This is a genomic window from Ochrobactrum sp. P6BSIII, from assembly GCF_014138065.1.
In the GTDB taxonomy this organism is placed as follows: Bacteria; Pseudomonadota; Alphaproteobacteria; order Rhizobiales; family Rhizobiaceae; genus Brucella.
This window is the reverse complement of sequence record NZ_JACGXB010000005.1, coordinates 57,672-115,342: the sequence shown is the minus strand read 5'-3', so window position 1 is coordinate 115,342 and position 57,671 is coordinate 57,672. Positions and strand designations below refer to the sequence as shown.

Genomic DNA, 57,671 nt, shown 5'->3' with positions numbered 1-57,671 from the left:
CGACGCTCCGCGAAACGCTGAATGACGAGTTCTTGGCGAAAGTGAAGGCCGAAGTCGCCGACTACGAGATCTTCATGGCCGTCGCCGAAGACATCGGCTACGACGCCACAGGGCGACCGACCAGTACGAATGAACTGGAAACTGTGGCTGTCGAATTAAGCCGGTTCATCCAACATATCGAGGGGGGAGTTCCGCGCCCTTTTGCCTGAGCCCCGGCTTGAATGAAGAGCATTTCTTCATGGTCAGCTGGGGCATGCTGCAAGATCGATTCGATCCGCTACCCTTCCAACCGTCTTTTTTCCTAAGGCGACTGTTGGATCATGGACGTCATGAATACGTTCGTTTTTCGTCTATCGCGGGCGGCTTCGGGAATGGTTTCCCCCTTGGCCGTGAACAGCAGGCAGAGGAGATGACCGGTGTCGTGCAACTCCGTCCCACCAACATGGATGCCGAAGGACGCTGGCAATTCGATAAAGTGACATTTGTTGAGGACAGCGCTGTTCCACCGTCGGCAAAGGAAATCTCGGCCGGCGAGATCGTTTTCAACAACACGAACTCGCAGCAGCTTGTCGGCAAGTCTTCGGTTTGGGATGCTTCGTTTGGCGGAAGGGTCGTGCTTTCAAATCATATGACCCAGATCGAGATGAACGACGGGTTCGACCCAAAAGTTTATGGCTACATTCTCAACATCTATCGACGCAATCGGGTCTTCTACAACCTCGCCACAAATTGGAACAACCAGTCGGGTTTTGCCGGAGATCGCTTGAGAGCTCTGCCCCTGCCGAAGCTCTCGCTGAGCGACCAGATTCAATTGGCCGCGAAGATTGCTGACAGCAACGGGCAATCAAATAAGAGACTGGCCAAAGCCGACGCGCTGTTGGCGTCGATCGACGATTACCTACTTGCAGAGCTTGGTATCACCCTGCCGCTGGAACCAGAAAACACGATCGACAAGCGCCTGTTTCGCACTAAGGCCAGTGACCTCGGCGGCTGGCGGTTTGACGCCCGAGTGCATCAGTACGATTTCAACTTGCACTCGGCGACTTACCCAAACGTCAAACTCGGCACGATTTGCGCGATCAACCCGAAGACAGTCTTTCGCGGTCTCACAGACACGGACGACGTCAGTTTTGTTCCGATGGACGCGATATCCGACCGGCGCGGTATCATTGAAAAGCGCGAAAGGCGGTTGCTTTCCGAGAATGTCGGATACACATCCTTCCGCGAGGGGGACTTGCTTTGGGCAAAGATTACCCCATGCATGGAAAATGGGAAGTCTGCTGTAGCTGAAGGGTTGCATAGAGGTTTCGGCTACGGATCGACAGAGTATCACGTCCTCCGATCGCCAGACGGCTCGCTCGATATGGGCTACTTGCACTCGCTCTTGCGTATGAAGTGCGTCCGCAAGGCTGCTGTTCGATTTTTCACTGGCGCATCAGGCCATCAGCGCGTTGATGCGGACTTCCTGCGGACCTTGGAACTCCCGGTTCCTCCCCTTGATGTTCAGAAGACACTTGCCGCTGAAGCGCGTTCAAGGATCGCCAGAGCAGTTCAGCTTGAGGAGGAAGCCAACGCCGAGCTCGATCGGGCCAAGGCAGACATAGAAGCGATCTTATTGGGAGATGCGGCATGAACACCGTGTTCAATGGCGCTTTCGCCTCCTCAATCGGCGGCTTCCTGACCGTCCGCGGCTATGCGCCGCTTAGTGACATTGCACGGTGCTCCTATGCCGATGAAGCTTATCAGCGCGACTTGAAGCCGGGACATGTGGAAGAGATAAAGAAGTTCTTCAATGATGGCGAGTACCTGTTTTTCCCGGAGATCATTTTGTCGGTGCAGCTAGACGTTGACTACGACAGTGATGGAGCTCCCACAATTGACCCGTTCCAGATGATGCGAGAAGGCATTCCTTTCAAATCCAACATCTCGGGACTGAGCATTAAACCACGAAAAGCCAGTTCAACCCGTAATCTCACGCGATACGAAATCGCCGTACCTGATGGCCAGAAGCTTTTAAAACGCATTGACGGCAATCACCGTCTGAGCGCCTTCGAGGAGTTAAAGGATGTCGAGTTCAATCGGTACGTGGCACCCTTTTGTCTGGTGTTCTTCAGCTCCGCAAAGGACGCCCGCCGCAACGAAAAGGCGCTCTTTCACAATATCAACTCCAAAGCCATGCCCCTCACTTCGGAGGAGGTCTACAAAGGAATAGTCGATGTTCCGGAGGACTTCTCCGACAACGACCTGAATGACCGTTTCGGGCCGGAATATTTGCAATGCCGCCAGCTCAAGAGTTTGCTCGATTTTTCCTACCTTACCAACCTGAAGAACGTATTCGGCAAAAACAAGGGTCAGGATGAATGCTCGCGTTCCGTATTGATACAATCTTTGCAGGATGTACGCGGGCTGATTGACCCAAAAACAACGCTCGATGTGGACGCCGTTTTCGGGGCTATCAAGCGCATCAACGACACCTACGGCGATAAGCGGCTGCAAGCCTCGACCGCCCGGGGATTATTCGCCGCCTTCCTCTATTACCAGCTATCCTCGGATCAAAGCAGGGGGACCTACGAACAGTTCGCCAATTGGGTGCTACGAACGCATCAGTATGAATTGCGTTCAATTAACGCGGCTGATCTTATTAAAATTTTTGGCAAGATAGCACAGTCTCGCAAACGCCAAGTCTTCGTATCTATGCAGTTCAGTGAAGATACCAAACCTAACTTTGAGGCGATCAAAAGTGCAATTGATGATTTAAACGTAAAACACAATCTGGATATTGCCATCCGGCCGCTCAGAATAGATCAATTCGATACTGGCTTTTCCTACGTTATCAATGATGAGATTCTACGGTTGATCGAGGATTCTGGTTATCTCATCGCCGACTTAACTCGGGGCAACCCGAACGTCTATCATGAAATCGGCTACCTCATGGGATTGAACCAAGGCCACGGTTTACCTCACCAAAACTTTTTGTTGGTGCACAACAGCTCAATTGGTGATGCAGGAAAGGATATCCGGTTCAACTTAGCAGGGATTAAGCAGCTTCGCTCAAGCGATACCAACGGTTTGCGGGAAGCCGTCAAGCGTCAGATATCGATCTACTTCGGACTAGATGAAAAGGCAGTCGAACCATGAGCGATGTGAGAAAGAGAAGTTTTTCGCTGTGGGGTGTTCACATGGACATCAGCGTGGGCTCCAAGCCGACCGATGAGTGCTTCGTCGGGATCGGCTGGCCGCAGCTCGGGGACCTTTCTAAGCTGTCAGCCAATCGAGAAGCTTTCAAAGCCGCGATTAAGTTTGCCTATCCTGACGCCAAGCCAGGCTCCATCCCGGTACAAGCCGGTGTGCTGTTCCGCTTCCTTCATGAAGTGAAGCCGGGCGATCTCATTGTGTATCCGTCGAAAGTTGATCGGATGGTCAATTTGGGCGAGGTCGCAGGGCCTTATCAATACCAGCCCATCAAGAACCCGACCTACCCGAATATGTTACCGGTGAAATGGCTTAAGCATCTTCCACGTGAAGACTTCTCGCAGGACGCGCTCTACGAAATCGGCTCGTTTATCACGCTCTTTGCCGTGAAGAACTATCGGTACGAGTTCTTGGCCGCTCTCGACGGCTCTCCGTTACCAAATCCCACCGACAACGCCACGGAAGAGCGACGCGACGATGTAACGGTATCAAAAGCTGTAGCATCGCAGGCTGAAGAAACGACACAGGACTTCGTGATCCGGCAGCTGAAAACAGCTATCGACGCCTATCAGTTTGAACAGTTCGTGGCCCATCTGTTGGAATGCATGGGTTATCACGCCCGCGTTACACCTAAATCTGGTGATGGTGGCGTTGACGTGATTGCGCACAAGGATGAACTTGGTTTCGAGCCTCCAGTGATAAAGGTTCAATGCAAGCAGATCACCAATCCGGTTGGTCGCCCAGAAGTGACGCAACTCCTAGGCAATGTCGAGAGAGGTGAGCATGGCTTATTTGTAACTTTGGGCAGCTTCACGAAAGATGCGCGAGAGTATGATCGTTCAAAGCCCAACCTGCGTTTGATAGATGGGGAACAGCTTGTAGGATTGATTTTCGAACACTACCAGAGTTTTGACCCTCGTTATCAGGCTTTGCTGCCGTTGAAGAGGATCTACGTGCCTTCGCTATCCGAGAGCCTTCTCACTTGATGCACATTAAACTCGGACCGCACATCTCACCATTGTCACCGGCAGAAGAGATTTGTTTTTCTAGCCGCAAACATGGCAGCGTAAGACGAACGGCTACATAAAAGAAAGCCTCGCCGAAGCGGGGTTTAGTGGTAGTGGAAACTCTACCAGAGAAACTTTGTATCTTCTTTTATTACCGCATTAGATAGCATTTGCCGCGCAAAATAATAATCACTGGCAGCTTCGACCAACTTTTTTGCATCTTTTGGTCCGGTAAAATCTTCGGCCGCATTTGCTAGGTTTACTGAAGCAACTTCGAAATAATCTAGGGTCGTGCCATTTGCTCCGACTCTTCTGGAGAGATCAGTGGCGGATTTAACCCCCTCCAATAATTGCACACGAAATTGGCTCAAGGATACTGGCTTATCTTGTGACTTTCCCGCTGCAACATCTGCTAAGCTTTTCAGGGTTTGGTCTATTTCTTTTTGGGAGCTCTGGAATATCGCGTAATTTTGACGCAATCCGTCAATCAAATTGCTTCGATATTGAAGATAATAGTTCGTTAAAAAGCCTCCGGCGAACCCTATAAGGGTCGTCGCAATCCAAAAATGGCGTTTCAAGGACTCAAAAACGTTCTTCATTTTTCGGTTTGCACTAGGGTGTTTGTCTTTATACCAGTGTTCTCAGCCGCTTCTCTAATTTTGTTACAGGCTTCTGACCATCTGTCAAAGCCCAAGAGGCGCAGTTGGTTTACCACTTGTTTCTTCACCTTAGCTGTGCAGGCATCGTCTGCCGAAAGCGAATTGCCAAATGTAATAGTGTCACTTTCTGCAGCATTGACAGCTTCTGCGCCAACCGTCACAGCCAAGGTCAACATGACCGCTATAACTATAGGAGTTATATAACCGGATTTCAATGCAATAGAACCCGGCGAGTTCACGTTCGTATACAAGCTGGGAGAGAAATCGCGCACGTTTTGAAAAGCTGCGTCCCTCAAACCTGAAAGATTTTCATCGTTTCTTCTGAGCTTTTCGGTATTCGCGGTAACGAAGTTGAAAAAGGCTTGAATGAGGAAATCGTCGGAAGCTTGAAATTGTTCCTCAGTTATTCGGAACTCCGCACTGTATTCGCTGTCAGTGGAATAAGCCCCGTAACAAGTCCGGAAAATTTTCGGCCAAGCACTTCGCTCCAATAAGAAGACCACTGATGGCTTTTGGAGGCGATCCAATGTTTGCGCTGGAAGCTCACTTTTGGGGAGCCGAGCAAGCCACTTTACGTTGCGCCCGTTCAACGGATGATTAGGGTAAACCGGACTTGCGAAAGATACCACTTCATTCGGCTCATCCGTGAACTCACCGATTATTGCATCTTTTTTAAAGGAACGTGGCGGCATTACCACCACATCTCCTTTGCGGATCTCTTGAAAAAAGGCTTTTACAAAACGCAAAAACTGCCCACCGGCATGGTCCAATTCTAGAGCCGAGTAAAACTCAAGCTCTTGAGGAGGATACTCACCGAGTGGTTGCCCCGCAGCGAACCATTTACGCAACGCGATTGAGCGCAAAATGCGCTCACCGACGTCGTTCAGTTCGCTAAACTCCGAAAACGAAGGTAGAGCGAGTTTCGGTAATTCTACACCGACAAAACTTTTATCAATGAATTGATCGAAAAGACGGTAATAGGCACCCGGCCTAATGACGTACACACGTGCGTCATTGGGAATTATTTTCGTTCGAATATCAACCGTAATCAAGAAACGCCCCCCTCGTACTTTTGATATTCGTATTCAAAGGATCGTTGAGTCGTCAACCTATCTTCACGTCTACGAACTTATAATCTTCATTTAAAATGTAGAGTGCGGTGGATCGTTGAACAAAATATAACTTCATTTGTTCTTTTATCGGTACGCTTCCCTCGTATTTTGTGCCGGGCGCATTTCAGAGGAGAAACTGAAATGCGCATTTACCAAAATACAAGACTAAAGAATTTCGCCAGATGGAACCAGCAGAGGCTATGGCAGTAGAAGAAGCCTACATCGTCCAAAGAAAGAAGATTACCGATTGTATCGGATCGCATGGAGAAGGCCACGCTGAAGAGCGTCAGAAATACATGGTTGAGTACCGTCGCGAGAGGCGACGGCTCTACCCGGATAAGGTTAAAGATCATGCAGAGAAAATTCGCACTCAAAATCCTCGACTGTACAAGTTAGCGGCAGATAGCAGTTATTTGCCTCGCGGTCTGGTCTAGCGTCAACGTACCAAATCTAGGTCCTCATTTTGATGCGGGAGATGCGGAAGATGAAGAAGGTAGCGGGTTGGAACAGAGGAAGAACGTGCTGCTACCATTTTGCTACCCAACTCGGTAGCACGATCCAATATTGATGCATACAGATAAGGAAAGCGCCTGCCGCTATAGCCGACAATTCGGGATTTTCGAGGATCAATGAATACAGCGGCAGACGTGAGCGTTAGAATTTGAAGTCCGGACGCCCCACCAGGGACGCGTCTCTTCCACTATTTAGCGCGTACTTGCAGCTGGTTCACTCTGCGTGAAATCGCCGAACAAGTCCAGCTTGCGCCGGTTTAGCCGACGCAAATCTCCGCGTCGGATCGTGACGCTGTTTCGATCAAAGAATTCAAGAATTTGGATGGCCACCTTGCGGCCACTGTCCACACGGTCACGAAAGCGCGCCGCGATAAACCAGCCGCTGTCGAACTCCGCATCCATTACCGAAAGTATCGCGATCATCTCGGCAATCGTGCTTCGCTGAAAAAAGTGATCATGCGCAACTTCATGCACACGTCCCATCCGTCCGCCGAGTTTGAGAATGCGACGGATTTCTTCCTCTTTCTCATCAAGCAAACCGGCAATATCGCGCACGCGCGGCGGGCGAAAGCGCGCTTCGCCGCCAAGCATCGGCGCGATCCGCTCCCACAGTGCCGTGTCGGCGTCGCTCATGGTCACTTCATGATCGGTAAGACGAAGCCATGCGCCATCGAGCGTCACCCGTTGCGCGTCTGTTAGCGCGGCTATTGCCGCTCGGAAGGCGCTCGCAGGCAGACGTGGCTTCAAAAGCAGGCGCAGCCTTTCCACCCCCATACCAATCAGGTTGGGGTTCTCATCATGGAAATTGCCAAGCCGCTCCAGAATGTCGCTGCGCAACGCATTCCAGCGCTCTGGCAGCAGCAGCAATTGCGACTGGCCCTGCGGCAGAACCGTCGCATTGAGTGCCAGTGCCAGTGCGTGCGGCTCATCGGCCAAAGCGCGGTCACGCAGGAAAGCGGTTGCATCCAGATAAAACGGGTCGACGGACAACAGTGCCCGTGCCGCTTCTACCGGATCATCAATGGCATAAGCGTCAAGTTGCGCCACCCGCTCGGGGCTGCGGCGCTTGCGCTGCGGCGGGCGCAGGTCGAGAAAGCGACCGCCGCCGATTGTTCGCTGCGCGGAAACATCGCGAATGACAAAACGCTCACCTGACGCGGCTGCAATCGGGCGATCCAGCACCAGTTGCACGCGCGCTTGAGTGCCCGGCGCGAGGTCATTGTCCTGCAACAGCACGATGCGCGCACCCACTTCCGCCGATGCATGGTGCAGCCGCACCGGAAACCACTGGTCTATCGGCTTGCGTTCCGATGGCAGGATTGAAAGAGAGGTGTCGATGCGGTCTGTCGGCATGTGCAGTTCGGGCGACAACACCATGTCACCGCGGCTGACAGCCTCCTTGGAAATACCATCGCCTGCCAGATTGAGCGCGCAACGGTCGCCTGCCTGTGCAGTTTCGCTTGGCCGGTTCTGCGCATGGATTGTGCGCACGCGCACCTGCTTGCCCGAAGGGCTGATGGTCAGCTGATCGCCAATTCTGACAGTGCCGGAAAGGACCGTGCCAGTCACCACGGTCCCCGCGCCCTGAATGGTGAAGGAGCGGTCCACGGCGAGCCGAAAGCGTCCATCGGTGCGGCGGTGCGGGAAGTTGTAAGTCTCGCTTTCGAGGGCCGCTTTAAGCCGGTCCAGCCCTACGCCAGTGATGGTAGACACCTGCAATATGGCCGCATCGGCAAGCACGGTTGAGGCCAGCGCATTGCGGATATCCGTCTCCACCTCGACCAGACGAGCAGCGTCAACGAGATCGCTTTTCGTGATCACAACGATGCCGCGATTGATCCCGAGCAGACTGACGATAGCCAGATGCTCGCGTGTTTGCGGCATGATGCCATCGTCTGCCGCGACAACCAGCAGAACGAAGTCGATGCTGGCCGCACCTGCCAGCATGGTATGCACGAATTTTTCGTGCCCCGGCACATCGACGAAGCCGAGAATTTCCTGTTCGTTGCCTGTCAGGGGGAGATAGGCAAAGCCAAGATCGATGGAAATTCCGCGTGCTTTTTCTTCCTTGAGCCGGTCGGTGTCGACTTTCGTCAGCGCACGCACGAGGGACGTCTTACCGTGATCGATATGTCCCGCCGTGCCGATAATCATGGGCGGTGTTTCCCGCCAGCTCTTGCCTCGGCTGTCCGGCGTTCGTCATCATCCAGCTGATCGCGAGCTGCTTGCAGGAAGGAATCGGCAAGGGCGCTGCCTTCGGATCGGGCGCGCAACAAATGTTCGTAAGCCGCCAAAGCATCGCGCTCCACACCCATACCGAGATGCAATGCTGCGCCGAGCATTGCCTCGCCATCGGCATCACCAGCGCCTGCCGCCTTTCGCCACCAGAACACGGCCTGTGCTGGATCGCGCGGCACACCGACCGCGTTATGATAGATCATACCTAGCCGCGTCATGGCGGCGGCAACGCCGCCCTCGGCTGCCTTCTGAGCCCATTCGCGTGCTTCCACCGGGTTGGCAGCAACGGTGTCGCCTTCCAGCAGCATCCAGCTCAACATGTCCTGTGCTTGCGGGTCGCCCTGTTCGGCAGCCAGACGATAAAGCCTTGCCGCTTCCGAATAATCTGGGTCAATGTCCTCGCCCTTGAAGAGAAGTGAGGCGAGATTGCGCTGGCCGGAGGCGTCGCCAGCCTTAGCCGATAAGGCCAGCCATTGCTGTGCGAGATCGATGTTTCTTTCGACGCCCATGCCGCCTGCAAAACAGGCGCCGATATTGTTCTGGGCGCGCGCATTGCCCTTGCGCGCCAGCGGTTCCCATAGTGACAGAGCGGTGGCGTAGTCCCCCGATTTTGCGGCGACAAGCGCCTGTTCCAGTGACTGCGCGTCGCTGTCCTGTTTCGGCTTGCGGGAGAAAAGATCAGTGAGCCGCATAGGAAGCCAGATTCCTGACGAAGCGGCCTTCATCATCGAGGCAGCGCAGATCGAGAATGAAAGCACCTTTTTCAATGCGACCGATCACCGGCAGCGGCAATTGCCGTAGCGCGGTGGCCAAAGCGGTGAGCGCGGAGCCACTGCCGTCTTTCGGGACGATGGACAATCCGGCACTTGGAACGGTCGATAATGGCAAAGCACCGGAGCCAATCTGGCTGGCACAATCGGTTACGGTCACATCAAAGGCAGCGCCGAGCACTGTTTGCAGCTCAGGCTGCAATCGGATGGCTTGATTGGCGATGTCGCTTTTCGATCGCGCCAGATAGCGGAGTGTTGGCAGCTTTTCGGCCAGTCTTTCGGGGTTGCGATAGAGCTTCAGCGTTGCCTCCAGCGCGGCTAACCGGATTTTGTCGACGCGAAGAGCGCGTTTCATCGGATTTTTGTTGATGCGGGCGATCAGATCGCGCCGCCCGACGATGAACCCGGCTTGCGGTCCGCCCAGTAGCTTGTCGCCGGAGAAGGTGATGACATCGGCCCCTTCGGCAACGGCTTCGCGCACGGTCGGTTCATGCGCCAGACCGAAAGCCGTCAGATCGGCGAGTGTGCCGGACCCTAGGTCGTTGACCAGCGGTACGCCGCGAGACTTGGCGATTGCGGCAAGCTCTGTAGCCGATACCTCGCACGTAAACCCTTCAATGCGATAATTGGAAGTATGGACCTTCAATATCAGCCCGGTATCCGGCCCGATAGCACCTTCATAGTCACGTGGATGAGTGCGGTTTGTGGTGCCAATCTCCACCAGTCTGGTGCCTGCGCGGGTCATGATATCGGGCATGCGGAATGCACCGCCGATCTCGATCAGCTCGCCGCGTGAAACGACCGACTCCTTGCCTGCGGCAAGGCTATTCAGCACCAGCAGCACGGCAGCGGCATTGTTGTTGACGATGGTTGCGTCTTCCGCGCCAGTCAGTTCGCAGACGAGTGCGCGCAGATGATCATCGCGTTCACCGCGCGCGCCGGTTGAAAGATCGAACTCCAGCGAAACGGCTTCGCGCATGGCTGCCGTCGCAGCCTCGATTGCCGCTTCGGCCAGAATGGCGCGACCGAGATTGGTGTGCAGAACCGTTCCCGTCAGATTGAACAACGGGCGCAGGCTCGATTGCCCTGAGGCTTCAAGCAGATCAATGGCTCGTGTGGCAATCACTGCGCTGCTGGACGGCGCAGCGCCGGATTTCACGGCTTCGCGAACGTCGGTCAGGACCGTGCGGATGGCTTCGGTCAATGCCGGACGACCGAACCGTTCGAGCGTGGAGCCAAGTTCCCGCATTTGCAGAAGAGCATCGACGGAAGGCAATTGTCGCAGGTGAGACCGGGTCTGATCCATGGCCCCTCACAATCCTGCAAGCAGGGCGGCAAAGCCGCCGCGCCGATAGGGCGTTTCGCGCATCAACATATCGAGGCCGAGGCTTGCCACATCGTCGGTCATCGGGTCTGCATCAGAGGATTGCTGCTGGTAGATGATCTTGGTCCAGCTTCCGCATTCGTCACAGGTTTCCGCCTTGATGACACCGCCGCCGTCTTCGACCTCTTTATAGCCGACCCCTTTGGTAGAGCCGCAGCAGGTGCATTTGATGCGGACATAGTGCCAGAGCGTGTTGCAGACCGAGCAGGAACAAAAGCGTGCGCCATGCGCACCTTTCCAGCCAACGACGATTGAACTCGACGGCATGCTGCCGCAAGCGGGGCAGACCCCGTCTGCAACAGGCTTCACGGCTTTTGGATTGAGTGCGGATGCCAGCCGTGTGAAATGCAACTGGAGACCGGCCCAGATATAGATATGTTCGGCAATTGCATCCGGCGGCAGCATGCCGGTGAAGACCGCATCGATCATGCGGCGGCGCTCCGCAGCGCTGGCGGCAATCACCCGCTCCAAAGCATCGGCGGCATCCTGCGGTTTGGCGATATTGCGGGCGTGATCAAACAGCTTGTCGAAGATTGAATTCAGGGTGCCGTCCGATGCCGCCGCATCGCGGTCAATGCAGGGCATTTCCGGCAGTTGAGTGGTGTCTGATTGTGTCGCTGGACCTAGCTCGTTCTGAACGGCTGATTGAGCGTCGCTCAGATCGGCGACAAATTCGAGATAGGGTCTGAGCGGACTCACAGACCCCAACAGCCGCAGGCGCGTGGCTCTTCGGGAAAACAGGTCGTCAGGATCGGGCAATCGCACAAAGGGTGGAGACGATACCTCGCCAATCGCCGTTGGGTCCGGCGCCAGATCTGTCTTGCCTGCCATTCTACTCCCTCACGAACCCGCCGGGCCACGTGGACCACTGCAATCATATTTATTCTTGGTCGCTCGCCAGATTTTTCAACCCGGCGAGCGCAAAATTATGCAGCCGGTTTGCCGCTTGTTGGTTTGACCTTTCGCTTGGCGTTCAGCTCGCGCAGCCATTTGCGATGGTGGCGCCATGCCCAGCCGCCGGTCACCGTGCCGCGTGTCATGGCGCTGAATGTGCCTCTGATCCATATTGCGGCGTAGACATGCACGATCCAGACGCAGATGGCGACGACAGCGGCCATCGAGTGGACAAGTAGCGCCCAGCGCTGCTGGTTGATGCTGACGATGGAGCCGAAATATTCGTTCCAGATGGCGAGACCCGAAACGATCAGGATGATGATCAGCAGTGACATCGACCAGAAAACCAGCTTCTGCCCGGCATTATATTTGCCGACTTCGGGCAGTTTTTCCTCATCGCCCGCGATCACGTCATTAACCTGGCCGAGCCAGCGTGTGTCTTCGCGCTTCCAAAGATTGGCGCTCCAGAAACGCACGAATAGACCAAAGAAGCTGAAGAACAGCACCACGCCGATCCATGGATGGAGGGTGCGTGTCCATTGCCCGCCGCCAAAAAGACCGGACAGGAAAAACAGCCAGGGGTGGAACATGGCAAGTCCAGACAGCGCCAGCAGCACAAGGCTGATGGCGGTAATCCAGTGATTGATGCGCGCGCTGCCGGAATAGCGGTGTACCCGCACCGGCTTGCCCGGTTCTATGTCGTCGCTGGCGGAAACATCGTCAAAGTCGGTCTTGCTCATGAGCTTTTTTCTCCCGTGAGCTTTTCGGCCTCTTCCTCGTCATGTTCGGTCACGACGTTCGGACCTTTGATAATATAGTGCAGGAAGCCAGCGGTTGCGGCCAGTCCCATGACCGCCATGCCCGCATATTTGGATACGCCTTTCCAGACTTCGACAACCGGGCTGATGCGCGGGTTGTTCGGCAAGTTGGCGTAAATTTCCGGTTTGTCGGCGTGGTGCAGCACATACATGACGTGTGTGCCGCCGACTCCCGGCGGATCATAGAGCCCGGCGTTTTCAAAGCCGCGGGATTTCAGATCCTTAATGCGCCCATCGGCCCATTCCTTCATCTCGTCCTTGGTTCCATAGACGATGGCCTGGGTCGGGCATGCTTTTGCGCAGGCAGGGCCTTGTCCAACCGCAATGCGGTCGGAGCACAGCGTGCATTTATAGGCCTTGTGGGTCACTTCCGAGACACGGGGGATGTTGAACGGACAGCCCTTGATGCAATAGCCGCAGCCAATGCAGTTATCGTGGATGAAATCGACGATGCCGTTGGAATACTGCACGATGGCGCCCGGCGCCGGGCAGGCCTTGAGGCAGCCGGGGTCTTCACAATGCATGCAGCCATCCTTGCGGATCAGCCATTCCAGATTACCGGTATCGGGATTATCCCACTCGGTATAACGCATCAGCGTGAAGGTGTTCGGCGTCAGATCATGCGGGTTGTCATAGACCCCCACATTGATGCCGACCTCCTCATGCGTATCGTTCCATTCGGCACAGGCCGACTGGCACGCCTTGCAGCCAATGCATTTCGACACGTCGATCAGCTTGGCCACTTCGGTCTGGCGTTCGGCTGGCGGCGTCACGGATGACGCCGACCGTCGCATCAGATCATTGTCACCAAAGCGCGGGGCCTGTGGCTGGACGTTAGGATTGGGAACGGGTGGAAACATTCTTCAATCCCTTCTAAGCAACAGGCGCGCTGCTGCGCTCGATATTGACCAGAAACGCCTTGAATTCCGGCGTCTCGATGTTTGCGTCGCCGACAAACGGGGTCAGCGAATTCGGACCGAAGCCCTTGCGGGCAGCTCCCATGAAGCCCCAATGCAGTGGAATGCCCACCACATGCACCGTCTTGCCGTCGCAGATGAGCGGCTTGATGCGTTTGGTCACCACTGCCTTGGCCTTGACCGAGCCGCGCTTCGACCAGACGCGCACCCAGTCACCCTTGGCGATGCCCTTTTCCTTCGCCAGTTCTTCCGAAATTTCCACGAAGAATTCCGGCTGAAGCACGGCATTCACATGCACATGCTTGGTCCAGTAGTGGAAGTGTTCGGTCAGGCGATAGGAGGTTGCCGCATAAGGGAACTCCTCGGATGCCGTATCGGCGAACTGCTTGAAGTCGTTGTTGAAGACGCGGGCCACCGGATTGCCCCGAATATTCGGCGCAATCACATTGGCCAGCGGTGACTCAAACGGCTCGTAATGGGCCGGGAACGGACCGTCGCGCATCATGCCGCGGCAGAACAGGCGCGATGTGCCTTCTGCATTCATGATGAACGGCCCGACTTCATGCGGCTTGGCGGTCGGCGCAATGTCCGGCACGTCATAGCCTGTCCACTTCGTCCCATCCCATTCAATGAGCTTGCGGCTCGGATCCCACGCCTTGCCGTCAAGATCGGCGGAAGCACGGTTATAGAGGATGCGACGGTTGGCGGGCCATGCCCAGGACCAGTTCAGATAGGCGCCGGTCTCGTCGGGATCGTGATTGTCGCGACGGGCCATGTTGTTGCCCGCCTCGGTGAAGCAGCCGGAATAAACCCAGCAACCCGACGTTGTGGAGCCGTCATCGCGCAGCGCGGCAAAACCGGGCAGCAGTTTCCCTGCCTCCAGAACCACCTTGCTCGGGTCTGTCGGGTCCATCAGCGTGGTCAGCGCACGACCGTTCAGCTCCTGCGCCAGTTCTTCGGCGGTCGGTTCTTCCGGGTCCTTGTAATCCCAGACCAGATTGAGAATTGGATCAGGGAAGGGGCCGCCTTCCTTACTGTAAAGCGCCTTCAGCCGCATATAAATCTGCGCCATGATCCAGTTATCGGTCTTCGCCTCGCCGGGCGGTGTTGCTCCCGGCCAGTGCCATTGCAGCCAGCGGCCGGAATTGGTCAGCGAGCCTTCATCCTCTGCAAAGCAGGTGGATGGCAGCTGGAAGACCTCCGTTTGGATCGACGCCGTATCAACATCGTTATATTCGCCGTGATTTTCCCAGAAGCGCGATGTTTCCGTTTCGAGCGGGTCCATCGTGACGAGGAACTTCAGCTTCGACAGGGCCGCGGTCAGTTTGTTGCGGTTCGGTACCGCCATCAGCGGATTGAAGCCCTGACAGACATAGCCGTTGACCTTGCCATTGTTCATCATGTCGAAAATGCGCAACACGTCATAATTCGGCACGTCGAGCTTCGGCAGCCAGTCATAGGCGAAGTCGTTTTCCACGGTGGCTGCATTGCCCCACATGGATTTCTGGAAGCTTACGAAGAATTTCTTGTAGTTCTGCCAGTAACTCGTCTGGTTCGGACGCAGAGGCTTGAAGCTGCGCGTCGACATATAGGTGTCGAGGTCGATCTCTTTCTCCACCGGGATATTCATATAGCCCGGCAAAAGGTTGGACATCAGGCCGATATCGGTCAGCCCCTGAATATTGGAGTGGCCGCGCAGCGCATTCATGCCGCCGCCCCGCACCCCGATATTACCGAGGATCAGCTGAAGCATCGCCATGCCGCGAATGTTCTGCGCACCCTTGGAATGTTGCGTCCAGCCAAGCGCATACATGGATGTCATAGTCTTGGTGGGCGACGAGCATTCCCCGATCATCTCGGCCACTTTCAGGAATTTCTCCTTCGGTGTGCCACAGATGCGCTCGACCATTTCGGGCGTGTAGATGGAGGCATGCTGTTTCAGCAGGTTCCACACGCAACGCGGATGCTGCAACGTATCGTCCACGACGGCATAGCCATCGTCGCCGATCACATATTCCCAGCTCGAGCGATCATAATCGCGCTTCTCCTCGTCATAGCCGGTAAACAGCCCGTCCTTATATTCAAAGCCATCCTTGACGATGTAGCTGGCATTGGTGAAGTGCTTCACATATTCCCACTGCACGTGATCGTTCTGGATGCAATAGTTGATGACGCCGAGCAGGAAAGCGATATCCGACCCTTGACGGATTGGAGAGTAATAATCCGCCACCGATGCCGTGCGCGTGAAACGCGGATCGACGACGATCAGCCGGGCGCCGCGGTTGGCCTTGGCCTCCGTCACCCATTTGAAGCCGCACGGGTGCGCTTCCGCCGCATTGCCGCCCATGACGACGATGAGGTCAGTGTTCTTGATGTCTGTCCAGGCGTTGGTCATTGCGCCACGGCCAAATGATGGGGCGAGACTCGCCACCGTCGGGCCGTGTCAGACGCGAGCCTGATTATCGAATGCGACTATGCCTGCACTGCGCACCACCTTGTAGGTGAGAAACGCTGTTTCGTTGGTTGTTGCGGAAGCGGCGAGGAACCCCGTCGAGGTCCAGCGGTTGACGGTGACGCCCGCCTCATTCTTCGCGATGAAGTTTGCGTCGCGGTCATCCTTGAGGTGGCGCGCAATCCGATCCAGCGCATCGTCCCAGGATATGCGCTTGAACGCACCAGAACCGGGTTCACGCACCATCGGATATTGCAGGCGGGTATTCGCCTTGACGAAATCCTTGAGCGCCGCACCCTTCGGGCACAGCGTGCCGCGATTGGTCGGGTGATCCGTATCGCCTTCGACATGGATCAGGTCAGCCTTCTCGCCCTTGCGCACATCGCCCTTGGAATAAAGGATGATGCCACAGGCTACCGAGCAATAGGGGCAGGTATTCCGGGTTTCGGTCGTATTGGCCAGCTTGAAGGGGCGAATGGACTCGGCATAGGCGGTTTCCACCGCACCAAAGCCGAAAGAACCGAGCGCCGAAGCCGCTACCACCGCTCCCGTTCCGCCCAGAAACTGGCGGCGTGAGAGCTCCACATTCATAGCGCGATACCTCCCTGATGATCAGAACCGACGTGCCGGGATATAGTCGCAGGCACGTTGCCGGGCAGGCTTGACTTTCAAGTCGTTAGTTCAACGCAATAAATTGCAGTTGTCAACCGAAGCGAAGGTCGAAAAGTGTAACAACAAAGTGCATTTATAAATAACATGACTATCACAGTCAGGTATTAATACATGAATGTAATCTTTACGAACACTTTGTCTTGTTTGTTCGTTGATTGACGGACTTCTACAAACACGGCAGACTGCCCGTGTGACTTCTTCCGCTGCTCCCGAGTTTCGGGGCCTTGATCATGGATCATTCCTGGCCTGCGCTGACCGTTCCGGTCAGGCGCAACAGCAGCGCTTTCTCCGCAAAATCGCAAGAAACAAAGCTCATGGCTCCAAAAGGGGCTATTTAAGGGGATCGTCATGAATCGTCGGGAACTCCTGAAATCCGGTGCGGCCTGCGCCGCCCTTAGCGCCATGCCGGGCTTAACCTTGACGCCTGCCTTCGCTGCTGACGGCACCTTTGCGCCGCAGCCGTCGAACTGGCGCAGCTTCGAAATCAAGACCGTCGTCAATCCTACCGCGTCCAAGGATGTCATCCGGGCATGGGTGCCGTTGGCAGGGTTTCAGGCGGATGACTGGAACCGCCCGGAAGGCAATCGCTGGACGACCAACGCCAAGGTCGCCCAACTCGATCGCGATCCGCATAGCGGGGTAGGGCTTCTCTATCTCGAATGGGCGCCGGGCGAGGAAACGCCGTCAGCGGAAATCATCAGCCTCATCTCGACCCGGGACCGCGCGAGCAACCTTGAAGCACCGACAGCTGCAGCACCGCTGACGCAGATAGAACGCGCCAAGTATCTGGCCGGAACACGGCTGGCACCGGTGGATGGCATCGTTCGGGAAACCGCCGACAAGATCGTCGGCGATGCCACACGCGATCAGGACAAAGCGCGCCGCATCTATGATTGGGTTGTCGCTAACACCTATCGGCGTGCCTCCACACGCGGCTGCGGTGATGGCGATATCGTGGCCATGCTGAAAAGCGGTGATCTTGGCGGCAAATGCGCCGATCTCAACCCGCTTTTCGTGGCGCTGGTACGCTCAGCCGGCATACCCGCCCGCGATCTTTACGGGGTGCGGGTGGCACCGTCCGCCTTTGGTTACAAGAGCCTTGGCGCGAAGAACGAGGTCATCACCAAGTCGCAGCATTGCCGTGCTGAAATCTATCTCGACGGCGTTGGCTGGGTGGCGACCGATCCTGCCGATGTTCGAAAGGTCATGCTTGAAGAGGAGAAGGACGGGCTGACAACAGATGATCCGCGTGTCGTTGCTGTTCGTCAGAAGCTCTTCGGCGCGTGGGAAGGCAACTGGATCGCCTTCAATGACGGCAGTGACGTTGATCTGCCATCCGCGAAGGGTGGGGAGCTTGGCTTCCTGATGTACCCGCAAGCCGAAGTGGCCAGCACGCGTCTCGATTGCCTCGACGCGGATGCTTTCCGTTATAGCATGACGGCACGCGAAATCTCGATCTGATACGAAATAACATGCCGGGGCGGTTCCTGTTTGCACTCGCGAACGAACCGCTTTCGGCTCAGGAGGAATTATGGATATCGCATCGCCCATCCGTCTCAGCACGCTGGCGCATGGCGGCGGCTGCGGCTGCAAGCTGGCGCCTGCCGTGTTGCAAAATCTGCTCGCGGACCAGCCCGCTATTCAGCCTTTCAAGCAACTGCTTGTCGGCACTGAGACCGGCGACGATGCAGCGGTCTGGCAGCTGGATGACGAAAATTGCGTGATCGCTACGACGGATTTCTTCATGCCGATGGTGGACGATCCTGTCGATTTCGGGCGCATTGCTGCAACCAACGCCATATCCGATGTTTACGCTATGGGTGGAACGCCGATCATGGCGCTGGCGATCCTCGGCATGCCGGTGAACCAGATGCCTGCCGAAATGATCCGTGATATTCTGAAAGGCGGTTCCAGCATTTGCGCCGAAGCCGGTATTCCGGTGGCAGGTGGCCATTCCATCGATACGCCGGAGCCGATTTACGGGCTGGCGGTGATCGGCACATGCAAGCTCTCCAATCTGCGCAAGAACAGTGGAGCCAAGCCGGGCGACGTGCTCATTTTGACCAAGGGGCTTGGCGTCGGCATTTATTCCGCCGCTTTCAAGAAGCAGGTGCTCGACAGCGCCGGTTACGATGAGATGATGGCCTCCGTCACTCTGCTGAACCGTGTTGGCGCTGAACTAGGCAAGGATGAGGCCGTTCATGCCGTCACCGATGTGACAGGCTTCGGCATCCTCGGTCATGCGCTTGAAATGGCGCGAGGATCGAAGGTCGGCATCACACTTCGATACAGTGAACTTCCGCTTTTGGGTCAGGCTGCACGCCTTGCAGAGGAGGGCTTTATCACTGGCGCATCGACCCGCAACTGGGCGAGCTATGACGACGAAGTGCACCTTGCCGACGACACGCCGCTCTGGAAGCAGCAATTGCTGACTGACCCGCAAACCTCCGGTGGTCTGCTTGTTTCCTGTGCGCCAGATGCGGCAGAGCGTATTCTCGCAACAATCCACTCCGCGGGTTATCCGGCGGCGCGTGTCATCGGAGCGGTTGGTGAAGCACCGTCAGTGGTAACGGTGGTCGACTAAAGCCCTGATTGATTTGCCAGCAAAACTCGAGCATTTCTTGAGCGTCGCCCAAGCCTAAGGCATAGTGTTTTCAATTAAGACAGAGTCGCAACCCGCGATAGGGCGCCGCGATAAGGATTGAGCATGTATTGGGCGGATATTATTGGCATTCTGGCGGTCCTTCTTCTGGTGGCCGCCAACGGCTTCTTCGTTGCCGCTGAATTCTCACTGGTGGCTGTCCGCAAAAGTCGGGTGGCGGAACTCGTCGCCGCCAAGCGGACCAATGCTACGGCTCTTCAGCGCGCAGTGGATCATCTCGATGCCAATCTTGCGGCCACGCAGCTCGGTATCACCATTTCCTCGCTCGCGCTCGGCTGGATCGGTGAACCCGCCCTTGCGCATCTCATCGAACCGGCTTTGAGCGCGCTGCCGACGGAATGGGTGAGCTTCGGTTCGCATGCCATCGCAGTTGCGATTGCATTTATCATCATCACGGCACTGCATATTGTGCTGGGCGAACTTGCGCCCAAAAGCCTCGCCTTGCAGCGTAGCGAAGGCACGGCCCTGTTTGTGGTCCGTGCGCTCGGTGCTTTCACCTTTATATTCTGGCCCGCCATTTCCACACTCAACGCACTGGGAAATCTGGTGCTGCGGGTGTGCGGTTTGCAGCCGGGCAACGGGGAGGGATCGACGCATTCTCCGGAAGAGATCAAGCTGCTCGTCGCGGCCAGCCAGCAGGCTGGCCTGATCGAAATGACGCAGCGCGAGGTGGTGGCGCGTGCGCTGACCATCGGCGACCGTCGCGTGGGCGACATCATGACGCCACGGCGTGAGATCGACTGGGTCGATGCCGACGACACGCAGGAACAGATGCTCAAGACGGTCCGCGAATGTCGCCATGAACAATTGCTGGTCGCGCATCAAAGCATCGACGAACCCATCGGCATGGTTCTCAAGAAAGATCTGCTTGATCAGGTGCTCGATGGTCATGCGGTCAATCCGCTGAAGGCGATCCGGGAGCTTGTCGTGGTTCATGAGGCGACGCCGATTTTCCGCGTGCTTGAAATCTTCAAGAAAAGCCCGGTGCGGCTGGTCGTCGTCGTGGATGAATATGGCATCCTCGAAGGTATCGTCACCCAGTCGGACCTGCTTGAAGCCATTGCGGGCGATATACCGGATATTGACGACGAAGAGCCGGATATCGTGACACGCACGGACGGGTCGCTTCTGATCGACGGCTTGATGTCGGCCCATGAGGCCTTCCATCGTCTCGGTTTCACAGAAGTCCCGGAAGATCGCGGCTATCATACGATTGCCGGTTTTGCGCTACTGCAACTGGGCGACCTGCCTTCCGTTGGCGACAGTTTCGAATATGACAATTGGCGGTTTGAAATCGTCGATATGGACGGTCGGCGTATCGACAAGATTCTCGCGCAGAAATTATAGTTATGTTGGGGATGCCGCTCCGTCGAAAGGCGTAGCGGCTCCGCCTTATACGGTGATATGCCTCGCAGCTCTGTTTGTGCATTCTGCATGCATGAAGATAGAAGCTGAACAGCAACGTCAATTCTGGAACGACTGGAACGCGCAGACCCGCGAAAAGGAGCTGCACGAAATCTCGCGTCGGCAGGCGGAGATGGTCCTCGACAGTCTGGCGCGCACGGGCAGAACCGGGTTGAAAATCCTCGAAGTCGGCTGTGGTGCGGGGTGGCTCTGCCCAGAGCTGGCCCGGTTTGGCGACGTGGTGGGAACCGACCTTTCCGATGAGGTTTTGCAACGGGCGCAGGCGCGCTGGCCGGAAATCAAATTCGTGTCGGGCGATTTCTTCTCGCTGTCCTTCGAGCCGCAATCCTTCGACGTGATTGTTAGTCTGGAAGTGCTGTCGCATGTCGAGAACCAGCCCCATTTCATGGAGCGGCTGGCCGATCTGCTGGTTCCGGGCGGCATGTTGCTGCTCGCGACGCAAAACCGTCCCGTGCTGCAAAAACATTGCAGCGTTGCGCCGCCTGGTCCGGGACAGGTTCGCCGTTGGGTCGACCGGACAGAACTGGCCGGGCTGGCGTCGCCTTTTTTCAAGATAGAACAGTTGCGTTCCATCACGCCCATGGCGCAACGCGGCTACCGGCGTTTCCTGACATCGCAAAAACTCAACAATGCACTTGTGCCGGTGATGGGGCATCGCCTTCGCGATCTGCTGGAAGCCAATGACTGGGGCTGGACGCTGATGCTGAGAGCCACCAGACATCTGGCGGTATAAGAAGCGGCATCTTTTCGATTCAGTTTGAAAGATCCAGCCGACGGCTGAGGTGTAGGCTGACCTGCAGACGGGGGCAAACGCTTTGCTTGCGGCGGCGTAAGCAGACCCGCAGCAAAGGGATATCTAAGCGGGATATTCCCCGGTCGCTATTTTAAGGCCACACCGCGCATTCGACTTTTGCAGTGTGCCGCGAATACTTTATTGCCCGCAACAAATGATCGGGCTAGCATGGTCCCCATTACAACAACGGCAGGACAAACCTGTCGAAACAAATGGGGAAATAAGATTATGAAAATGGCACGCCTTGCCTTCGCCGGTGCACTTCTCGCAACTGTCACCGGTTTTCATGTTGCGCCTGCTGCGGCGCGCGATCTGACAGTTGTCTCCTGGGGCGGCAACTATCAGGATGCGCAACGAGAAATCTATTTCAAGCCGTTTTCGGAAAAAACCGGAAAGCCGCTGCTCGATGAATCCTGGGACGGCGGCTATGGCGTCATTCAGGCCAAGGTGAAGGCTGGCAAACCCAATTGGGACGTGGTGCAGGTGGAAGCCGAAGAACTAGCGCTTGGCTGTGCCGACGGTCTCTATGAAAAGATCGACTGGGCCAAGCTTGGCGGCAAGGACAAGTTTCTCGACAGCGCGGTCAATGATTGCGGCGTCGGCGCCATCGTCTGGTCAACGGCCATCGCCTATAATGGCGACAAGCTGAAGGATGGCCCCAAGTCCTGGGCGGATTTCTGGGATGTGAAGAAGTTTCCTGGCAAGCGCTCGTTGCGCAAGGGCGCAAAATACACGCTTGAATTCGCGCTGCTTGCAGACGGCGTCAAGAAGGACGAAGTCTATGACGTGCTGGGCACGCCGGGAGGCGTCGACCGTGCATTCAAGAAGCTCGATGAGCTGAAGCCGAATATCGTTTGGTGGGAAGCTGGCGCACAGCCGCTTCAACTGCTGGCATCCGACGAAGTCGTGATGGCTTCGGCCTATAATGGCCGTATCACGGGCATCAACCGCGCTGAAGGCAAGAATTTCAAGGTGGTATGGCCGGGCAGCATCTATGCCGTCGATAGCTGGGTTGTCCTCAAGGACGCCGAGAACAAGGACGCAGGCATGGATTTCATCGCTTTCACAAGCGAGCCTGAAAACCAGGTCAAGCTGCCGAAATTTGTCGCCTATGGTCTTCCGAACAAGGAAGCCGCCAGCAAAGTTCCGGCGGAATTCGCAGGCGATCTGCCAACCGCGGAAGCCAACATGACCGATGCCATTCCGCTCAATGTCGATTTCTGGATCGACAATTCGGAAGAGCTGACGAAGCGCTTCAACGCCTGGCTGGCGCAGTAAAAGGGTAGCCTGAAAAACGCCTATCGCCGTCCCGTCTGCCGTTAAAACAAATAGCTGGAGCGTTTCGTTAAAACCGGAACCGCTCTGGCGGGTGGACGGGATATTCCGATTGCCGGCAAATGGAGTGATTCATTGACGGACTATCGAATTCGATTTGAGAATATCAGTAAATCCTACGCCGATTTCAAAGTCATAGACGGGCTCAACCTCGATATCGCACGCGGGGAGTTTGTCAGTCTTCTGGGGCCGTCGGGCTCCGGTAAAACCACGCTTCTAATGATGCTCGCAGGCTTTGAAAGTCCGAGTAGCGGTAAGCTCATCGTCGATGGAAAGTCCATCAATGATGTGCCGTCCTATAAGCGCAATATGGGTGTCGTCTTCCAGAACTATGCGCTGTTTCCGCATATGAGTGTTGGCGAGAATGTCGCGTTTCCGCTACAGATGCGCGGGCTTGGCAAGGCGGAAATTTCCGACAAGGTCGGAAAAGTGCTGGATATGGTGCAGCTTTCCACCATGCGCGAGCGCAAGCCATCGCAGCTCTCCGGCGGGCAGCAGCAGCGTGTGGCTCTGGCCCGTGCACTGGTTTTCGAACCGGGCGTGGTGCTGATGGACGAACCGCTCGGCGCGCTCGACAAGCAATTGCGCGAACAGATGCAGCTCGACATCCGCGCCCTGCATAGCCGTCTCGGTTTGACGATTGTTTTCGTGACGCATGACCAGAGCGAGGCTCTGACCATGTCGGACCGCATTGCTGTGTTCAACAAAGGTCAGATTGAACAGATCGGCTCACCGCGCGAAATCTATGACGAACCCAAGACCCGTTTCGTGGCGGAGTTTATCGGCGAAACCAATCTTGCCGAAGGCAAGGTGGAGCGTATCGACGGAACCAATACGTTGATCCGCCTCAACAATGGCGCCGAGCTGAATGCCTCTTCATCGGGGGCGCTGACGCCAGGGCAGAACGTGTTGCTTTCAATCCGCCCGGAGCGGATAGAACTGGGCGGCGAGGGCAAAGCGGACAACAGTCTCAGCACGCGCGTTACCGATAGTGTCTATCAGGGCGACCATCTGCGCATCCAGCTGGATGACAAGGCGCATAATTTCATTGTCCGTCTCGATCGCAAGGCGCGCGAGTGGAAGCCGGGTGTCGATGTGGTGGCGCATTTCAATGCCGCTGATTGCTGGACCATTGTCGCATGACGGTACTTTCCGCCAGGAGCACGCGCTCCGTTTTGCTCATCGCCCCGCTTTTGATCTTCATTGCGCTGTTCTTCCTGTGGCCGCTCGGCGTGATGATGAAACAGGCAATTTCTGATACGGCGGTGCTGCGTGTTCTGCCGCAAACGGCAGAAGCGGTCGGCGCATGGGACGGTCAATCCGGCCCGACACCGGAGATGAAGCAGGCGTTGGTTGCCGATCTCAAGACCTCCACCGACCAGCAGGCTGTCGGCGATATGGTGCGGCGCTTGAACAGCGCCCAGTCGGGTTTTCGCACGCTGATGAGCAAGACGATCTCGGCCATTGAGAAGGGCGATCCCGCGCTTGATCTTGAGGCCGTTGATAAACGCTGGAGCCAGCCTCAATATTGGCGCGCAATTGCCAATGCCCTGTCCCCCACCACAGATCGAAATCTCCTGGCCGCTGTGGATATGGAACGCGACAGTTCCGGCGAGATTGTTTCCATGGCGCCGGGCACATCGGCCAATCGCGCCATCATGCTGCGTACCTTCTGGATCGCCGCGCTGGTCACATTAGCCTGCGCCGCTATCGGCTATCCCTATGCGGTATTGCTGGCTTCGGCCACGGGCTGGGTGAAAAGCGCCTTGTTTGCAGCGGTACTGCTGCCGCTCTGGACGTCGCTTCTGGTGCGCACGGCGGCTTGGTTCATTCTGTTGCAGGATAAGGGGTTGATCAACGACACGCTGACCTGGCTCGGGCTTACCAACGGGCCGCTGCCGCTGATCTTCAACCGGACCGGCGTGATCATCGCCATGACGCATGTGCTTTTGCCATTCATGGTTTTGCCGATTTACAGCGTGCTGGTGTCCATCCCGAATAATCTGATGCCTGCCGCTGCCTCGCTGGGCGCACCGCCATGGCGCGCGTTTCTGCGGGTTCTGCTGCCGCTCAGTATGCGCGGTATCCTGTCCGGCATGTTGCTCGTTTTCATGAGCGCGATTGGCTATTACATCACTCCGGCGCTGATCGGCGGTCCGAGCGACCAGATGATCAGCTCGATCATCGCTTATTATGCAACCGGCTCGGCCAATTGGGGCATGGCGGGCGCGCTGGGCATGGTGCTGCTGGTCGTTTGTCTGGTGCTCTACGCGGTCTATGGTCGCCTGACCAACGAAAAGCCGGGGAGGGCATGACCATGGGGCGCTCTGTCAAAATCCTCTTCGGCGTCGCCGCGGTCATATTTCTGGTCGCGCCGTTGTTTGCCATCCTGCCGCTAGCATTCACCTCAAGCGTGTTTCTCACCTATCCGGTGCCCAGCTGGTCGATGCGCTGGTTTGAAGAGCTGGCAACGGCTGATGCCTGGCGACGCGCCATCGTCAACAGTCTGATCATCGGCACTGGTACCATGGCGCTGGCGACGGTGCTCGGAACCATGGCGGCGCTTGGCCTGCGCAATCGGGCGCTGTTCCTGTCGGGTCCGATCCGCACGCTGTTTCTGCTACCGATGGTCGTGCCTGCGGTGGTGATGGGCGTCGGCATGCAACTGCTGTTCGTGCGGCTGGGGATTGCGAATTCCTATTTTGGGGTCATCGTCGCGCATACGGTGGTGTCGATCCCGTTCGTGATGGTGAGCGTCACCGGCGCGCTGGCAGGTATTGACCGACGCGTGGAACTTGCAGCGGAAAGCCTTGGCGCATCGCCGCTGACGGTGTTCCGCAGGGTGACTTTGCCGCTTGCCATGCCGGGCGTGGTTTCAGGTGCAGTGCTGGCTTTTGCCACGTCGCTGGACGAGGTGGTGCTGACGCTGTTCGTCGCCGGGCCAAACCAGCGAACGCTGGCGCGACAGATGTTTTCCACGATCCGCGAAAACATCAGCCCGGCAATTGCTGCCGCAGCCTTCCTGTTTATCGCGGGAACCCTGATCCTCGGTCTGGCGGCAGTGCTGTTCAAAAGGAAAACACCGCGCACGGCTTGAGCGCAACTTTCTAGCTGTGCTTTGTTGAATGCATGAAATAGGGAACCTTTCATTGTGTGAGGGGTTTGAAATTCATGCACCTTTCAAAAGCGAATTCAGAAAGCACCTCGCTTGCGGCGCTCTCGGCGGATAATGCCGGATATGCGCTTTTCTTCGATATCGACGGAACCTTGCTGGATCTGGCGCCGACGCCTGACAGCGTCGTGGTCGATCCCGTGCTTGTCGACGCTCTGGAAAAACTGCGCCAGCATTTGTCCGGAGCCGTGGCGCTTGTTACCGGACGCCCCTTGGAATTTGTGGCGGAGCGCTTCCCTTCTTATTCGGGTGCTGTTGCGGCATTGCACGGAACCGAGTTCCGCCTTCCATCGGGGCATGTCGAGATGCTGGAACCGGGCGAACAATTTGCGCGCGCCAAGGATTTCATTCGTCAGACGCAGGCAGGCATTGCCGGGCTTCTCGTCGAGGATAAAGGCAATGCTATTGCCGTCCATTTCAGGGCAGCACCCGAGAAGGAAGATATCGCTCGTGACTTGATCGACGCGGCGGAAAAGCTGGCCGGTCCTGACTGGCGTGTGCAGGCGGGTAAATATGTCTTCGAACTGCGTTCGCGCCATGGCGATAAGGGTACCGCCTTGCGCCGTCTGATGCGGAGTGCAGCCTTTGCCGGTCGTCGTCCGATCGCTTTCGGCGACGATCTGACGGATGTGCCGATGCTGCGCGCTGCGATGGATATGGGCGGGTTGGGCGTTGCGGTCGGCGACGCGATCCGCGACCTGCCCGGGGAGACAATATCCTCTCCGGCGGCTGTTCGGGCCTGGATTATCGAGATTGCAGGAAACAGCTAGAGCGGTTCCGGTGAAAACGGAATCGTGGAACCGCTCTAGCTATTTTTTATTACGCATTATCCTACGCAAAACCGCTACGCACTTTTGCTGGAAATGCTCTAACTTTGAGAGGAGAGTGGAGTGGGACGCCTTGTCGTGGTTTCCAACCGGGTGCCCTTGCCGGACAAGCAGGGGAAAGCACCGGCGGGAGGATTGGCCGTCGCCTTGCAGGCGGCTTTGAATGTGCGCGGCGGGGTCTGGTTTGGCTGGTCCGGTGAAACGCTATCCGGCAGGCAAACACACCAGCTCGAAACGAAGCAGGTAGGGCCGATCAGCTACGCGCTGTTGAGCCTGCAAAAGAAAGATATTGACGAATATTACGCTGGCTTCGCCAACCGAATGTTGTGGCCGCTTTGTCATTACCGGCTCGACCTGATCGATTATACCCGTAAGGACATGGCGGGTTATTTTCGTGTCAACCGGTTGTTCGCGCAGCAATTGTTGCCGCTGCTTGAGCCGGACGACATCATCTGGGTGCATGATTATCACCTGATCCCGCTGGCCGAAGAGCTGCGGCGCTGCGGTGTAGAAAATCGCATCGGCTTTTTCATGCATATTCCCTGGCCACCGGCTGATCTGCTTTTGACGCTGCCGGTGCATGAGGCGATCATTCGCGGCTTGACGGCCTATGATCTCGTCGGGTTTCAGACTGAAAACGATGTCGAGAATTTCATCAGTGGTTTGCGGCGCGAAAAGATCGGCAAACAGATCGAACCTCGCCGCTTCGAAGCGTTCGGGCGTAGTTTCAGCGTGGACAGTTTCGGCATCGGTATCGAAACGGAGATGTTTGCCGAGATCGCCAGCAAGACCCAGAACAGCCCATCCGTAAAGCGCATGTGCGCCAGCATGAGCGGGCGCGATCTGATCATCGGCGTCGACAGGCTGGATTATTCCAAGGGGATTACCTATCGGCTCGAAGCGTTCGAGCATTTCATGAAAATCGATCCGGTCAATCGCGGCAATGTCACCTTCTTGCAGGTAACGCCGAAGTCGCGAACCGAGGTGCCGGAATATAAGGCGATGCAGCGGGAGGTGGCGGAAATGGCCGGGCGCATCAATGGCGCCAATGCGACCTTCGACTGGACGCCGATCCGCTATATCAACCGGTCTCTCAACCGCGATGTTCTGGCCGGGCTTTATCGCCTGTCAAAGGTGGGGCTGGTCACGCCTTTGCGTGATGGCATGAACCTCGTGGCAAAGGAATATGTCGCGGCGCAAGACCCGGATGATCCGGGTGTGCTTGTGCTGTCACGCTTTGCTGGTGCTGCGCAGGAACTGGACGGCGCGGTGCTGGTCAATCCCTATGACACGGAAGCGGTGGCCTATGCGATAGCGCGTGCGCTCTCCATGCAATTGGAGGAGCGGGAGGAGCGCTTTAACGGCATGATAGATTTTCTGAAAACCCACGACGTCACACGATGGTGCGACGATTTTCTGGCGCGGCTTGCGCCAGAGAAATAGGCAACAGCTTGCGCCCGAAACAGGCGCAAGCTGTTCTTGAAATTTAGGCTACAGCCTTGCCGTAAGTGCGCACGACATTGCGGACGGCTTCCACCATCAGCGCATGCGGCGTTGCTTCAACGTCACCGGAGGCAACAGCCGGATAAAGCGTGCCCAGATACTGGCTGATCAGCGTTTCCGGTATCTTGCGACCTTCCAGACGCTTCAAAAGTGCATCCACAGCAGCGGTTGCCACCGGGTGCGGCCAGTAATAGCGGATGCGGTCGCTATAGGAGAAATGGCGTTGCAGACGCAGTTCTTCCGCATCGCCATGGTAGTATTTTTCCCAGTTCTTCGGCTCGGCCAGAAGCAGGGCTTCCATTTTGCCGCGCAGGGTTTCTTCTTCCGGCAGCTTGTCGAGGAAAGCCGCAATCTGGTCGAGACCGTAAAGCGTCTCGCGCAGTGCAAAAGTCAGGCCGGGGCCGACTTTCAGAATGGCGAAGCCGTCGTGAACGAGATCGGAAAGCGCTTCCACCGGCTGATAATCGGTCGAATGTGCTTCAAAGACGAATTGCGGCATTTCGCTGAGAACGCCGCTCAGCGCCGTCGCCTTTTCGCTGTTGTAGAAGACCACATTTTCGTTACCGAATTCGACGCCCGGCTGCACCACAACGCCGATGGCGCGGGCAAAGGCGTCTTCCAGTCCGAGTGCTGCGAAAGCCTTGCGGTGAATGGCGACTGTTTCGACCGCCGCGCCTGGCTTGGTCAGTTCCAGCTCTTCGATTTCTTCCATCGCACCGCCGGGAATCGGCACTTCGGTGCCGATGATATAAACCGGCAGGTCGTAGCCGGCTTCACGGGCTGCGGCTTCGGAAACCTTAGCCAGACGCGCGGCGCGCTCGGCGGTCACGGCATCAGGCAGTGCAACCGGTTCGCCAGCGCAGCCCATCGACGTGTCGAGATGGATCTTGGTGAAGCCTGCGCGCACGAAGGCATCGATCATGATATCCGATTTCAGCAGGGCTTCTTCGGCAGGCAGATGCTTCCACGGGTTCGGGCCGAGATGGTCGCCACCCAGAATGAGCCGCTTGGTGTCGAAGCCGACGCGAGCCGCGATGTCTTCCACAAAGCGGCGGAAGTCAGCAGGCGTCATGCCCGTATAGCCGCCGTCCTGATTGACCTGATTGCAGGTGGCCTCGATCAGCACGTCCGTGCTGGTCGCGATGCCTTCAAGAAGAGCGGCCTCAATCACCAGAGGATGCGCAGAGCAGATCGACGTGATGCCGCCGCGAGTTCCGCTGGCGTAACGGGCGGGAAGTGCGCTCAGAACGTTCGTGCTGCTCATGCTGGAACTCCGTTTTTCTGAAGGAAGGCTTCAATTTCGGCCATGGTCGAGGTGCCCTCCATTGGCCCTTTGACACCAACGGCGCGTGCGCCGGTGGCGTTGGCGATGACAAGAGCTTCCTTCGGGGCCATGTCGCGCAGCCAGCAGGTGATGAATGCCGCGCCAAAACTGTCGCCTGCTCCGGTTGGGTCGATTTCATCGACCTTGAAAGCAGGTGCGAAAACTTCGCCAGACTGGTCGAAATAGCTTGCGCCTTCAGCGCCGCGCTTGATCACTACGGCTTTGATACCGCGGGCCAGCAGTTCTTCTACGGCAGCCTTTTCCTCGGTCGCCTTGGTGAAGAGGAAGATTTCCGGGCCGCTTGGCATGAACAGGTCTGTGTTTTCCAGCGCATGGGCCAGTGCCTGGCGCATGCCCGGCAGTTCCAGCATTTCCTTGCGGATATTCGGGTCGAAGGACACTGTGCCGCCCTTCGCCTTGATGCGGATTGTCGCCTCGTGGATCGCCGAAACAATGCCGTCGGAGAACAGGGCCGAACCCATGATATGCAGGTGATCGGCGGTCTCGATCAGCTTTTCGGCTTCTGGTGTCAGGCCGATGGCGCTGCATGCGCTGTGCTTGATATTGAAGATGAAATCGCGATTGCCATCCGGGCGATAACGCACGAAGGCGCTGCCGGTGGCGGCTGTCGGATGTACGCCAATGGCCGAAACATCCACGCCGTCTTTTTGCAGGCGCTCAACATTGAGTGCGCCGAAATCGTCATTGCCGACTGCACTGACCATGCCGCAAGGCTGACCCATTTTGGCCGCCTGATCGATGAAGATCGCAGGCGCGCCGGAAGCGAACGGGCCGATCAACGGGATGGCGGACTTGAAACCGTTGCCGGTTTCTACGGCCATGATCTCGACGACGATTTCGCCGATGGTGATGATCTTTTTCATAAGCTGCACCGCGATTACGTACGAACGGATTTCGAGCGCACATCGAGCCAGACCGCGACCAGAATGACCACGCCCTTGACGATGAGCTGATAGAAGTAAGGCACCGACAGCATGTTCATGCCGTTATTGATGACACCGATGATAAGCGCGCCGAGAATGGTGCCGACCATGGTGCCGACGCCGCCAGCAAGCGAGGTGCCGCCCAGCACGACCGCCGCAATGGCGTCGAGTTCGTAGCCCATGCCCGCATTGGTCTGCGCCGAGGACAGACGCGACGACAGGAGAATGCCGCTTATCGCCGCCATGACGCCCGAAAGCATGAAGACGATGATCTTGATGCGGTCGACACGGATGCCCGAATAGATCGCCGCTTCCTTGTTGCCGCCCGACAGATAGATGCGGCGGCCGAAAACGGTCTTCGACAGCAGGATATAGTTGAAGATGAACAGGACGCCGACGATCCAGATGATGATCGGCAGGCCGAGCCAGTTTTCCGAACCGATGGCGAGCCATGTGTCATTTTCGATGATTTCAGGTGCGCCATTGGTCGGCAGGCTGACCATGCCGCGATAGATGCCCATTGTTGCGACCGTCACGATGAAGGATGGCAGCATCAGCTTTGCCGAAAGCACACCATTCAGTCCGCCCATGATGGCGCCCGCTGCAAGCGTGAAAACAACAGTCGGTACGAAGCCGAAGCCCATGGCAAAGGCTTGCGCCGCCACCATACCGGAAACCGCGATGATAGAACCGATCGACAGGTCGATTTCGCCGAGCAGGATCACATAGGTCATGCCATAGGCGGCAACGGCGATCACCGCCACCTGCTGCATGATGTTCATGAAGTTGTTGAAGGCGAGAAAGCGCGGGTTCAACACTGCGAAGACCACGCAGAGCACGGCCAGCGAGATGATGATGCCGCCATATTGGCGGATCAGCGGAGAGCTGAAAAGCGAACGGCGGACTTCCGCGTCCACGGCTTTCTTCTGAAGATTTTGTGCGTTGCTCATATGTGCATTCCTGCTGCGTAGCTCATGACGGTTTCAGGCGTGAGGCCATCGGCATCGACAATGGCAGCGACATGCTTGTTATGCATGACGGCCACACGGTCGCTGAGACCCAGCACTTCCGGCAATTCGGAGGAAACCATCAGGATCGCCGCGCCATTGGCGGCAAGTTCACGGATGATGCGATAGATTTCGAATTTCGCGCCAACGTCGACGCCGCGCGTCGGTTCGTCGAGAATGAGGATGCGCGGCTTTGTCTGCAGCCACTTTGCCAGCACGATTTTCTGCTGGTTGCCGCCGCTGAGCGATCCGGCAACCGTGTCGATGGATGCTGTCTTGATGGCAAGGCGCAGCACTTCCGCCTTGGCGGCGGAGCGCTCTGCTTTGGAGCGCATCAGGCCGAAAGGCCCCGCTAGCTGTCCGAGCCCAACCATGTTGATGTTGCGCTCAACACTATGCGGAAGAACAAGACCTTCTTCCTTGCGATTCTCGGTCACGAAAGCAATGCCATTGCGAATGGCATCGGTCGGTGAGGAAAGGGTGATGACCTCGCCATCGAGCCGGATTTCGCCGGTTGGACGCAACATCCCGAACAGCGCCTTCATCACATCGGAACGGCCAGAACCGACCAGCCCGAACAGCCCGAGAACTTCGCCCGGCTTCACATTGATGGTGACGTCATGAAATTTACCCGGCACGGAGAGGTTCTTCGTCGCCAGAATCGGCGGAACGTTTTCCGAGGGACGCGGCGCTTCACGCGGCGGGTAGATATCGTTCATCTCGCGACCAACCATCAGCGCGATCAGTCGGTCGATGCTGGTTTCGCTCTTTTCGGCGGTCGTGACATATTCGCCATCGCGGACAACCGTAATGTCGTCGGAAAGCCGCATGATTTCTTCCATGCGGTGCGAAATATAGATGACGGCAGTGCCCTTCGCTTTCAGCCGCTCGATGATCGAAAACAGAATTTCCGCTTCGCTGTCGGACAGCGACGAGGTCGGCTCATCCAGAATGACGACGTCAGCAGGCTGGCTCAATCCCTTGGCGATTTCGACGAGCTGGCGCTGGGCAATCGAAAGATCGCCGACCTTGGCGCGCGGATCGACCGGAAGTCCGAGATCGGCAACAAGCCTGGTCGCTTCCGCGTTCAGCTCGCGCTCGCGGATAAAGCCGAAGCGGCTTGGCTCGTGGTTCGCGAAAATATTCTCGGCAACGGTCAGGTTGCGGGAGAGGCTCAATTCCTGAAAGACGATGGCGATGCCACTGGCGCGTGCGTCGCGCGGATTCTTTGGCGCATAGGCTGCGCCTTTAAGCAGAATGGTGCCGGAGGTTGGCTTGAACACGCCGGCCAGAATCTTCATCAGCGTAGATTTGCCGGCACCGTTTTCGCCGAGCAGCGTATGCACGCGACCGCGACGCACGGTCAGGTTCATGCGCTTCAGCGCGATGACTGGGCCGAAAGATTTCGCGACATCGCGAATTTCCAGAACCGTATCTGCTGCCGTCTTCTGTTCGGATTTGGTGGCTGTCACAGGATCTGTCACTTTTGAGGCCTCCACGCTCCGTTTGCTGCAGTCTGTCACGAACCGGATGTTACCGGGATCGCACAGTGCTGCTGTCTAAAGGGATGCGGTGGCGGCTCGGAAAGGGGAGGCTTTCCTGGCCGCCACACGCTGAAAGGAAACAGCGACTGGGAGGAGTGTCGCTGCTTCACGCGGTCTTACTTGGTTTCGCCGTCCTTGGTGACGACGCCCGGAACGATCGGCTGCTTGTCCGGAACGCTCTCGCCCTTGATGACCTTGGCAGCGGTTTCAACCGCAACCTTGCCCATCTGGTCCGGATACTGTGCGATAACGCCGACCATGATCGGGTCGTTCTTCACGGCGTTGCGGGCTTCTTCCATGCCGTCGAAGCCGATCACCTTCACTTGGTTTTCGAGCTTGGCAGCCTTCACGGCCGATGCGGCAGCAAGTGCAGCATCGTCGCCGAAGCCGAAGATGCCGACGATATCCGGATTGGCCTGCAGGATGTTCTGCGCGGTGGCCAGAGCTTCCGGACGGGTGATGCCCGGCTGGATCGCCACGATCTTGATGTCCGGGTACTTGGCGATGCCCTTCTTGAAACCTTCAATGCGGTCAACAACCGACTGAACCGTCGGATAGTCGATGACGGCGACATTGCCCTTTTCGCCGATGGTCTTGGCCATCAGCTCGGCCGCGCGTTCGCCACCGGCAAAGTTGTCGGTGCCGACGAAGGACGTCACGTCGACATTGTTTGCAGGCACGTCGACGGTGATGACCTTGATGCCAGCCTTTTCAGCCTTGTTGATGGCCGAGCGAACGCCCTTGCTGTCAACCGGCGAAATGATGATGACGTCGACGCCCTTGGTGATGAAATCTTCCACATCGGCGAGCTGCTTGCTCAGATCCTGATTGGCGATGGAGATTTCGAGCGGCACGTTTTCTGCCTGCGCTTCCTTCTTCATCGCTTCAGCGAGCGAGATGTAGAAAGGATGCTGCTGGGTGAGAAGCGATGCGCCAACACCTTCGGCAGAGGCAACGCCTGCCATCATGGCTAGAGCGACGCCGGAAAAGAGAATACGGCCGAGAGAATTGCGAAACATGATTTCCTCCGAATGAACCGGCGCTTGCCGGGCTGTCCTTCTAACAGGGACATGAATGATGACTTACCTGCTGGTTTATCGGACCGTTGCATTTTGCGTCAGTCTTCAAACCTCCCGGAAGGGCAGGTGCCTTCAGCTCATTATCGAGCTTCTCTAGACATGATGGAGCTTGTTCAACGTGTCAATATATAATTTTCCACGTGTAAAATTTATAACGATTTAAATTTGCCTATAGAGTATCAAATCCAGGTCGACCAGCGGGGCCTATCAGATTTTTTCGACAGATTGGGCATCTCTGTCGATGAAATTCAAGTTGCTTCTGCGAAGAAAAAAATTTACGCATGAAAAGATATTGAGGCGTGGAGTGAGCGTCTAGGCACCCGGTCGGGGATAGCCCGAGGAAAGCGGAGCATGGCTGAAAACAAGATCAGGACGATGGAGGAGTTCGCTGTGGCGAGCGGTTTGTCGCGTCCTACGGTCTCGAAATATTTCGATAATCCTGAAAGCGTAAAGCCTTCGACGCGGGCTCGCATCGAGAAGGCGCTGAAGGATCACAACTATCAGCCCAATATTTTTGCCGTCAGTCTCAACCGCAAGAAGCCGAAAAATATCGGCGTCATCGTTCCGCATATTTCAGATCCGTTCTACGCCGAAATCATTCGCCAGATTGAATTGCGATGCCTCGCCGAAGGTTACTGGACCATCGTTCTGTCGTCGCATGGCGAGCGCAAGCTTGAAGCACGCGCCATGCGCTCGCTGATGGCTCTCAAGATCGCCGGTGTCCTGATGGCGCCGCTCGGTTTCGAAACCGACACCAAGCTTCTGACCAGCCTTTCCGATTCCATGCCCGTGGTGTTTCTGGACAGCCGTATCGGCGAGGATCAACCCTTTGTAGGCACCGACAACCGGGTCAGCATTGGCAATATCACGGAATATCTGTGCCGGACCGGCGAGCATCCCTGTTTTCTGGAAATGCCTGCCGTCAACCAGAACGCGCTTGAGCGCCGCGCGGCCTATATCGCCACGATGGAACGACTCGGTATCGAGCCCATCGTTTTGCCGATGACGCCAAAAAACTGGAGTTTTGAAGAGCTTGGCTATCAGGAGGCGGGCCGTATTCTCGATCGCGGCGGTTTCCCGACCCGCACGGTTCTCTGCGCCAATGATCGTCTGGCCTTCGGTGTGATTTCAGCCGCTTTTGAGCGCAGACGTCATGTTGGACGGGAAGAAGGCAGCGATCTGCGGGTTGCCGGACACGACGATCATCCGCTCAGCCGCTTCACCTGCCCGCCTTTGACGACGGTTGCCCAGGATTACCGCCAGATCGCACAGCTTGGGCTGGATATGCTGTTCTCACGCATTAACGAACAGGACAGCAGCGCCGCAACCGGCGAGGATATCCGCTATCTCGACAGCCATCTGATCATGCGCAGTTCGGCCTGATAGGTTCTTTCCCGTCGCATTATCCTACGCAAAACCGCTTCACACTTTTGCTGGAAATGCTTTAAGCCGACATTCTCAGCTTGATTTCGGCATTCAGCAGGATGCGGTTGCTTTCAGGCAGTTCCAGTCGGTCTTCGGAATCTTCGCCCAAGGTGCGGAAAAGCAGCTCAATCGCCAGCCTGCCGATTTCGTTATAATCCTGCGCGACAGTGGTAAGCGGCGGGCAGGTATATTCCGACAGCGGATTGTTGTCGTGACCGGCAACGCGGATATCACAATCCTTGAGTCTACCGATTTTCAGCCCCGCCTGCCAGAGAGCCCCTGTAACACCAAAGGCGATGCGGTCGTTGGAGCAGAGCACCGTCGAGGTCGGAAAACTAGCCTTCTCGCGCATGATGCGGGCCGTCTGCTCGAAGGCATATTGTTCGAAATCCCAGCTACGGCTGGGTTCCAGTTCGATGATACGTGGCTCGTGACCGAGCTTTTCCATCGCAGTCGTATAGGCTTCGCGCCGCTTGATGGCGTTGTTGTTCACAATCGGCATCGAGAAATAGCAGGGCTCGCTGCCTGAGCGGCAGAGATAATCCACGATCAGGTGGAAGGATTTCTGGTTGTCGGTGCCGACAAAGGGCGAGGTGCTGTCGAGTGGCGAGTCGACATAGACGATGGGGACGTCATCGGCGAGACGCGCCAGCGCGGAATGCTGCGATTGTTCACCAAGCGGGGCGATGATGGCGCCTGCGACATTGAGCGAGCGCAGCGTTTCAATCGCGCGCTTTTCCAGTTCCGGCTTGCCGTCCGACGACAGAACCACGGTCAAATAGCCACGCTGCTCGGCTAGCGTCTGCAGCCTGCGCGTCATCGCCATGTAGAAATGATCGAGCTGATTGGGAATGATGATTCCCAAAATTGTCGTGCGGCGACGATTAAGGTTCACCGCGAAAAGATTGGGCCGAAAGCCGGACTGCTTGACGGCCGCTTCTATGATCTCGCGGGTCTTCGGGCGGACGGATGTTGGGTCGTTGAAATATTTGGAAACCGTGGGGCGAGACAGCCCGACGAATTCCGAAAAGTCTTCCATGGTGCGTATGGTTTTGCGCACGGTTCTCTGCCCTGTCCGTCAGCTGCCCGCAGCGATTTCTTGCCGTGGCAGTGCAAATTCTCCTGCTATCGGTCGGGTCGAGATGAGCTGACCCATAGATGCATGACACATGGTCCGCAGCTTGTTTCCCAATAATTTCAGGATGTTCCTCCAACCAGACCCGCCCCGAAGTTTTTCAGGGCAAGGTCAAGTCAAACTGTCAAAGGCTGAAGCAAAGGTCAAGCGGACAATATCAAACACTTGGACCGATGCAGTGCATATCTGAATGTGCTAAGATAATTTCGGGGTCAAGTCGCGTGGTGGAAAATCCGTTATTTCCGCCGCGAAAGCAATCGAATTGGCAGTCTTTGTGTCGCGCAAATCAAAATCAAAAACCGTGCTTGACAAGCTACGGATAGCCGCGTCATAAATTTTACATATGTAAGAATTTTGCTATGCATTCGTAAAGGAGGAGACGAAATGCGGACCAAAACTTATGTGACAGGGCTTATTGCGTCTGCCGCTGGCGTCGCGATGCTGGCCGGTTCGGCGTGGGCGGAGGAGCTCACGATCGCAACGGTCAACAATGCCGATATGATCATCATGCAGAAGCTTTCGCCGGAATGGGAAAAGGCCACCGGCAACAAGCTCAACTGGGTGGTGCTTGAAGAAAACGTGCTGCGCCAGCGTGTCACCACCGACATCGCAACCAAGAGCGGCCAGTTCGACATCATGACCATCGGCGGTTACGAAACCCCGATCTGGGGCAAGGCCGGATGGCTTCTTGCGGTCGATGATCTGGGCGACGATTACGACTATGACGATCTCATCAAGCCGGTGCGCGCCGGTCTGACCGTCGATGGCAAGCTTTATGCCGTGCCGTTCTACGCGGAAAGCTCGTTCACCCTTTATCGCAAGGATCTGTTCGAAGCCGCTGGCCTGAAAATGCCGGATGCGCCGACCTATACCGAGATCAAGGAATTCGCGACCAAGCTCACCGATAAATCGAAAGAGCAGTACGGTCTCTGCCTGCGCGGCAAGCCGGGCTGGGGCGAAAACATGGCCTATCTTTCGACGCTGGTGAACACATTCGGCGGCAGCTGGTTCGATGAGAGCTGGAAGCCGCAGATGAGCTCCGATACCTGGAAAAAAGCCATCAATTACTACGTCGATCTGATGAAGGAAGCAGGCCCTCCCGGAATCACTTCGAACGGCTTCAATGAAAATCAGGCGCTGTTCTCCACCGGCCATTGCGCCATGTGGATCGACGCCACCTCGGCTGCGGGCCGCATCTACGATCCGAAGCAGAGCCAGGTTGCCGACAAGGTTGCCTTCACCAAGGCACCTGTCGAAGTGACGCCGAACGGCTCTTCATGGGCCTGGTCGTGGAACCTCGCCATCCCGGCATCGACCAAGAAGGCGGAAGCCGCAAAGTCGTTCCTGAAATGGGCGACCTCCAAGGGCTATGTCGAACTGGTCGGTAAGTCGGAAGGCTGGGTTGCCGTTCCGCCAGGCACGCGTCAGTCGACCTATGCCAACGAAGAGTACAAGAAGGCTGCGCCTTTCGCCGAGACGGTTCTCAAGGCGATTGAATCGGCCGACCCAACCAAGCCGACCAAGGACCCGGTCCCCTATACCGGTATCCAGTTCGTGGCGATCCCTGAATTCCAGGCGATTGGTACGATTGTCGGTCAGGCTATCTCTTCGGCTGTCGCCGGTCAGCAAAGCGTCGATGCGGCGCTCGATGGCGCACAGAAGCAGGCCGAACAGATCATGACGCAGGCCGGTTACATCAAGTAATCCGGTTACCATCAGCCTGCCGCCGCACGTTTCGCTTCCGCGCAGTTCCAGCAAAGTCGCTTCGCACTCTTGCTGGAACTGCCTGAAGGGACCGGGCGGCAGGCTCGATTTTCGCGCGATCGGCTGCACCCTTAAAAGGCGTAGCGGATGTCAAAGCGGGAAGGGGAGGAACGTCAGACATGCCAGCAAACCCGGCCTTGGCCACAGGCACCAAATCGCGCTTTGCCGCAAAATCGCGCCGCAGCGTCCGCACCGGACCTCTGCTTGCACCCGCCGTCATCCTGCTGTTGCTATGGATGATCGTCCCACTGGCGATGACGCTCTGGTTCTCGTTTCAGTATTACAATCTCATCAATCCCTTCGTGACCGGTTTTGCCGGTTTCTCGAACTACAAGTTCCTGCTGTCCGATCCGGGGCTCTGGTCGGCCATCATGAAGACGCTCATTCTGCTGGGCTCGGTTCTGGCCATTTCGGTGGTGTTCGGCGTTCTGTTCGCCGTGATTTTCGATCAGGATTTCTGGGGCAAGAACATTGCGCGGCTTCTGGTCATTGCGCCGTTCTTCGTCATGCCGACAGTGTCGGCGCTGATCTGGAAAAACCTTCTGATGCACCCGGTCAACGGGCTGTTCGCCTTTATCTCGCGCAGTCTCGGACTGCCGGTCATAGACTGGTTCGGACAGTTTCCTATGGCGTCGATCATCATGATCGTATCCTGGCAGTGGGTGCCTTTCGCGACGCTGATCCTGATGACCGCCATGCAGTCGCTCGACCGCGAGCAGATGGAAGCAGCGCGGCTTGATGGCGCCAAAGGGCCGGTGATGTTCTTTTATATCGTCCTGCCGCATCTGTTGCGCCCGATCTCGGTCGTCATCATGATCGAGACGATCTTTCTTCTGTCGGTCTTCGCGGAAATTCTCGTCACCACGTCCGGTGGGCCGGGTATCGCCACCACGACGCTGACCTATTTCATCTATCTGAAGGCGCTCCTTCAGTGGGATATCGGCGGCGCTTCGGCCGCCGGTGTCATCGCCATCATCCTCGCCAATATCGTTGCCGCGTTCCTCATCCGAACCGTGGCGCGCAATCTGGATAATTAGGGGAGACGAACGATGGCTGCAAAACGCAAGTTCGACAAAGCTGCACTCTCCGCCGGGATTATTGGCTGGATCGTGGCGCTTCTGATGTTCTTTCCGATCCTCTGGATGTTGCTTGCGGCATTCAAGACGGAGATCGACGCGGTCGCTCCGCCAAAGCTGTTCTTCCAGCCGACGCTGGAAAACTTCGCGGCGGTCAATCAGCGCGCCGACTATTTCCGCTACGCCATGAACAGCGTGATCGAGAGCCTTGGCGCTACGATTCTGTCTCTGCTGATCGCCGTTCCGGCGGCTTATGCGGCGGCATTTTTTCCGGGCAAGCGCACCAAGGATCTGCTGTTGTGGATGCTCTCCACCAAGATGCTGCCTGCGGTGGGTGTTCTGGTGCCGATCTATCTTCTGGCGCGCGACAGCGGGCTTCTCGATACGCGCACCGGGCTGATTATCATCTTCACCCTTTCCAATCTGCCGATTGTGGTCTGGATGCTCTATTCCTTTTTCAAGGAAGTGCCGCATGAAATCCTTGAGGCGAGCCGTATGGACGGGGCGAAGGTCGGCCAGCAGATACGCTATCTGCTCTTGCCGCTAAGCCTGCCCGGCATTGCATCGACGGCGCTTCTTTCCATCATCCTGTGCTGGAACGAAGCTTTCTGGAGCCTCAATCTCACGGCCTCGCAGGCCGGGCCTCTCACCGCATTCATCGCGTCCTTCTCGTCACCGGAAGGGCTTTTCTGGGCAAAACTCTCGGCAGCGTCCACGCTCGCCATCGCGCCGATCCTCGTCTTCGGTTGGGTTACGCAGCGCCAGCTGGTGCGCGGTCTCACCTTCGGCGCCGTGAAATAAAGGGAACCCCATGGCTACGCTTTCTTTTCATAACGCCACCAAGTCCTTCGGCAATATCGACGTCATCAAGGGTGTGGACCTTAATATCGAAGACCGCGAATTCGTGGTCTTCGTCGGGCCGTCCGGTTCGGGCAAGTCCACGCTTCTGCGAATGATTGCCGGGCTGGAGGAAATCACCAGCGGTGATCTGCTGATCGACGGGCAGCAATGCAATGATACTCCGCCGGATGAGCGCGGGCTTGCGATGGTGTTCCAGACCTATGCGCTCTATCCGCATATGAATGTGCGCGACAATATGGGTTTCGCGCTCAAGCTCGCAGGGATTGCCAAAGCCGAGCGCGACCGCAAGGTGGAAGACGTCGCGAAGACATTGCAGCTCGACAAATTGCTGGATCGCAAACCGAAACAGCTTTCGGGTGGTCAGCGCCAGCGTGTCGCCATCGGGCGCGCCATGGTTCGCGAGCCGAAGATTTTCCTGTTCGACGAGCCGCTTTCCAATCTCGATGCGGCGCTGCGCGTGCAGATGCGTATCGAGCTGGCGCGCCTGCATGACCGGCTCAATGCGACGATGATCTATGTCACGCATGATCAGGTTGAAGCCATGACGCTGGCCGACAAGATTGTCGTGCTGCGCGATGGCAAGCTGGAACAGGTCGGTTCGCCGCTGGAGCTTTATCACCACCCGGTCAATCGTTTCGTGGCGGGCTTCATCGGATCGCCGACCATGAATTTCATCGAGGTCAAGGCGAGCGCGGTCGATAGCGACGGCGTGACGGTGCAGCTTGCCAATGGGCGTTCGGTCAAGGTGCCGGTCGCAGTAGATGGCGTCAGTGCCGGTGCGCCGCTGGTTCTCGGCGTTCGCCCGGAACATTTGCATCCGGCGGATGACGGCATTCTCGAAGGCGAGATCATGGTGGTCGAGCGTCTTGGCGGCGAGACTTATCTTTATGTGCAAAACGATGCTGCTTCCGGCCTGATCGTGGCGGAAGCTGGCGGCAACAGCACGGCGCGCGTGCATGAAGCGGCCAGGCTTGGTTTCGATGCCGCCGACGCTCATCTCTTCACGCCCGATGGCCTGGCGCTTCAGCGCCGTGACCGCCATCCGATGATCCTGTCTGAAAAGAAAACGCACCGTTAAAAAACACTACATTACCGGAGAAAGTCCATGAGACTGAAAGACAAGGTTGCCCTCATCACCGGCGCTGCGCGCGGCATCGGGCTTGGCTTTGCGGCTGCTTATGCGCAAGAGGGCGCAAAGGTCATCATCGCCGATATCAATATTGAGCGGGCGGAAGAAGCAGCACGCGGTATCGGCCCGTCTGTGAAGGCGGTGAAGCTGGACGTGACGGATCTGGGCGCAATCGACAAGGTGGTGGCCGCCGTCGATGCCGAATATGGCGGTATCGATATTCTGGTCAACAATGCCGCGATCTTCGACATGGCGCCGATCAATGAGCTGACCGAAGAGAGCTATGAGCGCGTGCTCGGCATCAATCTCAAGGGCCCACTCTTCATGATGAAGGCGGTGTCGAATGTGATGATCAAGCGCGGACGCGGCGGCAAGATCATCAATATGGCGAGCCAGGCCGGTCGTCGCGGCGAGGCGCTGGTAACGCTCTATTGTGCATCCAAGGCGGCGATGATTTCCGCTACGCAGTCGGCGGCTCTCGCTCTGGTCAAGCACGGCATCAACGTGAACGCGATTGCGCCGGGCGTGGTTGATGGCGAACATTGGGACGTGGTGGATGCGAATTTCGCCAAATGGGAAGGCTTGAAGCCGGGCGAGAAAAAAGCCGCCGTGGCAAAGTCCGTGCCGATCGGTCGCTTCGCGACGCCAGAAGATATTACCGGCATGGCGGTGTTCCTCGCTTCGTCGGACAGCGACTATATTCTTGCCCAGACATTCGGTGTCGACGGCGGTAACTGGATGGCGTGAGACGAGGCCGGGACAGACAATGAAAGCGATCTATTTTACCGGCCACGGCGAAGCAGGTATGGCCGATCTGCCGGAACCGGCATTGCAGCCGGGACACGCGCTGATCGACGTCAAGGCATCGGGTCTTTGTCACACCGATATCGACGTGCTGCATGGCCGCTATGGGTCCAGCGCTTTTCCGCTGGTGCCGGGGCATGAATATGCGGGCACTGTCGTGGCGGTGGCCGAAGACGTGACCAATGTGAAGGTCGGCGACCGCGTTGCGGTCGACCCCAATATTCCCTGCGGTCATTGCCGCGCCTGCCTCAAGGGGCTGACCAATCTCTGCTCCGATCTGAAAGCCTATGGCGTGACCCATAATGGCGGCTTTGCAGGCATGAGCCTCGTCAATGCCAGCCATCACCATCCCATCGGCGATCTCCCTTATGATGTGGCGGCCCTTGCCGAACCGTTGGCCTGCGTGTTGAACGGGCTTGGCGCGGCGGAATTGAAAACAGGCCTGCACGGCACGGAAAGCGCGCTGGTGTTCGGGGCAGGCCCCATCGGTCTGTTGCTGGCTTTGTCATTGAAGGCGCAGGGCGTGCCGCAGGTCGCCGTCGCCGATATCAACGAGCATCGACTGGCCTTCGTTGAAAGCCTCGGGCTTGAGCCGGTTGTGTCCGGTTCGCAAGCGCTGGACAAGCGCCAGCGCAGCTTCGATTTCGTCGCCGACGCCACCGGCATAGCCAAGGTGGCGGAAAGCATGGTCGGTTTCACCGCCGATGGCGGAACCGTTCTTGTATTCGGCGTCTGTGCACCCGACGCACGGATTGCCGTCGCGCCGTTCGAGATTTTCCGCCGTCAGATCAGGATTGCTGGTTCGCATTCGCTGAACCGTAATATTCCGCAGGCATTGGATATATTGAAACAGGACTTTTCCGGTGCAAATGGCGGCTCAATGGCGCGGCTCGTTTCCCACCGGCTGCCGCTGGAGGAAATGCTGCCGTTCTTCACCAAGCATGGTGGCGACCCCGCGACCATGAAAGTCCAGTTTGTACCCGCTTGAATAAAGGATACCGTCATGACCAAGCTATCGCGCGCAACGCTTCAAAGCTTCGATAAGGTGCATAAGCCCGGCTACGATCCAGCCGGGCTGAAGCCGGGTATCGTGCATTTTGGCGTCGGCAATTTTCACCGCGCGCATCAGGCTGTCTATCTGGACGATCTGTTTGCGACCGGCGAGGGGCATGACTGGGCGCTGGTGGGTGCAGGCGTGCGCGCGAGCGACGATGCCATGCGCGATACGCTCAAGGCGCAGGACTGGCTGACGACTGTTGTCGAGCAGGAGGCCGATCATGCGGGTGCGCGCATCACCGCATCGATGGTTGATTATGTCACCATTTCGACCGAGGAAGGGCGCAAGGCCCTGATGGCTTATCTGACGTCAGCAGACACACGTATCGTTGCGATGACCATCACCGAGGGCGGCTATTATATCGACCCGGCCAGCCAGACTTTCGATCCCGCCCATCCGGATATCGTGGCGGATGCGGCGCATCCTGATCACCCGAAAACCGTCTTCGGCCTGATCGTTCAGGCGCTGAAACTGCGCAAGGCGGCGGGTGTCCAGCCTTTCACGGTCATGTCCTGTGATAACATTCCGGGCAACGGCCATGTGACGGAAGATGCTGTGACGGGGCTCGCCAAGCTGAGCGACCCGACCTTCGCCGACTGGATTTCCGCCAATGTCGCTTTCCCGAATTCGATGGTGGATCGTATCACGCCAGCCACCGGCGCGCGCGAACGCGAGATTGCCACGAAGGATTTCGGTGTCGATGACGGCTGGCCGGTGTTCTGCGAAGTTTTCAAGCAATGGGTGATGGAGGATAATTTCCCGACCGGACGCCCGGCTCTGGAAAAAGTCGGCGTTACCTTCACCGATCAGGTCGCCGCTTATGAGTTGATGAAAATCCGCATTCTGAATGGCGGCCACGCGGCCATCGCCTATCCGGGCGGCTTGCTCGACATTCATTTCGTGCATGAGGCCATGGAGCATCCGCTGATCCGGCGCTATCTGGAAAAGCTGACGAAGGATGAGATCATCCCGGAAATACCACCCGTGCCGGATACCGATCTGGAAGCCTATCGCGTTCTGATCGACAAGCGCTTTGCCAATCCAAGCATTGGCGACACCATCCGCCGCCTGTGTCTGGATGGCTCCAACCGCCAGCCGAAATTCATCCTGCCTACAGCTGCCGACCGCGTGGCGAAGGGACATTCGGTGACCGGGCTTGCGCTGGTCTCGGCTTTCTGGTGCCGCTATTGCTATGGCACGACGGACAGCGGTGCGGTGATCGAGCCGAATGATCCGTCATGGGATCGCCTGACCAAGCAGGCAGCGCTTGCCAAGGCTGACCCGGCTGCGTGGCTGGCAATGGATGATATTTTCGGCGCGCTTGCCGCCAATCCCGCCTATGTCGCTGCGTTCACTTCAGCGCTGAAAGCAATCTGGCAGGATGGCACGACCAGGACGTTGGAACGCTACCTCGCAGGCCAGCCGCTCTGACTAGAGAGGAGCGGCAATCAGATACCCGGTTGCGGCGTGGCGCATGACTTCCATCGGCACGCCGTAAATCTCTTGTAGCCGCTTGGGCTCCATCACGCCTTCAGGTGTCGACTGGGCGATCAGGCGGCCGCTGTGCAGTGCGAAAATGGAATCGCAAAAGCGCGCGGCCATGTTCACATCGTGCAGCACGATGAAAACGCTCAGTTCTTTTTCCTGCGACAGCTTGCGCACCAGCGACAGAACTTCCAGCTGATGGGCAATGTCGAGCGCCGATGTCGGCTCGTCGAGAAGCAGGCACTGTGCATCCTGCGCCACCAGCATGGCCAGCCAGACGCGCTGGCGTTCGCCGCCGGACAGCGTATCGACAAGCCGGTCGGCAAAAGGTGCGATCCCGGTCAGCTCGATTGCCTCTTCCACCTTGGTCCGGTCGGTCTCGCCAAAGCGGCCCAATGCGCCGTGCCACGGATAGCGGCCCAGCGCGACCAGTTCCTTGACCAGCATTCCCGAAGCAGATGCCGTCTGCTGCGGCAGATAGGCAAGCTTGCGCGCAAATTCGCGATCACCCCATTGGTCGAGGCGCTTGCCGGCAAAATGGATTGTGCCGCCCGAAGCGGGTTGCTGCCGGGCCAGGATTTTGAGCAGCGTCGACTTGCCGGAACCGTTATGTCCGATCAAAGCCGTCACGCTTCCTGCCGGTATCGACATGGTCAAAGGCTGCAACAAGGTGCGCCCGGCAACCGAAAAGCTGACATTCTCAAGTTCGAACAAGTTGGAAGTCATCAATCTCTGTCCTTTTGGCAGATGGAAGCCATGCAATAACGCGGCTTTTCGAAAGTTGCCACAAAAACATGAGTGCGTTATACATATTTTGAGCATGCCAGAACGCAAAGCGCTCTCGCATTTGCAGGAAATGCTCGCAATCGTGGCCTTGGGAAAGATCAGTTGGGTTTCCATCCGCATATGAAAAGCCGGATCGAAGACGTCACTTTACTTGACGATCTTCATTATCGCGTCTGGAACGGCGCGATTGCCGACGTGTGGTCTGTCGAATGCGGTCCCGGCGCGCGGGGCGAGTATGTTTCGCAAGCGCCGCGCCTGTTTCTCGTCTGCGAAAGTCAGGGCGCGTTGGATATCCGTCCCGGCAGCAAAGGGCGTGCGGTCGCGCAAGGCGCAAACCCGTCACGCCTCTGCTATATTCCGGCGGGCATGACGATCTGGAGCGAGAGTGCGAGACCGGGCAAGCTCAAGCATCTCGATCTGCATCTGGACACCAACACGCTTCAGCAGCGCTTTGGCGGCGCGCTCGACAGAGCTGCGATTGAGCGTCCGCGCCTGTTGTTTTCGAATACCAAAATCGAACAGATCGGCGGGCTTCTGGCGGAAGAGTGCCTGTCCAATGCGCCGTTGCACGATCTCTATGGCGAAGGCCTGATCAACGCGCTGGTCGCGGAATTGTTCGGGGCGGAAGCGCAGCCACGAGCGGGCGCCAGCAAGCTTTCGCCATGGCGTCTGCGGCGCGTGACTGATTTCATCGAGGATAATTACGCGCGCATCATCCGCTTGCAGGAACTGGCCGATCTGGCGGGCTTGTCTGAAACCTATTTCTGTAGCGCCTTCAAGGCATCGACGGGCGTGTCGCCGCATAGCTGGCAGATGGAGCGGCGCATTGCGCGGGCGCAAGTGTTGCTGCTTCAGGCGCACACGCCACTGCCGCATATTGCGGCGCTGGTCGGGTTCTCCGATCAGGCCCATTTCACTCGTGTTTTCAAGAAGCAGACTGGCACCACACCGGCAGCATGGCTGAAGCAGCAATTGTAATATCGCAACAGTCTCGATTGCTTTTTTACCACGCGCTGAGATGAGCTGAAAATCGTTCAATTTGGCGGAAGAACGAACAATCCTGCCGTATAATCTTGATATAAGCACTCATATTAACGAGCCCGTCTGCGGGGTCGCGGGAGCCTGTGAAGGTTCGCGTTTTTATCCTTTGAGGGGTCACATCATATGCCGTCGATGAAGCACAATCTTCTCGTCCTGCTGGCAAGCGGTACCGCGCTTGCCGCTATTCCTGCATTTGCGCAGGAAGCCGCCAAACCCCTCGAGCTGAACACGGTTGTCATCCAGTCGGATGGCAATGGCGGCACCACGCGCGCCGAAGGTCTTGGACCGGTCAAGGGCTTTGTCCCACGTGCCACGACCACAGGTTCGAAAGACAGTGTTGCAATCGACAAGATTCCGCAATCCGTATCGGTTGTCGGACGCGATCAGATGGATGCGCTCGGCGCGCAGAAGATCGACGAAGCCTTGCGTTATACGCCCGGTGTACTGGCCCAGCCTTTCGGCGTCGATAATGATACGAACTGGCTCTATATTCGCGGCTTCGACGCGACGGCCAACGGTACCTATCTCGATGGATTGCAGAATTTCAGCTACGGCTTCGGCGGTTACTTCATCGACAGTTTCGGGATCGAGCGTATCGACGTTCTGCGCGGCCCGGCATCCGCCCTTTACGGCGGCGCCAATCCGGGCGGCATCGTGAACTATATCAGCAAGCGCCCGACGGGTGAGCGGCTGCGCTATCTCGAAGCGGGGATCAACAGCTACGGCAATGGCTATCTGGGCTTCGACATTGGCGACAAGGCAACGGAGACGGTCAATTACCGCGTCAACGGCAAGATTCAGGGCGGCAATAACTACACGGATTTCTCCAAGGAGTTTCGTGGCGTCATCTCGCCGAGCATCGAATACAAGCCGGATGAATCGACCAGCCTGACCATTCTGGCCAACTATACCCATCTCGACCTGACGCATGATGGCGGCTTTCTGCCTTACTACGGCACTGTAGTGCCGACCGAGTTTGGCAAGATTTCGCGCAAGGCCAACTTCACCGATCCGGATGTCGATTCCTACGATCGCGAACAGGTTTCGCTCGGCTATGAGTTCGAACACACATTCGACAATGACTGGACGATCCGCCAGAACGTCCGCTACGGCTTTGCGCATGTGAAGGAGCATAGCCTCTATCCCTATGGCTATGACGGGTATCTGGCTCAGCCGACGGCGGGCAATCCTTATCTGTCTCGCATCAACTTCAAGCACGATACGACGGTGAACACCTTCCAGGCCGACAACCAGCTTGAAGGCAAGGTGACGACCGGTGCCATCGACCACAATCTGCTGTTTGGCGCGGAGTACCGCTATTTCCGCATCGACCAGATGCAGCAGACCGGCGGTGCGACGATCATCGACGCCTATAACCCGGTTTATGGCGAGGCTCAGGGCCCGATGTGGGATCCCTATATCGATCAGGATCTGCGTCGCAATCAGCTCGGCGTCTATGCGCAGGACCGCATGGAGTTCGGCGATGGATGGATACTGACGCTGAACGGTCGCTATGATCACGTCTGGACCGAAGCCTCGGGACTGCCGAGCTTCGAATATGACACGGGCCGCTTTTCGGGTCGTGCGGGTCTTGGCTACGAATTTGAAAACGGCATTACGCCTTATGTCAGCGCCGCGACCTTCTTCAATCCGATCATCGAGACCCTGTATGACGGCAGCTATGCCAAGCCGGAAACCGGCGTTCAGTACGAAGCGGGCGTCAAATATCGTCCGGAATTCTTTGATGGTCTGATCACCGCATCCTTCTTCGATCTGACCAAGGAAAACTCGCTGACCGGCTCGAGCTTCGCCCGCGAACAGCTTGGCAAGGTCAATTCGCGCGGTTTCGAACTCGAAATGCAAGCCAATATTGCTGACGACTGGAAGGTCACGGCGAGCGTGACCGCCTATGATCTGAAGGTCAAGGAAAACGCCTCGGACGAGTCGCTGGTCGGCAAGCGTCCTTATCTTCTGCCGGAACAGCAGGCTTCGCTCTTCGTCGAATACAAGGTGCCTGAAGGCGCGCTCAAGGGCGTGACGCTCGGCGGCGGCGTGCGTTATGTCGGTTCGTCCTATGCCGACGAGCAGAACACGCTCAAGGTGCCTGCCGTTGCGCTTGCCGATTTGAAACTCGGCTACGAAAAGGATAATTGGGGCATCGATCTCAACGTGACCAATCTGTTCGACAAGAATTATGTCGCTGGATGTCAGGGCGTCTATGTCTGCGGTTATGGCGAAGGCAGGAAGGCTTTGCTCAAGGTGCACACCAAGTGGTGATGCGCCGGTTCTGGCCGCGCGTTCCGTCATGACAGTTACCCGTCGCACGGTTCTCGGATTTGCAGGCGCCCTTTTCGTGGCGCCTGCACTGCGTTCGGCCTATGCGGCATCGACGCGTTTTGCCGTGATCGACTGGGCCATGCTGGAGACCGCGCTGGCCATCGGCGCTGTGCCAGCGGCAGCATCAGAACTGCGACAGTACCGGCAGATGCAGCTTGAACCTGCAGTGCCGGAGAGCGTCACCGATCTCGGTCTGCGCGGTGCGCCCAATCTTGAGCTGCTGCGCATGATCGAACCGGATTTGATCGTCGCGTCCAACTTCTATGAATATCAGCGTGCAGCCCTTGAACGCATTGCGCCGGTTTTCGCGCCGACTGTCTACAGTGCCGGTCAGCCGCCATACGCGATGCTGGAAGAGGCGACGTTAAGCCTTGGCGAAAAGCTCGGTCTGGCTGCGGAAGCTCGCGCCTATGTTGCGACAGTCGCGCGCGAGATTGCCGAGGCGCGCCAGCATTTCGCATCGGCTTCCGGGCATAAGGTCTTCATTATCAGTCTGGGCGATGCTCGCCATTTTCGCGCATTCGGTCGCGATAGTCTGTTTGGTGATGTGCTGGTCCGGCTTGGTTTCGAGAATGCATGGACGCAGGACACAAGCTATTCAGCCGCAGCACCGGTGGGGCTGGAACAGTTGGCTGAAGCGCCGGACGCATCCATCGTGGTCATCGGCCCGACCGATCCAGAAACCCTTTATCGCCTGCCGCAGAATTCCCTGTGGAATGCGCTGCCCGCCATCCGTGAAAAACGCGTTCTGTTCCTGCCGCCGCTCGATCATTTCGGCGGATTGCCAGCGGCGCGCCGCTTTGCCCGGCTTCTTCTCCAGAATTGGGGAGAGAACGGGGAGGCTCGCCTATGACGCAAGCAATCGAGGAACGATTTGCGGGTATAAGGCCGCTTCTGTTCTGGGGGCTGCTCGCACTTGTCGCGGCTCTTATGGCCGCCTTCGAGTTCACGCGTGCGTTGAATGCCCCTGCCAGTTCGCCTGAATTACTGGCGCTGCATCGGGTCATCGCATTCGACACCGTTCTGCCGCGCAATGCCATGGCCTTGATCTGCGGGGCCGGTCTTGGGCTTTCGGGTTTGCTGTTGCAGCAGGTGTTGCGCAATCCTCTTGCCGAACCCTCGACGCTGGGCATTGCCGCCGGGGCGCAGCTCGCTATGACAGCAGGCATGCTCTATCTGCCCGCAGCGCTGATCTTCCGCGAATGGTTGGCTCTGGCGGGAGGGCTCGCGGCGGTCAGTCTCGTGCTGGCGCTCAACTGGAAACGCTCGCTGGAACCGGCTTCTGTCATTCTCTGCGGCATGATCGTGTCGCTAACCGCAACGGCGGCAAGCACGGCGCTCATTCTGGCCAATGGCGAATATGTCTTCTCGCTGTTTGTCTGGGGTGGCGGCTCGCTGGAACAGCAGAGCTGGGGACCGGGCATTTCTCTTGGCCTGCGGGTTTTGATCGGCGGCGGGATTGCCTTCTTCCTGCTACGACCGCTGACATTGCTGGCGCTCGACAATGCCAATGCGCGCAGTCTCGGCCTGTCGCTGGCGGCAAGCCGCCTGCTGGTGATTGCCATTGCCGTCTGGCTGGCGGCCAGCATTACCGCCGAGGTCGGCATATTGGGCTTTGTCGGTCTGGTCGCCCCCACGCTGGCGCAGCTGTCCGGCGCGCGGCGTCTTAAAACGAAGCTGATCGTTGCGCCCGCTATTGGGGCGGTTTTGCTCTGGTTGACTGACGGCTGTGTCAGCCTGTTGCAGACTGTCACTGGCGACCGCCTGCCGGTGGGCGCTGCGACCGCGCTGCTCGGTGGCCCCTTGCTGCTGTGGATGCTGCCGCGTCTGCGCATGTTTGAATGGCCGTCGGGCAAGAGCGAGGAAAGCGCGGTTCGCCTGAAGCGCGCGGGGATTTTCTTCGCCGTTCTGCTTTTGCTTGTTCTGCTTGCTGCTGCCATCACGCTCACTCTCGGCCGGGGGCAGGATGGTTTTGTTCTCGCCCGTGGTGAACTGTTCGATGCGCTTCTCGACTGGCGCTTGCAAAGGCTCGCTCTAGCGGGGTTGCCGGGCGGCATGCTGGCGCTGGCCGGGGCCATTCTCCAGCGCATGACCGGCAATCCGCTCGCCAGTCCCGAAATTCTGGGCGTCGGCCTTGGTGCGGGAGGCGGTCTGGCGGTGGTTCTGCTGCTGCCGGTTGCTGGTCTGTCCATGCAATGGCTCGGCGCGACCATCGGCTCGGTTCTGGCGCTGATCTTCATTCTGGCCGTTGCGGCACGCAGCGGCTTCGGTGCTGAAAAGCTGCTTCTGGCCGGTGTCGGCCTTGGTGCGATGGTCAGCTCCATTCTGACAGCCATCATCGCAACCGGCTCCCCGCAGGCCTTTGTTCTACTTGGCTGGTTAAGCGGCACCGGCGCACAGGCGACGCCCATGCAACTTTGGCTGGCGGCAATCGCATTGGCGGCGGGATTTGCCCTTCTGCTCACTCTGTCGCGCTGGCTCGATATTCTGCCGCTCGGTTCGGTGACTATGCGGAGTCTTGGTCTTTCGCTCATTCTGCCGCGTCTTGTCATCGTGCTGATTGCAGCGCTTCTGACGGCCATCGCGTCCATGATGGTTGGGCCGCTCTCGTTTGTCGGGCTGATTGCTCCGCATCTGGCGCGCAATTTCGGCCTGCATACGCCGAAGCGCTTCCTGACAGCATCCATGCTGATCGGTGCTTTGATGATGGTCAGTGCAGACTGGCTCGCACGAATGGTGGCTTTTCCCTACAACCTGCCGCTCGGCCTGTTCGCCTCGCTTCTGGGTGGGGCCTGCTTCATCGCGCTTCTGTCGCGCCGTAGCTCCCTATAAAATGTGGTATTTTTGATACATGCGCTTTGGAAAGCTTGGCTGTCCAGCTCCTGTTCGCCGCCTGATGGAGCGCTGGCTTATCAGTGGAAGCCTATGTTTTGTTTGTAAAAACATGACTATTTAACACATGATTTTATCGCGCTGGCTGGAATTCTTCTAAATCACTGTGATTGCGTGAGATTTTCCAAATCGCTATTGCCGATGCAGAGCAATATGTCTGCGGGGATCGCGGTAGAATGACCTCACGGCTGTGGGATCTGACTGAACTTTATGAGAGCGAGCAGGTTGGTCTGCGCGCTTTCGTGCGGCGTATCGTCGGCAATACGGCGACCGCAGAAGATGTCGTCCAGCAGGCCTTTCTCAACATGCTGTCGCGGCCAGACAATGGCTCTCCCGATGCCGCGCCGGGCGCGGCCTATGTCAAACGCGCCGCGCGCAATCTGGCGCTCAATCACCTGCGCGATGCGCGCCGCCGCTCAGATGTGGAGATTGAGGACGACGCGCCGGAGCGTTATGCCGACAGCACGCCTTCGCCGGAAATGACCGCGCTTTATCGCAGCGAGCTGCGCCGTCTTTTGCAGGCCATCGCAGACTTGCCGCCGCGTCGTCGTGAGGCTTTCGTCCTCAACAGGATTGAAGGCCTGACTTATGATGAAGTGGCCGAGCGTATGGGAATTTCGCGCAATACGGTTATAACCCAGATTGTGGCGGCTCTGGCCGAACTCGACAAACGGCTCTCCGCATAGGAAGAGCCAAGGCAGTTGTGGGCAGGCATGAAGGATATCGAGACCGACCCGGTTTTCATGAAGGCGCTGGAATGGTTCGTGCGTTTGCAGGATACCGCCGTCAGCGCCGATGACCGGCGTGCGTTTTCGGCCTGGATGGCATCTGATCCGGCGCACCGTGTTGCTTATGAGCGTGCGCAAGCCCTGTGGCAGCGTTTCGATGCGGTAAAACCCGAATATGACAGGTACAAGGGCTCGAACCGCGTCAGCAGGCGTGGGGTCGTTCTGGGCGGGCTTGCGGCGCTGGTGCTGGCGCCGGGCGTCTATATGTTGTCGCGCCCCGGCCTGTTTGCAACTTACAAGACCGATGTTGGCGAGCGCCGCAGCTTTACCCTTGCCGATGGCAGCACGGTGGAGCTTGGCAGCTATTCCGCGCTGTCGGTCGATTTTTCCGACAAGCGCCGCGATCTGGTGCTGCATCAGGGGCAGGGCTTTTTTCAGGTTGCTGCCGATGCGGCGCGTCCTTTTGTAGTTTCCGCCAAAGGCGGCACCATCACCGCGCTGGGCACAGCCTTCGATGTCAAGCTGGATGAGGATGAGGTTACGGTTTCCGTGGTTGAACATGCCGTGTCGGTGGCCTTTGGCGATGCCGCGCCGGTGCGGCTCGACGAAGGCTGGCAACTGACTTTCGGTGGTGATGCGATTGCCGCGCCGCACCGCTCCGACAGTCAGATCGTCGAAGCATGGCGCAATGACCGCGTGATCTTCGAAGATGTGCCGCTGCGCCGTGTGCTGACGGAACTCGAGCGTTATCGTCGGGGCAGGATTTTCCTGACCGACGCCGAAATAGGCAATATGCCGGTGACGGCGATCTTCGACACGCGCGATGCGGAAGCGGCGCTAGCCACCATTGCTGAAACCCTTCCCGTTAAGGTTATGAACGCTTCCGGCTGGGTAACAGTCGTCACGCGGCATTAACCTGACAAAAATTATCAAAAATATTTTCCAGACCGATCATTAGTTCGCGCTTGCGAGGTGTCTAACCATCTGAGGGCTGCTTGGCGGCCGCCATGAAACAGAGTTTCCCGCCCGTCGGCGGGGGTGTCAGACATTGGGGATTGCAGCATGCGCGTGGATAAGACGAGCGGAATTCAGACAGGGATTGGCCAGGGACGCGCAGCTCTTCTTCTCAAATCGAAGCTCTCCTTGCATCTTCTGGCAGCAAGCGCGCTGGTCGCTTCGTTTGCGACAAGCCCGGTCTGGGCGCAGGCCGCCGGTGCCGGGCAGCAGGTGCAGCGCATTTCCTTCAATATTGCCGCACAGCCTTTGTCCAAGGCTCTGGTGCAATATTCCAACAATACCGGCGTCCAGCTTTTCTATGATGCCAATATCGTGCGCGGCAAGAATTCCTCTGGTGCGAAAGGCTCGCTCACCCGTTCGGAAGCGCTGAATAGCATCCTGTCCGGCTCGGGTCTCTCCTATCGCATTCGCGGCAACACCGTGACCATTTCCGCCCAGCAGGCAGGCGATGCGGGAGCTGTGGCTGCGGACGGTTCGCTGCTTCTCGACACGATCACCCTGCAAGGCGCAGTCGCGGGCGACACGTCTGGCAGCGTCGTGGTCGAAAATTCCAGAGGCGCAACCAAAACCGATACGCCATTGATTGAAGTGCCACAGTCGGTTTCGGTGGTCAGCCGCAAGCAGATCGAAACCCAGAATGCGCAGAGCGTGACTGAAATCCTGCGCTATGTGCCGGGTGTGACGATTGAAACCTATGGCCCGGACCCGAAGGGTTATGACTGGATTCTGATGCGCGGTTTCAACGCCCAGTCCACCAGTTCCTATCAGGATGGTCTGCGCCAGCTTTCCAACAGTTACACCTTTTTCCGCACCGACCCCTATGAGCTGGATTCGTTGGAAGTGCTGCGCGGCCCGGTATCGTCGCTCTATGGTCAGAGTGATGCGGGTGGCCTGGTCAATCGCGTCACCAAGAAGCCGCAGGCCGAAGCCTTTCACGAAGCTTCGGTGGAATATGGCAGCTATAACCGCAAGCAGTTCGGCGTCGATCTGACGGGCCCGGTGAATGAAGACAAGACGCTGCTTTATCGCATGATCGGCGTGGTGCGCAAAAGCGATACGCAGTTCGAATATTCCAATGGCGACGAGGTCCAGGACGACCGCTACATGTTCGCGCCGTCGCTCACCTGGGCGCCGGATGCCGACACGTCGCTGACTGTTTCCGGCCAGCTGTTGCGTGATGACAGCGGCGGCAGCGTTTTGCCTGCCACGATCAGCAATCTTTATCCGAACTCCCCGAATATTCTGGTCGGCGATCCCGACTTCAACAGAAGCGTGCAGAAGCAGGGCAGCATCGGCTATGAGTTCGAACATCATCTGAACGACACCTGGACGCTGAAGCAGAACCTGCGTTACGGTCAGGTGAGCTTCCTTCTCGACAATGTGCTGGCGCTTGGTCTTGGACCGACGGGCATTACCCGTCAGGCGCGTCGTTTCGACGAGAATATGAGCGGCTTTGTCGTAGACAATCAGGCAGTTGCCGAATTTGAAACCGGCAATATCGCGCATGAAGCGCTGCTCGGTCTCGACTATTCCTATTCCGACTCCGACGTCTCGCAATATCGCGATCCGGCGCCAAGTCTCAATCCGTTCAACCCGTCTTACGGTATTCCTATCGCCGTGCCGACGACACTGACGCAAAGCTATCGCCAGAAATACAGTCAGACCGGCATCTATGCGCAGGATCAGATCAAGTTCAACGATAGCTGGATCGTGACACTCGGTGGTCGCTATGACTGGCTGAATCTCGACAACCATAACCGTCTCGATGACAGCGATACGGATCAGAATATCGGCAAGTTCAGCGGTCGCGCCGGCATCACCTATGTCACGCCTTGGGGCATCGCGCCCTATGTCAGCTATTCGGAATCCTTCGTTCCCAATCTCGGTACGGACAATAGCGGCAACACCTTCGATCCGTCGGAAGGGCGTCAGTGGGAAGCTGGCGTCAAATACCAGCCGAAGGAATTCGATGGTCTGTTCACGATGGCATGGTTCGACATCGTGAAGTCGAATGTGGTTTCCTACAGCTATATTGATGGCCCGCAGGCAACCGGCGAAGTCCATTCGCGCGGTCTGGAGCTGGAAGGCAAGGTCAACCTTTCCTATGGCTGGGACTTCATTGGCTCCTATACCTACACCCATACCGAAATCACTGAAGACGCTGCCGCCTATATCGGCAAGCAGTCCACAATGGTGCCTGAACATCAGGCCTCGGCGTGGCTCAACTACACATTCAATAGCGGCGCTTTGGAAGGGCTGAGCCTTGGTAGCGGCGTGCGTTATGTCGGCTCCAGCTATGGTGACAAGGCCAATACCGTCAAGGTTGACGGCCGCACACTGGTCGATGCCGGTGTGAGCTACAAATACAAGGACATGACCTTCCAGCTCAATGCCACGAACCTCTTCGACAAGAAGTATTTCACGACCTGCGAAGATACCGTGAGCTGCTATGAAGGCGACCGCCGCTCGGTCATTGGCCGGGTGAAGGTCAGTTTCTAAGGCGAGTGCTTTGCTGACCCGTCGCCAGATATTACTCGGCCTGTTGTCGGGATCGGGCCTCGCGCTTTGCGCGGGGCCTTCCGGCTTTCTGCATCCGGCACGGGCAGCGGATGCGCCGCGCATTGTGTCGATAGACTGGGCGGCGGCAGAAGCCATGCTGTCTTTGGGTATCGTGCCGGTGGGTCTCTCTGACACAAGTTTCTACCGTCAGCGCATGGCGTCGCCGGTCTTGCCTGACACTGTTGCCGATGTCGGGCCATTCTGGGAAATTAATCTTGAAGCGCTGGCGGAATTGCGGCCCGATTTTATCATCGCCACCGACTATAATATGGTCATGACACCGCGCATTGCGGATGTGGCACGGGTGGAGCTGGTGCCAAGCATCACCACACCCAATGTTGAGCGCTATCAGCTTGCCGTCGATATTCTCAACCGCGTGGCCGAATTGTGCGGCGTGCCGCGTTCCGGCGCAGATGCGATTGCGCAAATGGCCGAGGACCGCTTTGCCGAGGCGCGGGCAAAGCTTGCCGGGCATCACCATCCTGTCGGGATCATGCTGCCCGATATTGGCGGGCGCGAGATGACCATGTATGGCGCGGGTACGCTGCCGGATGCCGTGCTGCGCAAGCTCGGCCTTGCCAATATCTGGACGGGGCCGGTCAATGGAACCGGCATGGCGCGCGCCGGTCTAGACCGGCTGATGGACAACCCCGATGCCGCATTTCTGGTGGTTGATATTCCATCGCAACGGCTTCAGACGGAGCGTTCGCTGCAACAAAACGCCATGTGGAAATTGCTCGCCCCTGTGCGCAACAAACGCGTTGCCTGGCTGAACCAGTTTCACCCCTTTGGCGGCATGGCGTCTGCGGTGCATCTGTCGGGGCTGATCGCATCTGCTCTGACGCAGATGCCGGAAAAGGCGTGAGGTTGCGGTGATGCGTATCGGTTCTGTTTCGTCCGGTCAGGAACATGCGCAACGGCGTTTTTCGCTTCGCTGGCCCGTGCTGATCATTGCCTTCGTTCTGGTTCTGTTGCTTGTCGCTCAGGGCTTTCTCAGCATTGCAAAGCCTGCTGAATGGTTGCGCATTGTCATGGCCCCCGATCTTGACGATCCGCGCCATGTGATCGGCTTTTACAGTTTTCTGCCACGCCTTGCCGTGGGGCTTCTGGTGGGTGGGGTTCTGGGGTTGGGCGCTGCCGTTTTCCAGACCGTGTTGCGCAATCCGCTGGCCGAGCCGGGCCTGCTTGGCGTTGCATCCGGCGCGCAGATCGCCCTTGCTCTTGCGCTTGTTTTTGCACCCGGCCTGTGGACCTTCGGCAGCGAACCCATCGCGCTTGGCGGAGCCGCCGTGGCGCTCGGTATTTCCCTGCTGGTTGCTTCGGCAGGGCGGTT

At 57.4% G+C, this 57,671-nt stretch carries 48 protein-coding genes (2 of these 48 cut by a window edge); 32 read left to right on the top strand and 16 right to left on the bottom strand.

Annotated features, from left to right (window positions below; genetic code table 11):
- The 4 genes in view from FHW00_RS08680 to FHW00_RS08665 are tightly spaced (at most 8 nt apart) and all read left to right on the top strand, a layout consistent with a single transcriptional unit that may run on beyond the window.
- Positions 1-209: the end of a restriction endonuclease subunit M gene (locus FHW00_RS08680; protein WP_078338321.1), read on the top strand. It extends 2,062 nt beyond the left edge of the window; 209 of the gene's 2,271 nt are visible here — the last part of the coding sequence; its start codon lies beyond the left edge, outside the window; its stop codon occupies positions 207-209.
- 8 nt (positions 210-217) lie between these two features.
- Positions 218-1,633: a restriction endonuclease subunit S gene (locus FHW00_RS08675; RefSeq protein ID WP_139364366.1), complete on the top strand. Its 1,416-nt coding sequence runs from the start codon at positions 218-220 to the stop codon at positions 1,631-1,633.
- Positions 1,630-3,138 carry a hypothetical protein gene (locus tag FHW00_RS08670; RefSeq protein ID WP_078338323.1) on the top strand — a complete coding sequence of 503 codons (1,509 nt, stop codon included), beginning with the start codon at positions 1,630-1,632 and terminating at the stop codon, positions 3,136-3,138. The genes FHW00_RS08675 and FHW00_RS08670 overlap by 4 nt, the downstream gene beginning before the upstream one ends.
- Positions 3,135-4,178 carry a restriction endonuclease gene (locus FHW00_RS08665; protein ID WP_078338324.1) on the top strand — a complete coding sequence of 348 codons (1,044 nt, stop codon included), beginning with the start codon at positions 3,135-3,137 and terminating at the stop codon, positions 4,176-4,178. Before FHW00_RS08670 ends, FHW00_RS08665 begins: the two co-directional genes overlap by 4 nt.
- A gap of 143 nt (positions 4,179-4,321) precedes the next feature.
- Here FHW00_RS08665 and FHW00_RS08660 read toward each other — a convergent pair whose 3' ends face one another.
- Complete coding sequence (locus tag FHW00_RS08660; RefSeq protein ID WP_078338325.1) at positions 4,322-4,798, bottom strand: hypothetical protein; 477 nt, start codon at positions 4,796-4,798, stop codon at positions 4,322-4,324.
- The gene (locus FHW00_RS08655) at positions 4,795-5,910 is read right to left on the bottom strand and encodes a hypothetical protein (RefSeq protein WP_078338326.1); all 1,116 of its coding nucleotides are present in this window, start codon (positions 5,908-5,910) and stop codon (positions 4,795-4,797) included. The genes FHW00_RS08660 and FHW00_RS08655 overlap by 4 nt, the downstream gene beginning before the upstream one ends.
- Positions 5,911-6,170: 260 nt before the next feature.
- Between FHW00_RS08655 and FHW00_RS08650 the strand changes: the two genes are divergently transcribed.
- A complete protein-coding gene (locus tag FHW00_RS08650) occupies positions 6,171-6,404 on the top strand; it encodes a hypothetical protein (protein WP_078338327.1) in 234 nt (77 codons plus the stop codon).
- 270 nt (positions 6,405-6,674) lie between these two features.
- On the opposite strand, the gene selB is transcribed toward FHW00_RS08650, so the two are convergent.
- The 7 genes from selB to fdnG form a co-directional block, all read right to left on the bottom strand.
- Positions 6,675-8,636 carry a selenocysteine-specific translation elongation factor gene (gene selB / locus FHW00_RS08645; protein ID WP_078338328.1) on the bottom strand — a complete coding sequence of 654 codons (1,962 nt, stop codon included), beginning with the start codon at positions 8,634-8,636 and terminating at the stop codon, positions 6,675-6,677.
- Entirely contained in the window at positions 8,633-9,412 is a 780-nt protein-coding gene (locus FHW00_RS08640; protein ID WP_078338329.1) for a tetratricopeptide repeat protein, read from the bottom strand. The genes selB and FHW00_RS08640 overlap by 4 nt, the downstream gene beginning before the upstream one ends.
- Positions 9,399-10,796: an L-seryl-tRNA(Sec) selenium transferase gene (gene selA / locus FHW00_RS08635; RefSeq protein ID WP_078338330.1), complete on the bottom strand. Its 1,398-nt coding sequence runs from the start codon at positions 10,794-10,796 to the stop codon at positions 9,399-9,401. Before selA ends, FHW00_RS08640 begins: the two co-directional genes overlap by 14 nt.
- Before the next feature lie 6 nt (positions 10,797-10,802).
- Positions 10,803-11,705, bottom strand: a complete 903-nt coding sequence (gene fdhE / locus FHW00_RS08630) for a formate dehydrogenase accessory protein FdhE (RefSeq protein ID WP_078338331.1) — start codon at positions 11,703-11,705, stop codon at positions 10,803-10,805.
- A 95-nt stretch (positions 11,706-11,800) separates the two neighbouring features.
- Positions 11,801-12,508: a formate dehydrogenase subunit gamma gene (locus FHW00_RS08625; protein WP_078338332.1), complete on the bottom strand. Its 708-nt coding sequence runs from the start codon at positions 12,506-12,508 to the stop codon at positions 11,801-11,803.
- Entirely contained in the window at positions 12,505-13,446 is a 942-nt protein-coding gene (fdxH, locus tag FHW00_RS08620) for a formate dehydrogenase subunit beta (RefSeq protein WP_078338333.1), read from the bottom strand. Before fdxH ends, FHW00_RS08625 begins: the two co-directional genes overlap by 4 nt.
- Positions 13,447-13,459: 13 nt before the next feature.
- Positions 13,460-16,546, bottom strand: a complete 3,087-nt coding sequence (gene fdnG / locus FHW00_RS08615; protein WP_078338334.1) for a formate dehydrogenase-N subunit alpha — start codon at positions 16,544-16,546, stop codon at positions 13,460-13,462.
- A gap of 429 nt (positions 16,547-16,975) precedes the next feature.
- Between fdnG and FHW00_RS08610 the strand changes: the two genes are divergently transcribed.
- The 10 genes from FHW00_RS08610 (at position 16,976) to otsA (ending at position 28,284) form a co-directional block, all read left to right on the top strand.
- Positions 16,976-18,088, top strand: a complete 1,113-nt coding sequence (locus FHW00_RS08610; RefSeq protein WP_078338335.1) for a transglutaminase-like domain-containing protein — start codon at positions 16,976-16,978, stop codon at positions 18,086-18,088.
- Positions 18,089-18,158: 70 nt separating this feature from the next.
- Positions 18,159-19,211 carry a selenide, water dikinase SelD gene (selD, locus tag FHW00_RS08605; RefSeq protein ID WP_078338336.1) on the top strand — a complete coding sequence of 351 codons (1,053 nt, stop codon included), beginning with the start codon at positions 18,159-18,161 and terminating at the stop codon, positions 19,209-19,211.
- Positions 19,212-19,334: 123 nt separating this feature from the next.
- A complete protein-coding gene (locus FHW00_RS08600) occupies positions 19,335-20,636 on the top strand; it encodes a hemolysin family protein (protein ID WP_078338337.1) in 1,302 nt (433 codons plus the stop codon).
- A 91-nt stretch (positions 20,637-20,727) separates the two neighbouring features.
- Positions 20,728-21,447 (top strand): class I SAM-dependent methyltransferase, encoded by a 720-nt coding sequence (locus FHW00_RS08595; RefSeq protein ID WP_078338338.1) that lies wholly within the window; start codon positions 20,728-20,730, stop codon positions 21,445-21,447.
- Between the two features lie 288 nt (positions 21,448-21,735).
- Complete coding sequence (locus tag FHW00_RS08590; protein ID WP_078338339.1) at positions 21,736-22,785, top strand: ABC transporter substrate-binding protein; 1,050 nt, start codon at positions 21,736-21,738, stop codon at positions 22,783-22,785.
- 132 nt (positions 22,786-22,917) lie between these two features.
- Positions 22,918-23,985, top strand: coding sequence for an ABC transporter ATP-binding protein (locus tag FHW00_RS08585; RefSeq protein ID WP_078338340.1), 1,068 nt, complete (start codon positions 22,918-22,920; stop codon positions 23,983-23,985).
- Positions 23,982-25,157, top strand: a complete 1,176-nt coding sequence (locus FHW00_RS08580) for an ABC transporter permease (RefSeq protein WP_078338341.1) — start codon at positions 23,982-23,984, stop codon at positions 25,155-25,157. Before FHW00_RS08585 ends, FHW00_RS08580 begins: the two co-directional genes overlap by 4 nt.
- Positions 25,158-25,159: 2 nt before the next feature.
- Entirely contained in the window at positions 25,160-25,939 is a 780-nt protein-coding gene (locus tag FHW00_RS08575; protein WP_078338342.1) for an ABC transporter permease, read from the top strand.
- Positions 25,940-26,013: 74 nt separating this feature from the next.
- The gene (otsB, locus tag FHW00_RS08570) at positions 26,014-26,784 is read left to right on the top strand and encodes a trehalose-phosphatase (protein ID WP_078338343.1); all 771 of its coding nucleotides are present in this window, start codon (positions 26,014-26,016) and stop codon (positions 26,782-26,784) included.
- 120 nt (positions 26,785-26,904) lie between these two features.
- Positions 26,905-28,284 (top strand): alpha,alpha-trehalose-phosphate synthase (UDP-forming), encoded by a 1,380-nt coding sequence (gene otsA / locus FHW00_RS08565; protein WP_078338344.1) that lies wholly within the window; start codon positions 26,905-26,907, stop codon positions 28,282-28,284.
- Positions 28,285-28,327: 43 nt separating this feature from the next.
- Here otsA and FHW00_RS08560 read toward each other — a convergent pair whose 3' ends face one another.
- From FHW00_RS08560 to FHW00_RS08540, 5 genes are all read right to left on the bottom strand, one after another.
- The gene (locus tag FHW00_RS08560; protein WP_078338345.1) at positions 28,328-29,608 is read right to left on the bottom strand and encodes a D-tagatose-bisphosphate aldolase, class II, non-catalytic subunit; all 1,281 of its coding nucleotides are present in this window, start codon (positions 29,606-29,608) and stop codon (positions 28,328-28,330) included.
- Positions 29,605-30,552, bottom strand: coding sequence for a tagatose kinase (locus tag FHW00_RS08555; protein WP_078338346.1), 948 nt, complete (start codon positions 30,550-30,552; stop codon positions 29,605-29,607). The genes FHW00_RS08560 and FHW00_RS08555 overlap by 4 nt, the downstream gene beginning before the upstream one ends.
- A gap of 14 nt (positions 30,553-30,566) precedes the next feature.
- Positions 30,567-31,562: an ABC transporter permease gene (locus tag FHW00_RS08550; protein ID WP_078338347.1), complete on the bottom strand. Its 996-nt coding sequence runs from the start codon at positions 31,560-31,562 to the stop codon at positions 30,567-30,569.
- On the bottom strand, positions 31,559-33,103 hold the full coding sequence (locus tag FHW00_RS08545) for a sugar ABC transporter ATP-binding protein (protein ID WP_078338348.1): 1,545 nt from the start codon (positions 33,101-33,103) through the stop codon (positions 31,559-31,561). Before FHW00_RS08545 ends, FHW00_RS08550 begins: the two co-directional genes overlap by 4 nt.
- A gap of 176 nt (positions 33,104-33,279) precedes the next feature.
- Positions 33,280-34,182 carry a substrate-binding domain-containing protein gene (locus FHW00_RS08540; protein WP_078338349.1) on the bottom strand — a complete coding sequence of 301 codons (903 nt, stop codon included), beginning with the start codon at positions 34,180-34,182 and terminating at the stop codon, positions 33,280-33,282.
- A 411-nt stretch (positions 34,183-34,593) separates the two neighbouring features.
- On the opposite strand from FHW00_RS08540, the gene FHW00_RS08535 reads away from it, so the two are divergent.
- Positions 34,594-35,625: a LacI family DNA-binding transcriptional regulator gene (locus FHW00_RS08535; RefSeq protein ID WP_078338350.1), complete on the top strand. Its 1,032-nt coding sequence runs from the start codon at positions 34,594-34,596 to the stop codon at positions 35,623-35,625.
- A 61-nt stretch (positions 35,626-35,686) separates the two neighbouring features.
- Here FHW00_RS08535 and FHW00_RS08530 read toward each other — a convergent pair whose 3' ends face one another.
- Positions 35,687-36,706, bottom strand: coding sequence for a LacI family DNA-binding transcriptional regulator (locus tag FHW00_RS08530; protein WP_078338351.1), 1,020 nt, complete (start codon positions 36,704-36,706; stop codon positions 35,687-35,689).
- 480 nt (positions 36,707-37,186) lie between these two features.
- Between FHW00_RS08530 and FHW00_RS08525 the strand changes: the two genes are divergently transcribed.
- From FHW00_RS08525 to FHW00_RS08495, 7 genes are all read left to right on the top strand, one after another.
- Positions 37,187-38,506 (top strand): ABC transporter substrate-binding protein, encoded by a 1,320-nt coding sequence (locus FHW00_RS08525; protein WP_078338352.1) that lies wholly within the window; start codon positions 37,187-37,189, stop codon positions 38,504-38,506.
- A gap of 179 nt (positions 38,507-38,685) precedes the next feature.
- Complete coding sequence (locus FHW00_RS08520; RefSeq protein ID WP_078338353.1) at positions 38,686-39,603, top strand: carbohydrate ABC transporter permease; 918 nt, start codon at positions 38,686-38,688, stop codon at positions 39,601-39,603.
- A 12-nt stretch (positions 39,604-39,615) separates the two neighbouring features.
- Positions 39,616-40,443 carry a carbohydrate ABC transporter permease gene (locus FHW00_RS08515; RefSeq protein WP_078338354.1) on the top strand — a complete coding sequence of 276 codons (828 nt, stop codon included), beginning with the start codon at positions 39,616-39,618 and terminating at the stop codon, positions 40,441-40,443.
- A 10-nt stretch (positions 40,444-40,453) separates the two neighbouring features.
- The gene (locus FHW00_RS08510; RefSeq protein WP_078338355.1) at positions 40,454-41,581 is read left to right on the top strand and encodes an ABC transporter ATP-binding protein; all 1,128 of its coding nucleotides are present in this window, start codon (positions 40,454-40,456) and stop codon (positions 41,579-41,581) included.
- Positions 41,582-41,608: 27 nt separating this feature from the next.
- Positions 41,609-42,379, top strand: coding sequence for an L-iditol 2-dehydrogenase (locus tag FHW00_RS08505; RefSeq protein ID WP_078338356.1), 771 nt, complete (start codon positions 41,609-41,611; stop codon positions 42,377-42,379).
- Positions 42,380-42,398: 19 nt separating this feature from the next.
- Entirely contained in the window at positions 42,399-43,424 is a 1,026-nt protein-coding gene (locus tag FHW00_RS08500) for a zinc-dependent alcohol dehydrogenase family protein (RefSeq protein ID WP_078338357.1), read from the top strand.
- A 15-nt stretch (positions 43,425-43,439) separates the two neighbouring features.
- Positions 43,440-44,924 carry a mannitol dehydrogenase family protein gene (locus FHW00_RS08495; RefSeq protein ID WP_078338358.1) on the top strand — a complete coding sequence of 495 codons (1,485 nt, stop codon included), beginning with the start codon at positions 43,440-43,442 and terminating at the stop codon, positions 44,922-44,924.
- Here the strand turns inward: FHW00_RS08495 and FHW00_RS08490 are convergent, their stop codons facing one another.
- A complete protein-coding gene (locus tag FHW00_RS08490; RefSeq protein ID WP_113534355.1) occupies positions 44,925-45,704 on the bottom strand; it encodes an ATP-binding cassette domain-containing protein in 780 nt (259 codons plus the stop codon).
- Between the two features lie 162 nt (positions 45,705-45,866).
- Here FHW00_RS08490 and FHW00_RS08485 point away from each other — a divergent pair, with 162 nt between their 5' ends.
- The 9 genes from FHW00_RS08485 to fhuB (FHW00_RS08445) all read left to right on the top strand — a co-directional run.
- On the top strand, positions 45,867-46,742 hold the full coding sequence (locus FHW00_RS08485; protein ID WP_078338359.1) for a helix-turn-helix transcriptional regulator: 876 nt from the start codon (positions 45,867-45,869) through the stop codon (positions 46,740-46,742).
- Between the two features lie 186 nt (positions 46,743-46,928).
- Entirely contained in the window at positions 46,929-49,082 is a 2,154-nt protein-coding gene (locus tag FHW00_RS08480) for a TonB-dependent siderophore receptor (protein WP_078338360.1), read from the top strand.
- Positions 49,083-49,110: 28 nt separating this feature from the next.
- The gene (locus tag FHW00_RS08475; protein ID WP_078338361.1) at positions 49,111-49,995 is read left to right on the top strand and encodes an ABC transporter substrate-binding protein; all 885 of its coding nucleotides are present in this window, start codon (positions 49,111-49,113) and stop codon (positions 49,993-49,995) included.
- Positions 49,992-51,974 carry a Fe(3+)-hydroxamate ABC transporter permease FhuB gene (gene fhuB / locus FHW00_RS08470; protein ID WP_078338362.1) on the top strand — a complete coding sequence of 661 codons (1,983 nt, stop codon included), beginning with the start codon at positions 49,992-49,994 and terminating at the stop codon, positions 51,972-51,974. The genes FHW00_RS08475 and fhuB (FHW00_RS08470) overlap by 4 nt, the downstream gene beginning before the upstream one ends.
- 236 nt (positions 51,975-52,210) lie before the next feature.
- Positions 52,211-52,720 carry an RNA polymerase sigma factor gene (locus FHW00_RS08465; RefSeq protein WP_078338363.1) on the top strand — a complete coding sequence of 170 codons (510 nt, stop codon included), beginning with the start codon at positions 52,211-52,213 and terminating at the stop codon, positions 52,718-52,720.
- A 27-nt stretch (positions 52,721-52,747) separates the two neighbouring features.
- The gene (locus FHW00_RS08460; protein WP_078338364.1) at positions 52,748-53,677 is read left to right on the top strand and encodes a FecR family protein; all 930 of its coding nucleotides are present in this window, start codon (positions 52,748-52,750) and stop codon (positions 53,675-53,677) included.
- 147 nt (positions 53,678-53,824) lie between these two features.
- Positions 53,825-56,278, top strand: a complete 2,454-nt coding sequence (locus tag FHW00_RS08455; RefSeq protein WP_078338365.1) for a TonB-dependent siderophore receptor — start codon at positions 53,825-53,827, stop codon at positions 56,276-56,278.
- A gap of 10 nt (positions 56,279-56,288) precedes the next feature.
- Complete coding sequence (locus tag FHW00_RS08450) at positions 56,289-57,203, top strand: ABC transporter substrate-binding protein (RefSeq protein ID WP_445557913.1); 915 nt, start codon at positions 56,289-56,291, stop codon at positions 57,201-57,203.
- A 10-nt stretch (positions 57,204-57,213) separates the two neighbouring features.
- A protein-coding gene (gene fhuB, locus FHW00_RS08445; protein ID WP_078338366.1) for a Fe(3+)-hydroxamate ABC transporter permease FhuB crosses the window boundary here: on the top strand, positions 57,214-57,671 show its 5' portion. The gene runs 1,573 nt beyond the window's last position; the window shows 458 of its 2,031 coding nt (coding positions 1-458); its start codon is at positions 57,214-57,216; its stop codon lies beyond the right edge, outside the window.

What these genes read in the sequence shown, in the direction of transcription:
- FHW00_RS08475 (WP_078338361.1), top strand. Translation starts at nt 49,111, where the DNA reads ATGACAGTTACCCGTCGCACGGTTCTCGGATTTGCAGGCGCCCTTTTC.
- FHW00_RS08490 (WP_113534355.1), bottom strand. Translation starts at nt 45,704, where the DNA reads ATGACTTCCAACTTGTTCGAACTTGAGAATGTCAGCTTTTCGGTTGCC.
- otsB (WP_078338343.1), top strand. Translation starts at nt 26,014, where the DNA reads ATGCACCTTTCAAAAGCGAATTCAGAAAGCACCTCGCTTGCGGCGCTC.
- FHW00_RS08555 (WP_078338346.1), bottom strand. Translation starts at nt 30,552, where the DNA reads ATGAAAAAGATCATCACCATCGGCGAAATCGTCGTCGAGATCATGGCC.
- FHW00_RS08465 (WP_078338363.1), top strand. Translation starts at nt 52,211, where the DNA reads ATGACCTCACGGCTGTGGGATCTGACTGAACTTTATGAGAGCGAGCAG.
- FHW00_RS08595 (WP_078338338.1), top strand. Translation starts at nt 20,728, where the DNA reads ATGAAGATAGAAGCTGAACAGCAACGTCAATTCTGGAACGACTGGAAC.
- FHW00_RS08660 (WP_078338325.1), bottom strand. Translation starts at nt 4,798, where the DNA reads ATGAAGAACGTTTTTGAGTCCTTGAAACGCCATTTTTGGATTGCGACG.
- FHW00_RS08455 (WP_078338365.1), top strand. Translation starts at nt 53,825, where the DNA reads ATGCGCGTGGATAAGACGAGCGGAATTCAGACAGGGATTGGCCAGGGA.
- FHW00_RS08530 (WP_078338351.1), bottom strand. Translation starts at nt 36,706, where the DNA reads ATGGAAGACTTTTCGGAATTCGTCGGGCTGTCTCGCCCCACGGTTTCC.
- fdxH (WP_078338333.1), bottom strand. Translation starts at nt 13,446, where the DNA reads ATGTTTCCACCCGTTCCCAATCCTAACGTCCAGCCACAGGCCCCGCGC.
- FHW00_RS08580 (WP_078338341.1), top strand. Translation starts at nt 23,982, where the DNA reads ATGACGGTACTTTCCGCCAGGAGCACGCGCTCCGTTTTGCTCATCGCC.
- fdhE (WP_078338331.1), bottom strand. Translation starts at nt 11,705, where the DNA reads ATGGCAGGCAAGACAGATCTGGCGCCGGACCCAACGGCGATTGGCGAG.
- FHW00_RS08500 (WP_078338357.1), top strand. Translation starts at nt 42,399, where the DNA reads ATGAAAGCGATCTATTTTACCGGCCACGGCGAAGCAGGTATGGCCGAT.
- FHW00_RS08535 (WP_078338350.1), top strand. Translation starts at nt 34,594, where the DNA reads ATGGCTGAAAACAAGATCAGGACGATGGAGGAGTTCGCTGTGGCGAGC.
- FHW00_RS08520 (WP_078338353.1), top strand. Translation starts at nt 38,686, where the DNA reads ATGCCAGCAAACCCGGCCTTGGCCACAGGCACCAAATCGCGCTTTGCC.
- FHW00_RS08665 (WP_078338324.1), top strand. Translation starts at nt 3,135, where the DNA reads ATGAGCGATGTGAGAAAGAGAAGTTTTTCGCTGTGGGGTGTTCACATG.
- FHW00_RS08460 (WP_078338364.1), top strand. Translation starts at nt 52,748, where the DNA reads ATGAAGGATATCGAGACCGACCCGGTTTTCATGAAGGCGCTGGAATGG.
- FHW00_RS08650 (WP_078338327.1), top strand. Translation starts at nt 6,171, where the DNA reads ATGGCAGTAGAAGAAGCCTACATCGTCCAAAGAAAGAAGATTACCGAT.
- selA (WP_078338330.1), bottom strand. Translation starts at nt 10,796, where the DNA reads ATGGATCAGACCCGGTCTCACCTGCGACAATTGCCTTCCGTCGATGCT.
- FHW00_RS08495 (WP_078338358.1), top strand. Translation starts at nt 43,440, where the DNA reads ATGACCAAGCTATCGCGCGCAACGCTTCAAAGCTTCGATAAGGTGCAT.
- FHW00_RS08480 (WP_078338360.1), top strand. Translation starts at nt 46,929, where the DNA reads ATGCCGTCGATGAAGCACAATCTTCTCGTCCTGCTGGCAAGCGGTACC.
- FHW00_RS08550 (WP_078338347.1), bottom strand. Translation starts at nt 31,562, where the DNA reads ATGAGCAACGCACAAAATCTTCAGAAGAAAGCCGTGGACGCGGAAGTC.
- FHW00_RS08670 (WP_078338323.1), top strand. Translation starts at nt 1,630, where the DNA reads ATGAACACCGTGTTCAATGGCGCTTTCGCCTCCTCAATCGGCGGCTTC.
- FHW00_RS08560 (WP_078338345.1), bottom strand. Translation starts at nt 29,608, where the DNA reads ATGAGCAGCACGAACGTTCTGAGCGCACTTCCCGCCCGTTACGCCAGC.
- FHW00_RS08640 (WP_078338329.1), bottom strand. Translation starts at nt 9,412, where the DNA reads ATGCGGCTCACTGATCTTTTCTCCCGCAAGCCGAAACAGGACAGCGAC.
- FHW00_RS08510 (WP_078338355.1), top strand. Translation starts at nt 40,454, where the DNA reads ATGGCTACGCTTTCTTTTCATAACGCCACCAAGTCCTTCGGCAATATC.
- FHW00_RS08625 (WP_078338332.1), bottom strand. Translation starts at nt 12,508, where the DNA reads ATGAGCAAGACCGACTTTGACGATGTTTCCGCCAGCGACGACATAGAA.
- selB (WP_078338328.1), bottom strand. Translation starts at nt 8,636, where the DNA reads ATGATTATCGGCACGGCGGGACATATCGATCACGGTAAGACGTCCCTC.
- FHW00_RS08515 (WP_078338354.1), top strand. Translation starts at nt 39,616, where the DNA reads ATGGCTGCAAAACGCAAGTTCGACAAAGCTGCACTCTCCGCCGGGATT.
- FHW00_RS08540 (WP_078338349.1), bottom strand. Translation starts at nt 34,182, where the DNA reads ATGTTTCGCAATTCTCTCGGCCGTATTCTCTTTTCCGGCGTCGCTCTA.
- FHW00_RS08590 (WP_078338339.1), top strand. Translation starts at nt 21,736, where the DNA reads ATGAAAATGGCACGCCTTGCCTTCGCCGGTGCACTTCTCGCAACTGTC.
- FHW00_RS08505 (WP_078338356.1), top strand. Translation starts at nt 41,609, where the DNA reads ATGAGACTGAAAGACAAGGTTGCCCTCATCACCGGCGCTGCGCGCGGC.
- FHW00_RS08610 (WP_078338335.1), top strand. Translation starts at nt 16,976, where the DNA reads ATGAATCGTCGGGAACTCCTGAAATCCGGTGCGGCCTGCGCCGCCCTT.
- FHW00_RS08525 (WP_078338352.1), top strand. Translation starts at nt 37,187, where the DNA reads ATGCGGACCAAAACTTATGTGACAGGGCTTATTGCGTCTGCCGCTGGC.
- FHW00_RS08575 (WP_078338342.1), top strand. Translation starts at nt 25,160, where the DNA reads ATGGGGCGCTCTGTCAAAATCCTCTTCGGCGTCGCCGCGGTCATATTT.
- FHW00_RS08600 (WP_078338337.1), top strand. Translation starts at nt 19,335, where the DNA reads ATGTATTGGGCGGATATTATTGGCATTCTGGCGGTCCTTCTTCTGGTG.
- fhuB (WP_078338362.1), top strand. Translation starts at nt 49,992, where the DNA reads ATGACGCAAGCAATCGAGGAACGATTTGCGGGTATAAGGCCGCTTCTG.
- selD (WP_078338336.1), top strand. Translation starts at nt 18,159, where the DNA reads ATGGATATCGCATCGCCCATCCGTCTCAGCACGCTGGCGCATGGCGGC.